The 52,176-nt window shown below is 59.1% G+C and carries 44 protein-coding genes and 1 tRNA gene (2 of these 45 running past the window's edge); 24 read left to right on the plus strand and 21 right to left on the minus strand.

Annotated features, from left to right (window positions below; all coding sequences use genetic code 11):
* From ACTG1P_RS16765 to gshA, 4 genes are all read left to right on the plus strand, one after another.
* On the plus strand, positions 1-861 hold the 3' portion of the coding sequence (locus ACTG1P_RS16765) for an NADP-dependent oxidoreductase (RefSeq protein ID WP_440001758.1). The gene continues 117 nt to the left of window position 1, outside the view; only the last 861 of its 978 coding nucleotides appear in the window; its start codon lies beyond the left edge, outside the window; its stop codon occupies positions 859-861.
* A complete protein-coding gene (locus ACTG1P_RS16770) occupies positions 858-1,295 on the plus strand; it encodes a YqaA family protein (RefSeq protein WP_005340498.1) in 438 nt (145 codons plus the stop codon). The genes ACTG1P_RS16765 and ACTG1P_RS16770 overlap by 4 nt, the downstream gene beginning before the upstream one ends.
* 27 nt (positions 1,296-1,322) lie before the next feature.
* Positions 1,323-4,136, plus strand: coding sequence for a M16 family metallopeptidase (locus tag ACTG1P_RS16775; RefSeq protein WP_440001759.1), 2,814 nt, complete (start codon positions 1,323-1,325; stop codon positions 4,134-4,136).
* A gap of 61 nt (positions 4,137-4,197) precedes the next feature.
* Positions 4,198-5,796, plus strand: a complete 1,599-nt coding sequence (gene gshA, locus ACTG1P_RS16780; protein ID WP_440001760.1) for a glutamate--cysteine ligase — start codon at positions 4,198-4,200, stop codon at positions 5,794-5,796.
* A gap of 45 nt (positions 5,797-5,841) precedes the next feature.
* On the opposite strand, the gene ACTG1P_RS16785 is transcribed toward gshA, so the two are convergent.
* Positions 5,842-6,603, minus strand: coding sequence for a lipopolysaccharide kinase InaA family protein (locus ACTG1P_RS16785; protein ID WP_440001761.1), 762 nt, complete (start codon positions 6,601-6,603; stop codon positions 5,842-5,844).
* 117 nt (positions 6,604-6,720) lie between these two features.
* The gene (locus ACTG1P_RS16790; RefSeq protein ID WP_440001762.1) at positions 6,721-8,511 is read right to left on the minus strand and encodes an AMP-dependent synthetase/ligase; all 1,791 of its coding nucleotides are present in this window, start codon (positions 8,509-8,511) and stop codon (positions 6,721-6,723) included.
* Between the two features lie 227 nt (positions 8,512-8,738).
* Between ACTG1P_RS16790 and ACTG1P_RS16795 the strand changes: the two genes are divergently transcribed.
* Positions 8,739-9,242: a hypothetical protein gene (locus ACTG1P_RS16795; protein WP_407705286.1), complete on the plus strand. Its 504-nt coding sequence runs from the start codon at positions 8,739-8,741 to the stop codon at positions 9,240-9,242.
* 37 nt (positions 9,243-9,279) lie between these two features.
* On the opposite strand, the gene rimI is transcribed toward ACTG1P_RS16795, so the two are convergent.
* Positions 9,280-9,729, minus strand: a complete 450-nt coding sequence (rimI, locus tag ACTG1P_RS16800) for a ribosomal protein S18-alanine N-acetyltransferase (RefSeq protein WP_439965141.1) — start codon at positions 9,727-9,729, stop codon at positions 9,280-9,282.
* Between the two features lie 109 nt (positions 9,730-9,838).
* Complete coding sequence (locus ACTG1P_RS16805) at positions 9,839-10,273, minus strand: DNA polymerase III subunit psi (RefSeq protein ID WP_440001763.1); 435 nt, start codon at positions 10,271-10,273, stop codon at positions 9,839-9,841.
* 314 nt (positions 10,274-10,587) lie between these two features.
* Between ACTG1P_RS16805 and ACTG1P_RS16810 the strand changes: the two genes are divergently transcribed.
* The 3 genes from ACTG1P_RS16810 to ACTG1P_RS16820 all read left to right on the plus strand — a co-directional run bounded on the left by ACTG1P_RS16810 (position 10,588) and on the right by ACTG1P_RS16820 (position 15,591).
* The gene (locus ACTG1P_RS16810) at positions 10,588-12,201 is read left to right on the plus strand and encodes an ATPase RavA domain-containing protein (RefSeq protein ID WP_440001764.1); all 1,614 of its coding nucleotides are present in this window, start codon (positions 10,588-10,590) and stop codon (positions 12,199-12,201) included.
* A gap of 9 nt (positions 12,202-12,210) precedes the next feature.
* A complete protein-coding gene (gene viaA, locus ACTG1P_RS16815) occupies positions 12,211-13,665 on the plus strand; it encodes an ATPase RavA stimulator ViaA (RefSeq protein ID WP_440001765.1) in 1,455 nt (484 codons plus the stop codon).
* A gap of 81 nt (positions 13,666-13,746) precedes the next feature.
* Complete coding sequence (locus ACTG1P_RS16820) at positions 13,747-15,591, plus strand: diguanylate cyclase (RefSeq protein WP_440001766.1); 1,845 nt, start codon at positions 13,747-13,749, stop codon at positions 15,589-15,591.
* A 141-nt stretch (positions 15,592-15,732) separates the two neighbouring features.
* On the opposite strand, the gene ACTG1P_RS16825 is transcribed toward ACTG1P_RS16820, so the two are convergent.
* Positions 15,733-16,455, minus strand: coding sequence for an SDR family oxidoreductase (locus tag ACTG1P_RS16825; protein WP_139402495.1), 723 nt, complete (start codon positions 16,453-16,455; stop codon positions 15,733-15,735).
* Positions 16,456-16,884: 429 nt separating this feature from the next.
* On the opposite strand from ACTG1P_RS16825, the gene prfC reads away from it, so the two are divergent.
* The gene (gene prfC / locus ACTG1P_RS16830) at positions 16,885-18,474 is read left to right on the plus strand and encodes a peptide chain release factor 3 (protein ID WP_085942998.1); all 1,590 of its coding nucleotides are present in this window, start codon (positions 16,885-16,887) and stop codon (positions 18,472-18,474) included.
* A 251-nt stretch (positions 18,475-18,725) separates the two neighbouring features.
* On the opposite strand, the gene ACTG1P_RS16835 is transcribed toward prfC, so the two are convergent.
* On the minus strand, positions 18,726-19,637 hold the full coding sequence (locus ACTG1P_RS16835; RefSeq protein ID WP_440001767.1) for a bifunctional helix-turn-helix transcriptional regulator/GNAT family N-acetyltransferase: 912 nt from the start codon (positions 19,635-19,637) through the stop codon (positions 18,726-18,728).
* 140 nt (positions 19,638-19,777) lie between these two features.
* Positions 19,778-20,974, minus strand: coding sequence for a multidrug efflux MFS transporter MdtH (gene mdtH, locus ACTG1P_RS16840; protein ID WP_005340523.1), 1,197 nt, complete (start codon positions 20,972-20,974; stop codon positions 19,778-19,780).
* A gap of 92 nt (positions 20,975-21,066) precedes the next feature.
* On the opposite strand from mdtH, the gene ACTG1P_RS16845 reads away from it, so the two are divergent.
* The gene (locus ACTG1P_RS16845) at positions 21,067-21,960 is read left to right on the plus strand and encodes a LysR family transcriptional regulator (protein ID WP_005340524.1); all 894 of its coding nucleotides are present in this window, start codon (positions 21,067-21,069) and stop codon (positions 21,958-21,960) included.
* 32 nt (positions 21,961-21,992) lie between these two features.
* Here the strand turns inward: ACTG1P_RS16845 and ACTG1P_RS16850 are convergent, their stop codons facing one another.
* Complete coding sequence (locus ACTG1P_RS16850) at positions 21,993-23,768, minus strand: M4 family metallopeptidase (RefSeq protein ID WP_440001768.1); 1,776 nt, start codon at positions 23,766-23,768, stop codon at positions 21,993-21,995.
* Positions 23,769-24,114: 346 nt separating this feature from the next.
* Between ACTG1P_RS16850 and ACTG1P_RS16855 the strand changes: the two genes are divergently transcribed.
* Complete coding sequence (locus ACTG1P_RS16855; RefSeq protein ID WP_005340529.1) at positions 24,115-24,669, plus strand: GNAT family N-acetyltransferase; 555 nt, start codon at positions 24,115-24,117, stop codon at positions 24,667-24,669.
* Positions 24,669-25,220 carry a ribosomal protein S5-alanine N-acetyltransferase gene (gene rimJ, locus ACTG1P_RS16860; RefSeq protein ID WP_335843861.1) on the plus strand — a complete coding sequence of 184 codons (552 nt, stop codon included), beginning with the start codon at positions 24,669-24,671 and terminating at the stop codon, positions 25,218-25,220. Before ACTG1P_RS16855 ends, rimJ begins: the two co-directional genes overlap by 1 nt.
* A 62-nt stretch (positions 25,221-25,282) precedes the next feature.
* Here the strand turns inward: rimJ and ACTG1P_RS16865 are convergent, their stop codons facing one another.
* The 3 genes from ACTG1P_RS16865 to ACTG1P_RS16875 all read right to left on the minus strand — a co-directional run bounded on the left by ACTG1P_RS16865 (position 25,283) and on the right by ACTG1P_RS16875 (position 28,189).
* Positions 25,283-25,531: a hypothetical protein gene (locus ACTG1P_RS16865; RefSeq protein ID WP_005340533.1), complete on the minus strand. Its 249-nt coding sequence runs from the start codon at positions 25,529-25,531 to the stop codon at positions 25,283-25,285.
* A 309-nt stretch (positions 25,532-25,840) separates the two neighbouring features.
* A complete protein-coding gene (locus ACTG1P_RS16870) occupies positions 25,841-26,890 on the minus strand; it encodes an oxidoreductase (protein ID WP_440001769.1) in 1,050 nt (349 codons plus the stop codon).
* A gap of 135 nt (positions 26,891-27,025) precedes the next feature.
* Complete coding sequence (locus tag ACTG1P_RS16875; protein ID WP_440001770.1) at positions 27,026-28,189, minus strand: multidrug effflux MFS transporter; 1,164 nt, start codon at positions 28,187-28,189, stop codon at positions 27,026-27,028.
* A gap of 238 nt (positions 28,190-28,427) precedes the next feature.
* Between ACTG1P_RS16875 and rdgB the strand changes: the two genes are divergently transcribed.
* Positions 28,428-29,024: an RdgB/HAM1 family non-canonical purine NTP pyrophosphatase gene (gene rdgB / locus ACTG1P_RS16880; RefSeq protein ID WP_005340539.1), complete on the plus strand. Its 597-nt coding sequence runs from the start codon at positions 28,428-28,430 to the stop codon at positions 29,022-29,024.
* Positions 29,025-29,114: 90 nt separating this feature from the next.
* On the plus strand, positions 29,115-30,260 hold the full coding sequence (hemW, locus tag ACTG1P_RS16885) for a radical SAM family heme chaperone HemW (RefSeq protein WP_440001771.1): 1,146 nt from the start codon (positions 29,115-29,117) through the stop codon (positions 30,258-30,260).
* A 215-nt stretch (positions 30,261-30,475) separates the two neighbouring features.
* Here hemW and ACTG1P_RS16890 read toward each other — a convergent pair whose 3' ends face one another.
* Together ACTG1P_RS16890 and zntR are read right to left on the minus strand one after the other, a co-directional pair.
* Positions 30,476-30,715: an alternative ribosome-rescue factor A gene (locus ACTG1P_RS16890; protein WP_440001772.1), complete on the minus strand. Its 240-nt coding sequence runs from the start codon at positions 30,713-30,715 to the stop codon at positions 30,476-30,478.
* A gap of 214 nt (positions 30,716-30,929) precedes the next feature.
* Positions 30,930-31,385 carry a Zn(2+)-responsive transcriptional regulator gene (gene zntR, locus ACTG1P_RS16895; protein WP_043825867.1) on the minus strand — a complete coding sequence of 152 codons (456 nt, stop codon included), beginning with the start codon at positions 31,383-31,385 and terminating at the stop codon, positions 30,930-30,932.
* 415 nt (positions 31,386-31,800) lie between these two features.
* Between zntR and purH the strand changes: the two genes are divergently transcribed.
* The 4 genes from purH to ACTG1P_RS16915 all read left to right on the plus strand — a co-directional run bounded on the left by purH (position 31,801) and on the right by ACTG1P_RS16915 (position 35,981).
* On the plus strand, positions 31,801-33,393 hold the full coding sequence (purH, locus tag ACTG1P_RS16900) for a bifunctional phosphoribosylaminoimidazolecarboxamide formyltransferase/IMP cyclohydrolase (RefSeq protein WP_440001773.1): 1,593 nt from the start codon (positions 31,801-31,803) through the stop codon (positions 33,391-33,393).
* Between the two features lie 114 nt (positions 33,394-33,507).
* Entirely contained in the window at positions 33,508-34,794 is a 1,287-nt protein-coding gene (gene purD / locus ACTG1P_RS16905) for a phosphoribosylamine--glycine ligase (RefSeq protein WP_440001774.1), read from the plus strand.
* 277 nt (positions 34,795-35,071) lie between these two features.
* Entirely contained in the window at positions 35,072-35,446 is a 375-nt protein-coding gene (locus ACTG1P_RS16910; RefSeq protein ID WP_005349056.1) for a cytochrome b562, read from the plus strand.
* A complete protein-coding gene (locus tag ACTG1P_RS16915; protein WP_440001775.1) occupies positions 35,427-35,981 on the plus strand; it encodes a cytochrome b/b6 domain-containing protein in 555 nt (184 codons plus the stop codon). The genes ACTG1P_RS16910 and ACTG1P_RS16915 overlap by 20 nt, the downstream gene beginning before the upstream one ends.
* Before the next feature lie 164 nt (positions 35,982-36,145).
* Here ACTG1P_RS16915 and ACTG1P_RS16920 read toward each other — a convergent pair.
* From ACTG1P_RS16920 to rpsU, 5 genes are all read right to left on the minus strand, one after another.
* A tRNA-Ile gene (locus tag ACTG1P_RS16920) sits at positions 36,146-36,222 on the minus strand.
* Between the two features lie 187 nt (positions 36,223-36,409).
* Positions 36,410-38,305 carry an RNA polymerase sigma factor RpoD gene (rpoD, locus tag ACTG1P_RS16925; protein WP_290439001.1) on the minus strand — a complete coding sequence of 632 codons (1,896 nt, stop codon included), beginning with the start codon at positions 38,303-38,305 and terminating at the stop codon, positions 36,410-36,412.
* Positions 38,306-38,488: 183 nt separating this feature from the next.
* The gene (dnaG, locus tag ACTG1P_RS16930; RefSeq protein ID WP_005340565.1) at positions 38,489-40,276 is read right to left on the minus strand and encodes a DNA primase; all 1,788 of its coding nucleotides are present in this window, start codon (positions 40,274-40,276) and stop codon (positions 38,489-38,491) included.
* A gap of 88 nt (positions 40,277-40,364) precedes the next feature.
* Complete coding sequence (locus ACTG1P_RS16935) at positions 40,365-40,808, minus strand: GatB/YqeY domain-containing protein (protein ID WP_042084472.1); 444 nt, start codon at positions 40,806-40,808, stop codon at positions 40,365-40,367.
* A 15-nt stretch (positions 40,809-40,823) separates the two neighbouring features.
* Positions 40,824-41,039, minus strand: coding sequence for a 30S ribosomal protein S21 (gene rpsU, locus ACTG1P_RS16940; protein ID WP_005309452.1), 216 nt, complete (start codon positions 41,037-41,039; stop codon positions 40,824-40,826).
* Between the two features lie 179 nt (positions 41,040-41,218).
* On the opposite strand from rpsU, the gene tsaD reads away from it, so the two are divergent.
* Positions 41,219-42,232 carry a tRNA (adenosine(37)-N6)-threonylcarbamoyltransferase complex transferase subunit TsaD gene (tsaD, locus tag ACTG1P_RS16945; protein WP_005349085.1) on the plus strand — a complete coding sequence of 338 codons (1,014 nt, stop codon included), beginning with the start codon at positions 41,219-41,221 and terminating at the stop codon, positions 42,230-42,232.
* A 242-nt stretch (positions 42,233-42,474) separates the two neighbouring features.
* On the opposite strand, the gene ACTG1P_RS16950 is transcribed toward tsaD, so the two are convergent.
* Both ACTG1P_RS16950 and aspA read right to left on the minus strand, forming a co-directional pair.
* Positions 42,475-43,794, minus strand: coding sequence for an anaerobic C4-dicarboxylate transporter (locus ACTG1P_RS16950; protein WP_440001776.1), 1,320 nt, complete (start codon positions 43,792-43,794; stop codon positions 42,475-42,477).
* A gap of 129 nt (positions 43,795-43,923) precedes the next feature.
* Positions 43,924-45,366 carry an aspartate ammonia-lyase gene (aspA, locus tag ACTG1P_RS16955; RefSeq protein WP_440001777.1) on the minus strand — a complete coding sequence of 481 codons (1,443 nt, stop codon included), beginning with the start codon at positions 45,364-45,366 and terminating at the stop codon, positions 43,924-43,926.
* A gap of 442 nt (positions 45,367-45,808) precedes the next feature.
* Here aspA and ACTG1P_RS16960 point away from each other — a divergent pair, with 442 nt between their 5' ends.
* Positions 45,809-46,285, plus strand: a complete 477-nt coding sequence (locus ACTG1P_RS16960; protein WP_259584081.1) for an FxsA family protein — start codon at positions 45,809-45,811, stop codon at positions 46,283-46,285.
* 47 nt (positions 46,286-46,332) lie between these two features.
* On the opposite strand, the gene ACTG1P_RS16965 is transcribed toward ACTG1P_RS16960, so the two are convergent.
* Positions 46,333-47,667 carry an MATE family efflux transporter gene (locus ACTG1P_RS16965; protein ID WP_440002316.1) on the minus strand — a complete coding sequence of 445 codons (1,335 nt, stop codon included), beginning with the start codon at positions 47,665-47,667 and terminating at the stop codon, positions 46,333-46,335.
* Between the two features lie 260 nt (positions 47,668-47,927).
* On the opposite strand from ACTG1P_RS16965, the gene ACTG1P_RS16970 reads away from it, so the two are divergent.
* The 4 genes from ACTG1P_RS16970 to ACTG1P_RS16985 form a co-directional block, all read left to right on the plus strand.
* The gene (locus ACTG1P_RS16970; protein ID WP_005340573.1) at positions 47,928-48,221 is read left to right on the plus strand and encodes a co-chaperone GroES; all 294 of its coding nucleotides are present in this window, start codon (positions 47,928-47,930) and stop codon (positions 48,219-48,221) included.
* Between the two features lie 43 nt (positions 48,222-48,264).
* Positions 48,265-49,899, plus strand: a complete 1,635-nt coding sequence (gene groL / locus ACTG1P_RS16975) for a chaperonin GroEL (RefSeq protein WP_005340575.1) — start codon at positions 48,265-48,267, stop codon at positions 49,897-49,899.
* Positions 49,900-50,000: 101 nt separating this feature from the next.
* Positions 50,001-50,501 (plus strand): molybdopterin-binding oxidoreductase, encoded by a 501-nt coding sequence (locus ACTG1P_RS16980; RefSeq protein ID WP_201983621.1) that lies wholly within the window; start codon positions 50,001-50,003, stop codon positions 50,499-50,501.
* 23 nt (positions 50,502-50,524) lie between these two features.
* Positions 50,525-52,176: the 5' portion of a putative bifunctional diguanylate cyclase/phosphodiesterase gene (locus ACTG1P_RS16985; RefSeq protein WP_440001778.1), read on the plus strand. 280 nt of this gene lie beyond the right edge of the window; only the first 1,652 of its 1,932 coding nucleotides appear in the window; the start codon lies at positions 50,525-50,527; its stop codon lies beyond the right edge, outside the window.

The following is a 52,176-nucleotide window of genomic DNA, read 5'->3' on the forward strand; positions in this document are numbered from 1 at the left end:
AATCCCATCGATGCCAAGACCCGTGCCGGCCTTGGCTGGGCGGCGGCCGAGAACAAGGACCAACTGCCTTGGACGCCGGGTTATGACGTCTCCGGCGTGGTAGAGAAGGTGGGCCTCGGCGTGACCTCGCTGGTCGAGGGGGATCTGGTATGCGGCATGGTCGGTTTTCCCCTCACCGCCGGTGGCTACGGGGAATCTGTGGTGGCAAGCGAGAGCGAGCTGGTCAAGCTCGACGGGGTGAGCCTTAGACAGGGGGCGGCGCTGCCCCTTGCCGGTCTCACCGCCTGGCAGGGGCTGCTTGAGCACGGCGCACTCCAGAGCGGTCAGCGGGTCTTGATCCTCGCTGGCGCCGGAGGTGTCGGCCATCTGGCGGTGCAGCTTGCCAGCGCTTATGGCGCCGAGGTGGTGGCCACCGCCAGCCCTGATAACCATGGCTTCCTGCACGCTCTGGGGGCGCGCTGGATGGTGGATTACCACGAAGCGAACTGGCCAGCACGGGTGGTGGCAGAGGCAGGCCCGGTCGATCTGGTACTGGATCTGGTGGGCGGCGAAAGCGGCAAGGCGTCGCTCGCCTGCGTCAAGCCGGGTGGCCGTCTGGTGACGGTGCCCACTATTACCGCCCAGCTGATCAAGGATGCGGGTGCGGCGGCGGGTATCGAGGTGGTCGGCATGCTGGTTCACCCTGACCAGAAGCAGCTGGGTCAGATGTTGATGCTGCTGCGTCAGGGAGATGTGCATATCACCATCTTCGGTGAATATGCGTTGGCGGAAGGGGCGCTGGCCCATCAGGCCATCGAAGGGGGCCATGTGCGCGGCAAGCTGCTGCTGCGGATGCCTGCGGCCGACGGCCTGCCCGGATGAATGGCATTACCGAGATGGGGCTGGGGTGGCTCTTTTTAAGCGCATTCACTTCTGCCACCCTGCTGCCCGGCAGCTCCGAAGTGCTGCTGGGGGCCATGGCGGCCAAGGGGGAGTGGAGCATGGCGAGCTTGCTGCTGTGGGCGACGCTGGGTAATACCCTTGGCTCCATGACCACCTGGTGGCTCGGCTGGCTCGCCACCTTCAAGAAAAAACCGGAAGATTTTCAAGGCCGTGGGGAACAAAAAGCCTTAGGCTGGCTCAAACAACATGGTCACTGGTGTCTGCTGCTTGCCTGGACGCCGGTGGTTGGTGATGGTCTCTGTCTGTTGGCCGGTTGGCTGCGCCTCTCCTTCTGGCGCTCTCTCATTTTGATCGGGCTCGGCAAATTGTTCCGTTATGCCCTGGTTTTTCTGCTGGCCAGTCACATTTTCTAGCCTGTTTTTGTCACTCACGAGGTTACCGTGAACAAAGTCATACCTTTAACGATTCTGCTGGGCTTCACCCTGCCGGTGATGGCGGCACCGACCCTGATCGCCGAACAGGGCAAGGAGGAGGGCAAGCTCGCCATCCCCTACCAGATGTACAAGCTGGACAACGGCCTGACCGTGATCCTGGCCCCCGATCGCTCCGATCCGCTGGTGCACCTCGATGTGACCTATCACGTCGGTTCATCCCGCGAGACGGTCGGCAAGTCCGGTTTCGCCCACTTCTTTGAGCACATGATGTTCCAGGGCTCGAAACACGTCGGTGATCAGGAGCATATGCGGATCATCAACGAGGCCGGTGGTGACATGAATGGCACCACCAACAAGGACCGCACCAACTACTACGAGACTGTGCCTGCCAACCAGCTGGAAAAAGTGTTGTGGCTGGAGGCGGATCGGATGGGCTTCCTGCTCGATGCGGTGAGCCAGAAGAAGTTCGAGATCCAGCGCGCCACCGTCAAGAACGAGCGGGCCCAGCGGGTTGATAACCAGCCGTACGGGCTGGTGAGTGAGAAGGTGGGCGAGGCGCTCTATCCGCGTACTCACCCCTACTCCTGGCAGCCTATCGGTTACGTGGAAGATCTCGACCGGGTCGATGTGAACGACCTCAAGCAGTTCTTCCTGCGCTGGTATGGCCCCAACAACGCCACCCTGACTCTGGGCGGCGACTTTGACAGCAAGCAGGCCCTCGAATGGATCGAGAAGTACTTCGGCTCCATCCCGCGCGGCCCGCACGTGGCCGAGCCGACGCCAAAGCCGGTGACTCTGCCCGAGACCCGCTACGTGACGCTGCAGGACAAGGTGCACTTGCCGCTGCTCTATATCAGCTACCCCACCGTCTCTCTTGGCGATCCGCAGGAGCCGGCGCTCGACATGTTTGCCGACGTGCTGGGCGGCTCCGCCAGCTCCATGCTCTACCAGTCGCTGGTGAAAACCGGCAAGGCGATCGATGTGGGGGCGTCCCACTACTGCGAAGAGCTGGCTTGTACTCTGACCGTCTACGCCTACCCAAATCCGTCGCAGGATGGCAGCCTCAAGACCCTCAAGGGGGAGGTGGACAAGGTGATCGGCGAGTTCGCCCAGCGCGGCCTCAAGCCGGAAGATCTAGAGAAGGCGATCGCCAAGTACCGCGCCTCCGCCATCTGGGGTCTGGATAGCGTCTCCGGCAAGGTGAGCCAGCTCGCCATGGGTCAGGTGTTTGCCCAGGATCCCAACTATGTGTTCAAGACGCTGGATGCCATCGGCAAGGTGACACCGGAGCAGGTGAAGGCCGCCTACGACAAGTTCATCGCCGACAAGCCTGCAGTGGTGCTGAGCGTGGTGCCCAAGGGCAAGACAGAGTGGCAGGTTGCCACCCCGAACTTTACCCCCGCCAAGCGCGAGCTGCCGGATTACAGCAAGCATGACGAGGCGCTGGCCGAACGACCGGTAAAAGACAATTTCGATCGCAGCGTGCAGCCCAAGGCGGGCGAGGCGGTGAGCGTCAAGGTACCCTCCATCTGGCACGGCAAGCTCGACAAGAACATCGAGATCATCGGCACCAAGAGTGACGAGATCCCCGCCGTCTCCATCATGATCGCCCTGCCGGGCGGCATTCGTGCCGAAGATAAAGGGCAACTTGGGCTGGCCAATCTGACCGCCGCCATGATGGGACAGGGCACGGTGCGCCTGACCGAGGCTCAGCTGAGCGACGAGCTGCAAAAGTTGGGCTCAAGCATTGATGTCTCCAGCGCCCAGTACAACAACCTGATCACCGTCAGCTCGCTGGCGGACAAGCTGCCCCAGACCCTGGCGCTGGTGCGCGAGGTGCTGGAGCGTCCGGGCATGCGGGAGGCGGACTTCGAACGGGTCAAGGCACAGCTGCTGCAAGGGATGCAACAGGCCCAGCAACAGCCCGAGTGGCTGGCCGGGCAGGCGTTCCGCGAGCTGGTCTACGGCAAGCAGAACCGCCTCGGTCAACCTACCGATGGGGTCGCGGCCGATGTGGCCAAGCTGACCCTGGCTGACGTGAAGCACTTCTATCAGGCCTACTACAACCCCACCAACGCCAAAGTGGTGGTAGTCGGTGATGTGGGCCAGAAGCAGATCGAGGAGCAACTTGGCTTCCTGACCGAGTGGAAGGGGGCAACGCCGACCCTGGGGGATCTCAAGCTCAAGGGTGAGCAGGCCAAGCCGGGCATCTATCTGGTCGACAAACCGGGGGCGCCTCAGTCGGTGATCCGCATCGGTCGTCGCGCCATGCCGTTTGATACCACGGGGGATTACTTCACCGCCGGGCTGATGAACTTCAATCTGGGTGGCAACTTCAACAGCCGCATCAACCTCAACTTGCGGGAAGACAAGGGCTACACCTACGGCGCCAGCTCGGGTTTCTCCGCCAACCGCGAGGTGGGCAACTTCGCCACCGGCGCCAATGTGCGGGCCGATGCGACCGTGGATGCCATTCGCCAGTTCCTCAAGGAGATGGATAACTACCGCAAGAGCGGCCCGACCCCGGTCGAGCTGGCCTATATGCGCAGTGCGGTCTCCCAGCAGGATGCCCTCTCTTACGAGACTCTCGGCCAGAAGGCTGGCTTCCTGCTGCAGATGGTGATGTATGACCTGAAACCGGACTATGTGCAGGCCCAGAACAACCTGATCAAAACGGTGTCACCCGAGGCGCTGAAGGCCAGTGCCGCCCGTTGGCTCAATCCGGCCGACATGGTGATCGTGGTGGTGGGAGACAAGCAAAAGCTTGAAAAACCCCTGAAGGAGCTTCATCTTCCCATCTATCCGCTGCAGTTGCCGTAACTGACGCTTTATAAAAATCAAGAGCCGCCCCGGATGGGGCGGCCTCACATGAGCCGTGAATATGACTACAACAAGCTTGTCGCTCACCGAGTTGCTGAATGCGTTGGGATCACCGGAGCGCCTCACCGCGCTCAAGGGGATCCGGCGCGGGATCGAACGTGAATGCCTGCGCATCACGCCGGATGGCCGACTCGCCCAGAGTGACCATCCCCGGGCGCTGGGTTCGGCCCTGACCCATCCCAATATCACCACCGACTACTCGGAGAGCCTGCTGGAGTTCATCACCCCGGCCACCGATTCCATCGACAGTCTGATGGAGCAGCTCGGCGACATCCATCACCATGTGATTCAGCATCTGGGTGACGAGCGGATTTGGCCGCTCTCCATGCCCTGCTTCGTCGGCGGAGAAGAGAGCATCCGGTTGGCCCAGTACGGCAGCTCCAACATCGGCAAGATGAAGACTCTCTACCGTCAGGGGTTGAAGAACCGCTACGGCAGCCTGATGCAGGTGATCGCCGGGGTGCACTTCAACTTTTCCATGCCCGACAGCTTCTGGAGCGAGTGGCAAGATCTGGTGTGCGAAGGGTGCTGCAGCCAGCGCTTTATCTCCGACAAGTACATGGGGCTTATTCGCAACGTCTACCGCTTCGGCTGGCTGGTGCCCTATCTGTTTGGCGCCTCCCCGGCCATCTGCGAATCTTTCCTCAAAGGGCGCAAGAGCAACCTGCCGTTCGAGAAGACCGGCAAGGGCACCCTCTATCTGCCTTACGCCACCGCGCTGCGTCTCTCCGATCTCGGTTACACCAACAGCGCCCAGGCTGGGCTCAAAATCAGTCACGACAATCTGCCGGCCTATGTCAGCAGCCTGCGCCGCGCCATCAATACCCATGATCCCGACTTTGCCAAGATCGGGGTCAAGGTGGATGGGGAGTATCGTCAGCTCAACGACAACGTGTTGCAGCTGGAGAACGAGCTGTACGCCCCGATCCGCCCCAAGCGTACCCCGCGCAGTGGCGAGAAGCCCTCGGATGCGCTGGATCAGCGCGGCATCGAATACATCGAGCTGCGCACCGTGGACGTCAACCCCTTCACCCCGCTCGGTATCGATGCAGACCAGATCCGCTTCTTCGATCTGTTCCTGGTCTGGTGCCTGCTGCGCCCGTCCGCGGTGCTGAGTGACGAGGAGATTGCCCGCAACCGCCGCAACCAGAACAAGGTAGTGCTGGAAGGGCGTCGTCCCGGCCTTGAACTGGAAGATGAGCAGGGCAATGCCATTGGCCTCAAAGAGTACGGCCTCAAGCTGTTCGACGAGCTGGCTCAGGTGGCCGAATTGCTGGATCGCTGCTGCGGCCGTAACCACTATCGCAAAACGCTGGCAATGCACCGTGAGAAGCTGCTCAATCCGGATTTGACCTACTCCGCCCGCATGCTCAAGGAGCTGCTGGAGAGTGGCAAGGATAACGGCTGCTACGGCGACAAGCTGGCGACCCGCTATCGTGAGGAGCTGCTGGCAGGGGAGCTGCAGTACTGGGATGAGGCCTACTTTGCCGGTGAGGCGAAGGATTCGCTGGCCAAGCAGCGGGAGCGCGAGCGCAGCGACAGCGTGTCGTTCGACGACTTCCTGGCCGACTACTTCGGTACCAGTACCACCACAGCCTGATATCAAATAAACCAGAAGCCGCTCGATGAGCGGCTTTTTTATTGGTTAAGGCTTTATGGATTGCGGCTGAGGCAAACCAGCCAGATGACGTAGTTGGGTCAGCAGATAATCCCGGTAGAACTGCCCGAACAGTTTGTTTGGCTCTATTGAGTCTAAAAATGTCTGGCGCAGCCGCTCCAGATTGCTGGGCAGGCGGCGCACATGGGTATCGATCCAGACGATATTGCCGGCAGGGGATAGCATCAGGTTGCCCAGATGAAGATCCCGATGATAGTAGCCGTGCTTGGCCAAATGATAGATATCCTGAGCGAGCCGATGCAGCAGAGCCAGGCGATCGCTCTCGCCTGCCTGTTTGAAGTAGTGTTCGCCGGAGCAATGCTCCGCCAGATAGTGCACTGCCAGGAAAGAGGCATGGGGATTGAGCGGATTGAGGGCGATCCCGGCGGCCTTGCAGGGAACCACCTGTAGCCCGGCCTTGCGCAGGCGGCGATTGCTTTGCCACTCGCGCAGGGCATCGATATGACCCACCAGACGCTTGCCGAGCAGATCCCGACACCACCAACCAAGGCTCCAGCGCGGGTACTTGTCTGGCACTATCTTGCACAGGCTGTTGCTGGCGGGATGTAACCAGAATTGGCTGCTGGCAATGCACTCTAGCCTGCGGGTCAGCTCGCTCTGTTGCAGGATCCAGTGATCCAGTCCGAGCTCGTCGTGGAGCAGCAGGTAATAGTGTTTCTTGCCGTGCAAGTCGAGAGTGGTCAGCGTCATGGCATCGGGCGTCAAATGGGGGAGAGGAATCTCATCCATGAAGCGTGATGAGTATCTGAACCACTTTATGCCTCCCTTGCTGACCGAGGCTGAATGAGCAACAAAAAAAGCCGTCCCGGGAGGGGACGGCTTGTTGGGGAGGATATAGAGGCGATATCAGACGTGGTTGTACATCGCCTCGATTTCGCTCTGGTACTTGGCCTCGATGATCTTGCGGCGCAGCTTCATGGTGGGGGTGAGTTCACCCAGCTCCATGGAGAAGGCGCTCGGCAGCAGGGTGAACTTCTTCACCTGTTCGAATTTGGCCAGCTCTTTTTGCAAGTCGGCGATGCGGGCTTCGAAGAACTCCATTACCCGGGAGTGGCGCAGCAGCTCGGTCTTGCACTGGTACTGCAGGTTGATGGATCGAGCGTACTCCTCCAGCGACTCGAAGCAGGGGACGATCAGCGCAGAGACGAAGTGGCGGGCATCGGCGACGATGGCGATCTGCTCGATAAAGCGATCCTTGCCGATGGTCCCTTCTACCAGTTGCGGGGCCACGTACTTGCCGTTGGAGGTCTTCATCAGCTCCTTGAGACGCTCGGTGAAGTAGATATTGCCCTGGCTGTCGAGCTCACCGGCATCGCCGGTACGCAGGAAGCCATCCTCGGTCATCACCTCGGCGGTCGCGTCCGGCTTGTTGTAGTAGCCGCGCATTACTGTGGGGGAGCGCACCAGCAGCTCGTTGTTCTCACCCAGCTTCACTTCGATGCCGTTCAGTGCCGTGCCAATGGAGCCGAGCTTGAACTGGCTATCCTCGTAGCAGCAGACGGTGGCGGTGGTCTCGGTCATGCCGTAGCCGTACTTGAGATTGAGCCCCATCGCCTGGAAGAAGAGGTTCACATCGTCGGCCAAGCGGGCGCCCGCCACCGGCAGGAAGCGGGTACGACCGCCAAAACGGGCGCGCAGCTTGCGAAACACCAGTCGCTCGGCGAGCCAGAGCTGGCTGTAGAGCAGTGGGGAGGCGGACTTGCCCGCCTGACGGGTGGCAACCATCTGCTTGCCGACCCGGGTGGCCCAGCCAAACAGGGCGCGGCGCAGAGCCGGCGCCTGAGCAACTTTGGCCTGGATCATGGCGTAGGCCTTCTCGTAGAGGCGCGGCACGGCGCACATCACGGTCGGCTGCACCTCGCCAATCACATCCATCACCTTCTGCGGATCGCGGATATAGACGTTCTCGGCGCTGCAGTAGAGCACGTAGTAGCTCCAGGCCCGCTCGAACACGTGGCTGAGCGGCAGCATGCAGAGCGACACATCCTGCTCGTTGAGGTCGAGGCGGCTGTTGTGCATCTCGAAACAGGCGGCGATGTTGCTGAAGTCGAGCATGACCCCCTTGGGCTCGCCTGTGGTGCCGGAGGTGTAGATCAGGGTCAGCAGATCATCCATCCGGTACTGGGTTTCCCGCTCGCGCAGCTCTTGCTCGCTGGGCTGATGATTGCCGGAGACCAGAAATGTCTGGAAGTGGCTCGCCTGCTCGCAGCCGCGCAGATTGACGTTGCCATCGAGGGCGATGAGCTGGCGGATCTCGCCGCTTTCAATCAGTTGCAGCGCCTGATCGAACTGAGGTTGTTCGCCAACGAACAGCACCTTGATGCCGGCATCTTTGACGATGTAGCGCAGCTGATCGAGCGTGCTGGTGGGGTAGATAGGGACGCTGACACCGCGGGCAGCAAGGATGCCGAGATCGGCCTGGGTCCACTCCGGCATGTTGCGGGCATAGATGCCGACCATTTCGGTTGGCTGGTGGCCGGCACGGATCAGCGCCTGTGCGCAGTAGTCCATGGCCTGGCCCAGAGTACGCCAGCCGATGGCGCGCCACTGGCCATCTTGCTGAACCCGCAGGGCAGCCTTGTTGCCAAGCTGGGCAATACGTTCACGCATCAGTCGAACCAGATGAAGCTTCGGCATCAGTTAAACATCCTTTAATTACAGTTGTACGCCCGCGAGGGCACTAAAAATCGGGCTAGAGTTTAAACTCCAACATTACAGCTTACAAGTGTTCGCCGTTTGTCTTGGATCACAAAGAGCGCAAATAGCTCTCCCTTTGCGCAGACTGGCCGATACTGCTAGGAGGCAGAGAGAGGGTTAACGATATGAATCTGTGGGTGAAAGGGGCGTTAGCCGCGGTCGGGCTGATGGTGGTGGGGGGCGCTGCGTTTTGGTTCTTTGCCGGAACGTCATCACAGGGGCCCGCCAATCCCTGGTATCAGGGGGCCGAGGGGTATCAGCAGGCCCAGCAACAGGCGCTGGCGTTGGGCTATCCGCTGCTCTATGTGCTGGAGACCCCCAAGTGCCGCCGCTGCGGCGATCTGGAGAAGAAATTCTGGCAGAGCAAGGAGATGGCTGGCCCGCTTGCCCGGCTGGTGAAGGTGCGGCTTAACCCGGGCAAGGGGGATGGCAGCGAGCAGATCTTGCGCCGCTTTCCCAAGGTGGCCACACCGCCCGGCATCTATATCCAGCAGCCGGGGCAGCCCCTCAGACCCATCAAGATAGTGGTGGATATCGACCAGCTCTGGATGCCGGGGAAAACCTGGCAGCGTGGCTTCTATATGCCGCTCTCCGGGGCCGGATTCGAGGCGGTGGTGCACACCACTCTGGCCTTGCAGGATCCCGCGCTGGACAACGCCCCCCTCGATTGAGGGGGACAAAAGGCTTGGGCGCGACGAACAGGCTGGATCAGCCGAAATCGAACAGTCGCGACATCAGCACCGCATCTTCCCGGTCATTGCCGGTGCCGTAGTAGTCGGCGCGGCGGCAATACTCGGCAAAACCGGCGCTCTCGTAGAGGTTGATGGCGGTCTGGTTACCGGCCCGCACCTCGAGAAACCAGGCCTCTGCTCCGGCTTGTTTGCTGCGCGCCAGATAGGCCTGCAACAGCGCCCGTCCCAACCCCTTACCCTGAAACGCCGGATGTACGCAGATGTTCATCAGCGAGCTGTCACCGGCCACCAGATCCGAGATATAGAAGCCCGCCGGGCGACCATCGACCAGCATCAAGCCGTTGAGATAGCGAGGGCCGAAGCAGGAGAGCAGGTTGGCCTCACTCCACGGCTCCTTGTGAGCGGCTTGCTCAATGGGGTAGACAAGGTCGAAATCGCTCTCGAGCAGGGGACGAAACTCAGACATGGGGGCTCCGGATGGCAAGGTGTTGGGCACTGGGGTTGGCAGAGGCGGTATTTGTAAAATCAGGTAAAAAGAGCAGCCTCACAGTGGGTCTTGGCGGCATGATGCAGGATCACGCCGCGTTGGCCGCAAGGTGCTGGCGCAGCTGTTGCCACAGGGCGCGCTTTTGCGCGGCGCTGGGGGCGAGCGGGCAGATCAGCGCATCAGGCCGCTCGGGGTTGGCCTCTGTCAGCCAGAGCAGGGGGGAGGCGCCCGCCGTTTGCAGATCGGCAGGCGGCAGCTCGCTGAGCAGTGAGACCTCATCGGGGGTCATGCCGAGCAACTGGCAGATATCCGCCAGCAGCGTGGTGGCAGGCAGCTGAGGCGCCAGCAACCAGAGTTTGCCGCTGGGCAGCGGAGCGCGAGTGGCCGGTGCCGTCTGGCCAGTCTGTGTGGCGTTTTGCGCAAGCTCGGGCGCGAGATCTGCCCCCAGCAATGCCGGACGACGCAGTTGCCAGCTTTGAATGCCCATGCGGGCCAACATGCTCTGACGAACGGGATCTTGCATCTGGGGCGACTCACTCTTGATCTGCATTGGGGAAAATTGTGTTGCGCAGGGTACACTCGAACCGCTTTTGCTGCACCCTTTGCAACGCATCATCTGGCGCATGCGGGCATGGTACTCATCATGACACTGGCTATGCATGGGCGCAGCACGCTGCCGATATGGTATCGCACTGCCCTTGCGTTTATTCCTGCCAGAGGCGGGTATTGTGCGGCAAGAGATACCAGAATAAACATCATAACAAGACAAAACCCAAGGTCGAGCAAATGGATATCGCGCCTTGGGGCTAACATCATCCCAGCTTCGGAACACTCTCTATGTCCTCTTTAGCTCAAGCCCAGAACCCTGCGCGTTTTATTCCCATCCAGGAGCGGTTGCCCCGGCTGCTGGCCGCCCTCGGTGAAGGGCTCTACGAACGGCAGGATGCCCTGCGCCTCGGTCTGCTGGCTGCCCTCAGTGGCGAGAGTGTCTTCTTGCTGGGGCCACCCGGTATCGCCAAGAGCCTGATTGCCCGCCGCCTCAAGCTGGCGTTTTTTGAGGCCCGCCACTTCGAATACCTGATGACCCGTTTCAGTACGCCGGAGGAGGTGTTTGGCCCCCTCTCCATTCAGGCGCTGAAAGAGGACGGCAAATACCTGCGCCTCACCTCCGGTTATCTGCCGGAGGCCGAGGTGGTGTTCCTCGACGAGATCTGGAAGGCGGGCCCCGCCATCCTCAACACCCTGCTCACCGCCATCAACGAGCGGCAGTTCCGCAATGGCGACAGCCAGCACCCCATCCCGATGCGCTTGCTGGTGACCGCCTCCAACGAGCTGCCGGCGCCGGATAGCGGGCTGGAAGCGCTCTACGACCGGATGCTGGTGCGGATCTGGATGGACCGGGTGCAGGAGAAGTCGAACTTTCAGGCGATGCTGGCCAGTGATGGCCATGCCCACCAGAACTTGCCGGAATCCTTGCAGATCCGGGGGGATGAGTACGAGCAGTGGCAGAGCCAGATTGAGCAGGTACGGCTGCCTGATGCCTGTTTCGAGCTGATCTATCAACTGCGCCAGCAGCTCGACAGCCAGCTGGCCCACCGCTGTTATGTGTCGGATCGCCGCTGGAAGAAGGCGGTACGGCTTATCAAGGCGAGCGCCTTCTTCAATGGCCGCGACGAGGTGGCCCCCCTTGACCTGCTGCTGTTCAAGGATTGCCTCTGGCATGACGAGGAGTCCCGCACCACCCTGATGGAGATGATGACCGAGTTCTCCCGTCTCTATGGTTATCAGCAACTGGCGATGACCCGTCAGCTACTCGCCCTTCGGGATCAGTTCAAACAGCTGAAACAGAGCGTGGCCCAGCGCCTGTGCACAAAGGCCCGCCAACGCAAGCAGTGGTTTGGCCGGCGGGCTCGGGGCATCGAGATCCCGCTTGCCAATGCCAGACCCTTTGGCAAGCAGGTGCACTTCCATCTGCTCACCCCGGCGCCGCTGGATGGCAGTGATCCCGAGCGTCTCACCCGCACCCTGGTGTTCGATCGCACCCTGCTCTCCCATTGGCATCCCACCGGTGAGGCGCTGGTGGGCTATGAATTCGGCAACCCGAAAGAGGGCCATTACGAGCTGGTGCTGGACGATGAGCTGCGGCTGCAGGTGCTCGATATCCAGCGCCAGCAGATCCCGTTGGTGCTGATGGAGCGCAACGCCATCCCCGAGGTGGTGCTGGCGCCTTGGTTGCAGTCGCTCGACGAGCAGCTGGTTCAGGTCGGCAAGGTGATGCAGATGCTCAAGCAGCAGCGCAGCCTGTTCGAGCGTCACCAGCAACACCTCTTTATCGACTCACGCTGGTTGCAGCAGGTGGAGGACAGCTTCTTCGTGCTGAACCGGGATCTCGAACTGCTGCGCAGCGAGCTGACCCAATGGCGCGAGCGGTTGCCAAGGCTGGACGAGTAAGGAGCGCTCATGCTTGAGATCGGCATGCTGGATCTGGGCCTTCTCATGGGAGAGGGTGAGCTGGCGGGAGAGGTGGTGGCGCTGCTGGCGGCCTCGCCCAAGATTTCCGAATTTATCAAACGATCCCCGCTACAGGGCAAGCTGTTGAAAAAGCGCCTGCAGAGTTGGGGTGAGCAGCTTGGTGAGGAGATCCGTCACAAGCCGGTGCCGGTGGCGCTGGAGCAGGAGTACCTGCTCTATCAGGCGCACCGGCAACTGCCGATGACCGAGCTGATTGGTCGTTTGCCCGGCCTGCTGGAGTCGCTGGAGCAGTACAGCCCCTTCGCCGGTGAGGCCAGATCCTTGGTGCGTCAGCTGACGGCCCACCCCACCGAAGGGCTGCGCCAGCTCTTTATCGACAAGTGGCGCGCCAGTCTGGTGGGGTGCCTGCTGCAACTGCAACAGCAGATCGCCGAAGCGGAGCGGGAGAAGCAGCGTCAGGAGATTGAAGATCAGCTGCTGGCGAGCCGCACCCTGGCTGATGCCCTAGATCCCAACAAAATTTCGGCTGGTGGCCTGTGGGATCTGGCGCAGGGGCACTGGCACAAGCGCAGTCTGGTACTGGTCAAGCAGTATGCCCGCATGTTGCAGCGCGAGCCCTTGCTGGCGGAGATTGCAGGCCTGCTCGGCCGCAGCGAGCGGGATCGGCGGGCGCAGGAGCAACCTGTGCCGCCGGTTCAGGTGCTGGAGCTGGAACCAACCCCCAGCGACGATGTGCCGGACGACTTGGTAGGAATTCATCAGGCCAGCGATCTGATGCGGTTACTGCCAAGTGAAGCTGTGATGCTGGGGCTGCCGGAGCTGGAGCTGGAGTTCTATCGCCGCTATCTGGAGCGGCGTCTGCTCAGCTACCAGTCACGTGGCACCTTGCCGCGCCAGCGCATCATGCTGCGCACCCCGGAGCAGGGGGGGCAGCAGTTGCAGCAGCGAGGCCCCTTTATCGTCTGCGTCGATACCTCCGGCTCCATGGGGGGCTACCCCGAGGAGTGTGCCAAGGCGCTGTTTCTGGCGTTGCTCAAGGTGGCGATGGATGAGAAGCGCGGCTGCTACCTGATGCTCTTCTCCACCGAGGTGGCGACCCTCGAGATCACCGCAGATACCGGGCTGGACAAGGCGGAACGCTTCCTCTCCATGAGTTTTCACGGCGGTACCGACCTGGTGCCCTGTCTGGAAAAAGCGCTGGCCAAGCTCGATGATCCCGCCTTTGCCAAGGCGGATGTGCTGGTCATCTCCGACTTTATCGCCCAGAGCCTGCCCCATCCCCTGCTCGATCAGATGAACCGCTATCGCCAGCGCCAGACCCGTTTTCACGCCGTCGCCATGTCCCGCCACGCCAAGCAGGCGCTGTTGCGGGTCTTTGACAACAGCTGGCTGCTCGATTGCGGCCTGCGTGGTCGGCTGCTGCGGCGTTTTCAGCACAATTAACTATTTTTTAGTTATGAATAGTGCTTGATGGTTGCTTTGGTAGTTTATTCTGGCGCCAATGCGGAAGGATGGAGGGAAAATGTGAAGTTTTATCCGTGTTGTGTACTGCTGTTGGCATTGAACACCATGGCTGAGCCGGTTTCACCCCTTCAGTTGGAGAGTGAGCTCAATACGCTGGAGCAGACTTACCTCTCTGATCGCGAATTGGGCTTGCGAGTTCAGCGATTGAAGCGGGATTTGTCCGCTTACACATCGGCACAGCAGACGCGGATAACTCGCTTGGCCTGCAGACTGCAATCGGCAAACGAGACGGCGGAGTATCGTCAGGCTATGTTTTATGCCGACGAACAGCTTCAGCGTGCTACTGCACAAGGCGATCAATTTGCCCGCAGTGATTTTTTCATGTGCCGTGGCTGGTTTCACCAACTGCTCGGAGAAAACGATAAGGCTCGCCAGGATTATGATCTGGCACTGACGTTGGCTCGTGATATCGGTTCCCTCAAGCAACAGGCAAGTGCTCTCTCCTATCGAGGTTCCCTCTTTTCCTTTCAGGGCCACCCCGCCAAGGGACTCAGAGACCTGATGAACGCTTTGCATATCTATGATGCTCTTGATCTTCCGGGCTGGTATGGAAAAGTTCAGCTGGAAATCGCCGCGACCTACCGCCGTATGGGGCTAATGGGGCCTGCCAATCGCTTGTTGGATGAGCTGGAGATGAAATTACCTGCCAACAGCGATCCTGATATTTTTTACGAGTTTTATCGGCAGAAAGCGATGGTGGCCAATAGCATGGGGCAGTATCAAGAGGCCATCGACGAGCTGGATAACGCGGCGGCGCAACACAATGAATTAACTCCTGTCGAAAAAGGATTATTGCAGCTGGATAGGGCCGAAGCTTTGCTGGGACTGGACAACTATCAGGAGGCCATGGTTCAGCTTGAGCAAGCTGGCATTGTGTTTCAATCAGAGATTGATCCTTTATTTAACAGTTATTGGCACTTGCTGATGGCGCAGGGAGAGAGCATGACAGGAAAGTATGGTCATGCGCTTGAGCATCTTGCTATGGCTGAACCGACCCTGGTGCGTGAAGATAACCAGCGCTTTCTTATCAAGTTGACATGGCTGCGCAGTCAGGCGTTTGAGGGGCTTGGAAAAACCGCTGATGCGTTGGCGCAATTGCATCGTTATGTAGAACTGAAGCGCGCCTTTGAGCAGGAAATGCAGGAGCAGAGCACCGAATGGGTTCGTAGTCAGTTTGAGCTGGCTCGTCAGGAGGGTGAAAACAAACAACTGCGGGTTGAGCAGCTATTGCAGCAACAGGAGCTGGCTCTGGCCAAAGAGCGTCGTTTCTGGCTGCTGGTGGTGATGGTGCTTTGCGGGGTACTGGCGCTGCTGACGATGGGGTGGCTGCTGGATCGCAACCGTCGGATGCGTCGTCTGGCCTTTACCGATGAGCTGACCGGCATCAACAACCGCCGTCGGGTGCTGCGGCAGGGCAGCGATATGCTGGCGCTGGCTCGCAGGCAGGGCACGCCATTTTGTCTGCTGGTGTTCGATATCGATCACTTCAAGCGGATCAACGATACCCTGGGCCATCATCAAGGAGACAGGGTGCTGCAATGGGTCTCTCGGGCGGCAGATCGTCAGCTGCGGCATCAGGATCAGTTGGGGCGTACCGGTGGAGAGGAGTTCTTGATCCTGCTGCCGGATGCCAGCCTTGAAGAGGCGTGCAGGGTGGCTGAGCGGATCCGTCACACGGTCGCCAACCGGGCGCTGCCCGGCATGTCGTACCCGGTAACCATCAGTATCGGATGTGCCTCTCTGCGAGATGATGATCAGGATCTGGTGGCCTTGATCCAGCGTGCCGACAATGCGCTGTATCGTGCGAAAGAGGCGGGTCGCAACCGGGTGGAAACAGACGAGTGACGGGCTGGGTATTGTCACTCAGCAGGATGTCATCGCCATTTGGGAGCACTCTGATACGGCGATGGGACTCGTCCCCAGCACTCGTTCTTGCCTGCGATGGCAGATTGGCAAGCACGAGCGCAGAAGACCGTCAAAAGGGCGTTATGCCCAGGCGCTTCCGCCATTGAGGTGAAGCACTTCACCATTCATGTTGTTATTGCTCATCAGGAACAGCGCGGCCTGCGCATAATCTTCTCCCTCTCCCAAGCGTTTCAACGGCAGGCTTTGCGCCACGGCAGCCACTTTTTGTGGGTCATTGCCCAGCGCTTTAAGCAACATGGGAGTGCGCATCGGGCCCGGGTTGATGACGTTGATCCGACGGGGGGTCAGCTCAGTCACCAGACTGTGAGCCAGCGTTTCAACCGCGCCAGCTGCAACGGCAGGGAGTGCTTTACCCAGTTGTGGGCGGCGCGTCACCATCCCGGACGTGAGCACGATGGAGCCGCGTTCGGACAGTTTGGGTGCTGCGGCGCGGATCGCATGAACACTTCCCCAGAAGCGGCTGTCCATGTTGATTTTCAAATCCTCGATGGCAGCGGTGAGAAAGCTGCCTGGTCGCATGACGGCGGCGGTGATGACGAGATGATCCAGCGAATCCAGCTGGCTGAAAAAGTGATTGACGGAGTCGACGTCGAGAATATCCAGTTGATGGCCACTGGCATTTGGGCCCAATTCAGCCAGTGCAGTGGCAAGCTGCTCACGGCTGGAACCGCCGATAATGACCTTGGCGCCTTGCTCGATCGCTTGTTGGGCGGTGGCCAGGCCAAGACCCGAGGTACCACCGATAATGACGATCTGTTGATTGTGCAGGGTGGAATGTTTCATGTAATGACCTCTCCATTATGTAGATACGATTTACATATTTGTAGCTGGATAGGGAAAGTCCAAGTATGAAAATTTATCAAGAGTGGTTGTTGCTGGCATGGGGAGGGGGCCAAGTCCACGTGATCCGGATGCTGCCATCCGATTCGGAGTGTTTGATTTTCTGTTCAGTTGGAACCTGTGGAACGGAGGAGCGGCCAAATTATCATCTCTTGTCAGGCTGGGTATTTTTCACTCGCGCGGGTATAATGTCGCGCAATTTTGCTTTGACTCAGGCGAGAAGACCCATGTAACGCAACCCTCCTCCCTCTCCCCACCAGGTTGGCAACACGCCAGCTGGCGTGGCTTTCGTTGCGTATACATGTGCCGTGAACGGCATTCCGGATTTATTCCCACGGTGGCTGATGCCACCGCTCAATAGAAGAACGTTGAATTATGTCAGCTGAATTTCTGAGTGAAGTCTCCAAGAGACGCACTTTTGCGATCATTTCGCACCCGGATGCGGGTAAAACCACCATCACCGAGAAAGTCCTGCTGTTCGGACAGGCCATTCAGCGCGCCGGTACCGTCAAGGGCCGTGGCTCGGGCCAGCACGCCAAATCCGACTGGATGGAGATGGAGAAGCAGCGTGGTATCTCCATCACTACCTCGGTGATGCAGTTCCCCTATGCCGATTGTCTGGTCAACCTGCTCGATACCCCGGGTCACGAGGACTTCTCTGAAGATACCTACCGTACCCTGACCGCGGTCGACTGCTGCCTGATGGTCATCGATGCCGCCAAGGGTGTTGAAGACCGGACCCGCAAGCTGATGGAAGTGACCCGTCTGCGTGATACCCCCATCCTCACCTTCATGAACAAGCTGGACCGCGAAGTGCGCGATCCGATGGAAGTGATGGATGAGGTGGAGCGCGAGCTGAAGATCATGTGCGCCCCCATCACCTGGCCCATCGGCTGTGGCAAATCTTTCAAGGGTGTCTATCACCTCTACAAGGATGAGACCTATCTCTATCAGAGCGGTCAGGGCCACACCATCCAGGAGAAGCGGGTGGTCAAGGGGCTGAACAACCCGGATCTGGATGCCGCCGTCGGCGAAGATCTGGCCCAGCAACTGCGCGATGAGCTGGAGCTGGTGCAGGGCGCCTCTCCCGAGTTCGATCACGATGCCTTTATCGCTGGCGAGATGACCCCGGTCTTCTTCGGTACTGCACTGGGTAACTTCGGTGTCGACCACATGCTGGATGGCCTGACCGACTGGGCGCCGTCTCCCATGCCGCGCAAGGCCGAGAGCCGCGAAGTGGTGGCGACCGAGGAGAAGTTCTCCGGCTTCGTGTTCAAGATCCAGGCAAACATGGATCCGAAACACCGTGACCGTATCGCTTTTATGCGTATCGTGTCAGGCACTTACAGCAAGGGCATGAAGATGCGCCACGTGCGCATCGGCAAGGATGTGAACATCTCCGACGCCGTAACCTTTATGGCCGGTGACCGTGAGCAGGCGGAAGACGCCTTCGCCGGTGACATCATCGGCCTGCACAACCACGGTACCATCCAGATCGGCGACACCTTCACCCAGGGTGAAGATCTCAAGTTCACCGGTATCCCGAACTTTGCACCGGAACTGTTCCGCCGCATCCGCCTGCGCGACCCGCTCAAGCAGAAGCAGCTGCTCAAGGGGCTGGTCCAGCTCTCCGAAGAGGGCGCGGTGCAGGTGTTCCGTCCGCTGATCAGCAACGATCTCATCGTCGGTGCGGTCGGTGTGCTGCAGTTTGACGTGGTGGTTTCGCGCCTCAAGAGCGAGTACAACGTCGAGGCCATCTACGAGGCGGTCAACGTCTCCACCGCCCGCTGGGTGGAAGGCACCGACGTTAAGAAGTTCGAAGAGTTCAAGCGCAAGAACGAGGTCAACCTGGCCCTCGATGGCGGTGACAACCTCACCTACATCGCACCGACCATGGTCAACCTGCGCCTGGCTCAGGAGCGCCACCCGGACGTGGAGTTCCGTCAGACTCGCGAGCACTGATAACGGTTTGTTTGCCTGTTGGCAGATAATCAAAGAGACCCCGCTTCGGCGGGGTCTCTTGTTTTGTGCCGTTTTGCCCGTTTAAGGAGGGATGCAGGGGGGAATGGTTCAGCATATACCAGTCGCAAGCAGCCCTCACCCTAGCCCTCTCCCAGAGGGAGAGGGAACCATCAGAGGTCTGCCTGAAAGATCGCGGAAGTGTTTTTGCCCCCTTATCCCCCTGCGGGAGAAGGGCTGGGGATGAGGGAGTTCTACTCCAGGTCTAACACCATGCAAATCTCGCAATCCCCGTGGCCGGTGCAGCCAAGGGGGCCGGGCAGGTGTTCAAAGCCCAGTGATTCGTACAGGCTGGTCGCCTCGCGCAGTACTTCGGTGGTCTCCAGATAGCAGCGTCGATAGCCAAGGGCGCGCGCCTCGTCCAGCGCCTGCAATACCAGCCGCTTGCCAAGGCCCAGTCCGCGCAGGGCGGGCATAAAGTACATCTTCTGCAGCTCGCAGACTCCCTCTTCTCCCGCCAATGGCGCGATACCACCACCGCCGAGGATGGAACCGTCCGGCCCTTCGATGACCCAATAGCGGCTCTTCTCCCCCTGATAGCTCTGGGAGAGGGTGTCGAGATTGGGATCCGAGACCCCATACCCCTTGTCGGCGGTGAGGCCATATTCGGCCGAGACGGCGCGAATTACCAAGGCGATCTGGGCATTGTCCGCCGCCGTGATGGGGCGGATCTGGTAACCCCGCTGGCGACGGGCGCGGGAGAGGGCGCTGCGATAGAGCCGCAGCCCTTGCCACAGCTGCTCTCGCTCGGGCAGGCTCAACTGCGCCAGCATCTCTTCCATCGCCCCGTCCATCTCCCGGTGCAACTCCAGCAGCATCCCCTGACCGTTGACGGTGAGGCGGGCCTCCTTGCTGCGGCCGTCGGAGGGGTGCGGGTGCCAGCTGATGAGCTCCCGCTCGGCGAGGCGCGCCAGCGGGCGGCTGGCGTTGGATTTGTCGATGTGCAGCTTTTCTGCCAGCTGCTGGTTGGTGGCCGGGGCGTTCTCCAGCTCGATCAGCAGGTGAGCCTCGATGGGGGTGAGGGCCAGGTTGCCGCACTGCTGGGAGAGCATGCCGAGTTCGCGAACCAGATCGCGCGACAGAGCGCGCAGGGGACGGGGATCCATATCGTGGTTTCCTGTTTAGTTGTGCATAACAACTAAAATAGCGTAAAAGTTGTAATTCGCAACCTTTTGCTGTGATGGCTTGCAGAATATGGGGTGAGCGGCAGCCCCGTTGTCGGGGCTGCCGTAGGCTGGGGGGGTCGTCAGGCGGCGGCTCTGATGGCCAGCTCCGGGCGGCGGGAGAAGCAGCGGGCGAGCAGCAACATGGTGGCGACACCTATGGTGCCCAGCACCAGCCAGGGGAGGGCCGGTTGTCCCTGTTGCAGCGAGAAGTCATAGAGGGAGCCGCCGCCCACATAGCCGGTCATGCCCCCCAGCGCCAGTCCGAGGCGGCTGAAGCCCATGTAGCTGCCGCGGGCTGTGGGGTTGGCCAGCCGGGTCATCAGGGTCTCCCGGGCCGGTTCGCAGATGATGATCCCCAGATAGAAGCAGGCCAGCAGTACGAAGATGCCGGAGAGGGTGCTGACGAAGGCGACCAGCCCGATCCCCACCGTCATCAGCAGGATACCCGCCATCAGCCGGCTCTCCAGCCGGTAGCGACGCTCGCTGAAACGGGCGATAGGGTAGAGCAGCGCTAGTGACAGCGCCGTTTCCAGGCTGTACATCCAGCCCACCGCCGTGGTGGTGCCGGAGAGCTGCTTGACCAGAATGGGGAAAATCAGCATCACCTGTACCCACAGCATGTAGTAGCCGCTCAGGATCAGTACCAGTCGGCAGAAGGCGCGATCCGCCAGCACCTGTCCCAACCCTTCCCGCATCGGAGTCGGTTTGACCGAGAGGCGGTAGGCGGGCAGCAGGGTCCAGTTGCAGAGCGCTGCCAGGGTGAAGAGCCCGGCGCCTAGCAGGCAGACGTAGGTGAAGTCAAAGCGCAGCAGCCAGCTGCCGAGCAGGGCACCGGTGACGGCTCCCGCGCTCTCCAGCATCATCAGCAGGGAGATAAAGCGGCCCCGCTCATGGGGACGGGTAAATTTGATCACCAGTGCGGCCCGTGGCGGGTCGAACAGGCAACCGCCCAGTCCGGAGAGGAAGCAGGAGAAGATCAGCATGGCGCCGCTGTCGGCCCAGGCCAGGGTGGCGAAGCCCACCGCCCGCAGCAGCATGCCGGTGACGATGAGCGGGCGGGCGCCAAAGCGGTCGGCCAGCGAGCCGCCGAAGATCCCCAGCCCCTGCTGGGTCAGTTGGCGCAGGCCGAGCGCCAGCCCCACCAGACCGGCCGCCCAGCCGAGTTGATCGACGAAGCGCAGGCTGATCATCGGCATCACCACAAAGAAACCCAGGATCACCAGTGTGGTATCCAGCGCCAGAAACCAGCGTCCCCAAAACCTCGCCCTATCGACCATAACGCCCTCTCATTCATAGATAACTTCATTCTGGAGGGGGTTTAGATATAGTGGTAGACGACAACTACCTATATTTCATATCAGGATTATTTATGTCTATGGATCTGGACGATCTGCAACTGCTGCTGGATGTGGCCGAGCTGGGTAGCTTCAGTCAAGCGGCGGCCATTCGTGGCTGGTCACAGCCGCTGGTGAGCCAGCGGATTGCCCAGCTGGAGGAGAGCCTCGGGGCACCGCTGTTTCAGCGTCATCGGCGCGGCGTAACGCCGACCCGTGCCTGCGAGGAGTTTCTCCCTGCCGCCCGCTCGGCGCTGGCCACTCTGAGCGAAGGGCGGCTGGCACTGCAGGGGGCGCCAGCGCTGCCTTGTATCCGTCTCTCCAGCCTGCCATCCCTCACTTCGGTGGTGTTTGGCTCGCTATTGATGGAGCTGGTGGACGAGCCGTTCGAGATCCGCTGCACCACGGATCACTCCGGCGAGATCATGCAGTCGCTACTGACCGGCGAGGCCGATATCGGCTTTGTGCTCAAGCGTCCGCCGGTTGCGGGCCTGCAGATGGAGCTGCTCTGTTGCTCCCCCATTATCGCTATCGCCTCGCCATTGCATCCGCTGGCCGGTTGTCACGGCCTCACGCTGGAGGATATTGCCGACCAGCGGCTGGCGCCTCAGGTATGGGGGCCGGGGTGTGACGTTTTTATCCAGCAGTTGCGGCGGCTGCGACGGGCGGCCAGCCCCCTGCATGCGGTGCAGCCCGCCAGTGCGGCGCGTGATCTGGCGCTGGAACACGGGTTTATCACCCTGATGCCGGAGCTGGCCATCAAGCGGGATCTGGAGGTGGGGCGGCTGGTCAGGCTAGATGTGCGCAATCTGCCGCAAGAGCATTGGGATGTGATGATGGCATGGCGAGGTGGCAAACGGCCCAACCCGGCTAGGGAAACCGTGTTGGCCACCGCCCGCACGCTGGCGAAACGGTGGCGCAATGAGTAGAACGATGCGGGACAAGGCCCGCATCGGGTGGATCAGTAGCTGGCCTTGAGGGTCACACCACTGAACGCTGTAAACCCTGACAGCTGCACATGCCAGGTGCCTGCCTTGGGATTGGTGAACGAGCAGCTTTCGTTATTGCCCCCCTTGTAGGGGCGGCAGTCGTAACTGCTGTTGGTGGGGGCGCTGCCAAAGCGGACGTAGAGGTCGGCATCACCGGTACCGCCACTGCTGCTGATCTGCAGCGACCTGGTGCCCGCCGGTACGTTCAGGGTGTAGTTGAGCTTGCCACCCTTGCTGGCGGCGAGGTTGCTCACCGGAACGCCGTTTTGCAGTACGTTGTCGCTTGGTGGCGGCGTGGTGCCGCAGCTGGCATCGACCCCGACGGTCTGGAAGGCGCGTGCCACATCCGCCTGACTGTAACCCAGATCGGCGGTCGCCCGGCTGACGCCGCAGGCCCCTTGCTGGTAGTTGGTGTTGGCGCCCCAGTAGAGGCGGTTGGCCAGCAAGAACACTTCAAATGCCTTGCGGGTGTTCCAGCCACTGCTGGTGGCCAGCAGATAGAAAGCGCGGTTATAGACCCCGGAGCTGTGGTGTACATCCATCCCCTCCTGATAATCCGCGGCATGGCCGATGGATCTGCCATCCCGGGTCGGATCCTCGAAGTAGCGCAGGGAGCCGTTGCCCTTGAAGATCTGGGCGCCGACCAGCCAGTCGTTGCTCCCCTTCATGTAGAACTCGGCCGCTTCACCCGCCATATCGGAGAAGGCCTCGTTGATGCCGCCGGATTGTCCTGAATAGACCAGCCCGGAGTTCTGTTCGGTAAAGCCGTGGCTCACCTCGTGGGCCGCCACATCGAGGCTCACCAGCGGGTGGAAGGTGGTAGCGCCGTCACCGAAGGTCATCTGGCTGCCATCCCAGAAGGCGTTCTCGTAATTCTTGCTGTAGTGAACCCGCATCTTCAGTTTGAAGGTGAGGGGGGCCGTGTTGTACCAGTTGCGGTACATGTCGAACACCACGTTGCCGAAGTAGTGGGCGTCGTTGAGGGGCGAGTAGGCGCCGTTGATCTCCTTGACCCGGTTCTCCGGGCAGGTGAACTGGTGGATGGTGCCGCCAGAGGTGGCGTGGTTGAGGTTGATGGTATCGACGTTGGGGCTGGTCATCCGGCAGTTGTCATCCACGATGAGCGGGCCAAAGTCGGTGCCGTAGACGTATTTGCCGGTTTTGATGTTGCCCCCCGGGCCGCTGGCGTCCTTGTGGTTGATCCCCTCCCAGCGTTTGAGCTCCTCACCGCTCTGGGCATCAAGAATGACGAAGGGGCGGCTTGGTTTGTCACCTTCGGCGATGAAGGAGACCTGATAAACCAGCCGGGCCAGCCCGTTCTCATCCTGCATCACGTTGAGTTTGACCTGCTCGTTGCTTCCCTTGCTGCCCGCCTTGGCCTTGCTGGCGGCATCCTGTGGCGAGAGGGTGGCGGCCGGGCTTGCCACATCCTGATCGATCTGGCGCAGCATGCGCCCGCTGGCCTGTTGCAGCTGGCCGTTCAGGCTCTTGTCAGCCACGACGACCTGACCCATTACCGGGATGCCGTTCCAGACCTGCTCGTAGCGGATCCGCTGCTGGCCGTTGGGCAGCTTGACCACCCGTACCTGACGAAACTCGCCATCTTCCAGCTGCAAGGTACCACTCGCGGCACTGAGGCCGGTCATGGCCCGGATGCCGTTTGCCGTTACGTTGATCTCTACCTCTTGCGCCGCCAGTGCGGCGCTTCCCCAGCAGGCCAGCGCAACGGCCAGATAAATTTTATTCATCTCTTCTTTCCTTAAATCGATGAGGTTGATAAACCGACCGAAGGTCGGGCGTTTTCAAGCTAGTTCGGGGGTAAAAAAGTGCCTCCTGTCAGATGTGACAGCGCAGCACAGAGGGGTAGCAGGATCTGCCAAAGTGCCGTTTTGGGACATTAGTCGGCGCCATGTGGAGAGCATTATCCGGTTTCAGACACCCACCCTCCTCTTTTGAGGGAGGAGAGATCGTGCGCAGTCACCCTCTGCGAAGCCTGCCGGAGGAGGGCCGTAAAAGTGGCTGGCGCGGCCAGTGGCGATTGGCTACATTGGGTGCTGGTTCGCGATTTGATCACTGATTTGAAAGGAGAATCCCATGTTTTCATGGCAGTTGGACGACGAGCTTGCGCTGCTCTTCTTGCAGCCCGATATGGCGAGCGAACTGTTTGCCCTCTGCAATGACAACCGGGAGTACCTCTCCCAGTGGCTGCCCTGGCCGCCACTGATCCAGCGCCCCGTTGACAGCGCTCTCTTCATTCGCAGTGCCATCGAGAAGTTCGCCCGCGGCGAGGGGCTCACCACTGCCATCGAGTATCAGGGGGAGGTGGTGGGGGTTATAGGTTACAACAGCATCGATCACGATCTTGGCAAGGTGGTCATCGGTTACTGGCTGGCGGAGCGCTGGCAGGGTAACGGCATCATCACCCGGGCCTGTCAGGCCCTGATCCACCACGCCTTCGAGGAGATGGGGATGGAGAAGGTGGAGATCAGCGCCGCCACCGATAACGAGCCCAGCAGGGCTGTTTGTGAACGGCTCGGGATGCAGCTTGAGGGGGTGACCCGGCGCGCAGAGCGGCTGGGCAACCGGATTGTGGATCATGCCCACTACAGCCTGCTGCGCGATGAGTGGCTAAGACAGAGGGAGTCCTGATGGCGCTGCCACATATCAAGACGGCCCGCACCCACCTGACCATACTGTCGCCGGATCGGGCCCCCATGATGCTCGACTTCTACCGGCGCAACCGTGCCCATCTCACCCCCTGGGAGCCGCTTCGGGACGAGCATTTTTACACCCTCTCTTACTGGCATGCCCGGCTGCAGGACAGCTACAGCCAGTTCTTCAACGGCACCGGCGTCAATCTGGTGGCCCTCGATCCGGCTGGCGAGCGGGTGATCGCCACCTGCAACTTCAGCAATATCTTGATGGGGGTCTTCAAGGCGTGTCATCTGGGCTATGCCATCGACCAGCAGCATCAGGGGCAGGGGGTGATGGGAGAGGTGCTGTCAGCCGCAATCGACTACCTGTTTCGGGAGCACGATCTGCATCGCATCATGGCTTGCTATATGCCTGCCAATCAACGCAGTGGCGCCTTGCTGGAGCGGCTCGGCTTCGAGCGGGAGGGATTCGCGCGGGCGTATCTGATGATCAATGGCCGCTGGGAGGATCACATCCTCACCTCGCTGATTAATCCGGCCCCCTGAGCGACAGATAAAAAAACGGGCCCGAAGTTGCCTTCGGACCCGTCTTCGAATGAGGTGCAGGCTTAGTTGGCCTTGGCATCGCTCACTGCAGCTTCAACCTTGGTAGCGGCTTCGGTAGCAGCTTTTTCTACGGTTGCAGTCGCTTCGGAGGTGGCCTTCTCTACGGTAGAGGTGGCTTCGCTAGCGGCTTTTTCTACAGTGGCAGCAACTTCGGCGGCCGGAGCAGCAGCAGGAGCGGCAGCTTTTTCTTCTTTCTGACCGCAAGCAGTCAACATCAGACCCAGGATACCGGCTACCAGTACTTTGTTCATGTGCATTCCCTCAAATAAATATGGAGAGATGGTCTGTGCAACCATCACAGCGCCCACCGTTGCCCGGTATTGAAACAAGAAGCCGGGAGGCAGCAGGCGGGCGCAATATAGCCCCATTAGTTACCGATGAAAACGGATATCACAATGACATTTTTTCGTGCCGTTGATAAAAAGCTCCACTGCAACGACTGATATCAATACAAGATGCCGTTAAATAGTGCTGATTGCACAATAAAACACCGCTTTGCTGCCATCTTGTGGCGGTTTAACAAGGTCAAGGTTGCTCAAGCGCGGCCGATGGCCCACACCTTAGTCAGACAGCTTCTGACAGGGCAGCCGTTTTCCCTCAAGGTGGCTCTGACGGGCCAGATCCAGCAACGCCATCACCGCCAGCGCTTCACTTGCTGGCACCGGGTTGCTTCCCTCGCCCTTGATGGCGGCGCAGACACCGCGATAGTAGGCGCCATAATCCCCCGGCTCACCCACCACGCTCTGCTGCTGTAACTGACCATCGACAATGCGGCTGAGCTGACCGGGTTCACTATCCATGCCCCAATCCGCCGCCGGTGGCCGCTTGCCCAGCTTGAGCTGATCTTCCTGCACATCCATTCCGAATTTCACGAACGAACCCTGGCTGCCGTGGGCGATGAAACGCGGCATGGTTGCTGAAACCAGACAGCTGCCATGCAGAATAACCCGCAGAGCATCGTAACCCAGTACCACATGGAAGTAGTCGTCCGCCAGTGCGCCAGGGCGCTGCTCGGCCAGATCGGCCTGCAGCCAGTCCGGTTGGCCGAACAGCTGCAGCGCCTGATCCAGTACATGGGGGCCGAGATCGAACCAGAGGCCGGAACCCGGGCCACCCGCTTCACGCCAGCGCTGGCGCACGTCGGGGCGATAGCGATCGAAGTGGGATTCGAACTGGGCGATCTGCCCCAGCGTCCCTTCGACAATCAAACGGCGCACGGTAAGGAAATCCCCGTCCCAGCGGCGGTTGTGGAAGATGCTGAGCAGTCGCTGCTGCTTTTCGGCCAGTTCGACCAGTGCTTTCGCTTCTGCCAGATCCAGTGCAAAGGGCTTGTCGATCACCACATGTTTGCCTGCCAACAGCGCCTGGCGGGCGAGGGGGGCGTGGGTGTCGTTGGGGGTGGCGATCACCACCAGATCGACGGTCTCATCGCTTAGCACCTCCTCCAGTGAACCGACCCGGCAGCCGGGCAGATCGGCCTGCACCTTGGCGGCATCGCGGCTTACCACCCAACTCAGGGACAAGCCCGGGGTGGTGGAGAGGAAGGGGGCGTGGAAGGTCTTGCCTGCAAAGCCATAGCCCACCAGGGCTGCGTTGAGAGTGTGGCTCATCGGGAGTTCTCCGCTGACATCGAGTGAGTGGGGTTGCCATCGCAGGCTCTCTGCCGGATGGCCATGTGCTGTAAAGGCGATACAAACGAGAAGGGGGCCGATGGCCCCCTGAGTGTGCCCATCAGAGCACAGGATTTATTGCAAACACAAGCGGCGACCGCGTCGGGTCATCAGCATCACCAAGGGCGGCAGCAGCAGCCACATATGCAGCGCCAGCTGGCTCAGCGGGTCGTGCATCAGGGCGCCGGTCAGGCCAACCAACGCGCCGGATCCGCTCATCTGGAACAGGCCGAGCAGGGCGGCGGCGGTACCGGCGCAGTGGCCGAATGGTGCCAGCGCCATCCCGGCGGCAGAGCCCAAAATCATGGCAAAGCCGATGCTGGAGAGGAACACCGGCCCCATCATCGCCAGCGGATGTTCGATGTGCATGGCCAGAGTCAGGGTGATGGCCGAGAGCATCAACACCAGCAGGCCGATGCGCAGGGTGCGTCTTGGCCCCACCTTGGCGATAAAGCGCGGTGCCATGAAGCAGGCCAGAATGTTGAGCGCGGCGTTGGCGGTAAACCAGTAGCTAAAGCTGCTCATATCGAGCCCCAATTTCACCATCAGCTGCACCGGTGCGGCTGTGACATAAGCGAGGATCACCGCCATCGCCAGCATGCACAGCGCCGCGTTGAACAGGAAGCTGGGGGAGCGCAGCACCGGGCTGTAGCGGGACCAGCTGATGAGGGCCCCTTCACTGCGGGTCTCCTCCGGGCGGGTCTCCGGCATCCGCCACATCAGCCAGCTGCCGACGATGAGCGCATAACCGGCCATAAACCAGAAGTTGGCAGACCAGCCCGCCTTGGCGGTGAGCCAGCCACCGAGCAGGGGGGCCAGCGCAGGAATAAAGCAGATGGCGCCATTGAGATAGGAGATCATCTGACCGCTCTTTTTCGGGCCGTAGCTGTCACGCACCACCGAGAAGGCGGCGACCGAGGTGGCGCAGGCACCGAAGCCCTGCAGCACCCGGGCCAGCATCAGCTCGCCGAGGCTGGCGGCAAAACCGGCCCCCAGCGCGCTCAGACCATAGAGCAGCACGCCACCCAGGGCGATGGGCTTGCGGCCGTAGCGATCGGCCAGCGGGCCAACAAGCAGTTGCCCCAGCCCCATGCTGAACAGGAACCAGGTGATGGTGCCCTGCATCAGTGTCACTTCGGCGCCCAGCTGCTCGGCCATCTGCGGGATGGCGGGCAGGTAGATGTCGATAGCCAGCGGACTGAACAGCACCAGTAGTACGAGTAAAAGTATCAATGGCATCTGTCACCTCTTTAGTCAGCAAGGTTAATGAATTGGGGCGCGAGTCTACTGACTCACAGTAATGAATAGAAATGGTATTTAATCACTTTGGTTATTCCATTATGGAAACATGTATTAAAAAGCTGGTTATTCGATGGCGGCAAATCCCCCGTAACCCCATCACAGCGGGTGTAATTGACGCTTTTACTAAACGCTTGCGCCGCATAGAATGCGCAGATTATTTTTGCGGAGGTGCTCGATGAACAAGCTTGTCCTGGCAACAGGTAACCAGAAAAAGGTGAAGGAATTGGCCGCCATGCTGGCCGATATGAAGATCCAGGTGATCCCACAGAGCGAGTTTGCGGTCTCCGATGCCGATGAGACCGGCACCACCTTCGTCGAGAATGCCATCATCAAGGCCCGCCACGCCGCCCGCATTACCGGTCTGCCCGCCGTGGCCGATGACTCCGGTCTGGAAGTCGACCTGCTGCAAGGACGCCCCGGCGTCTACTCCGCCCGCTTTGCCGGTGTGGGTGCCGGTGACAAGGCCAACATTGAGAAGCTGCTCGGCGAGCTGCAAGGTGCCCCCGAGTACCTGAAGAGCGCCCGCTTCTGGTGTGTGCTGGTCTATATGCGCCACGCCGACGATCCCACCCCCATCATCTGTCAGGCGAGCTGGGAAGGGATGATCATCGACGAGCCGCGCGGTCAACATGGCTTTGGCTATGACCCGGTATTCTTCGTGCCGGATCACGACTGCACCGCCGCCCAGATGCCAGCCGAGCTGAAAAACCAGCTGAGCCATCGCGGTCAGGCGCTGGCCAAGCTCAAAGCGGCGCTGGCTGCGGCGCACTGAGTCACTTCGCCACCTTGTCGGTTACTCACGGTCAATTACACATAGTCATCTACAATGGGGGCCTTGAGCCCCCGTTTTATTGGAAGCCCCATGCTGCAACTGCCGCCGCTCTCTCTCTATATTCATGTGCCCTGGTGCGTCCAGAAGTGCCCTTACTGTGACTTCAACTCCCATGCCCAGAAGGGGGAGTTGCCTCACCTCGAATATGTCGCCGCCCTGCTGGAGGATCTGGATCAGGATCTGAAGTGGGCGCAGGGGCGGCCGCTCTCCTCGATCTTTATCGGCGGCGGCACCCCCAGCCTGTTGACGGTGGAGGCGATGCAAACCTTGCTGGACGGGGTACGGGCCCGCATTCCGCTCACCGCAGATTGCGAGATCACCATGGAGGCCAACCCGGGCACGGTGGAGGCGGACAAGTTCGCCGGTTTCCAGCGCGCCGGCGTCAACCGTATCTCCATCGGGGTGCAGAGCTTTCAGCAGGAGAAGCTGACCCGCCTCGGCCGCATTCACGGCCCGGAAGAGGCGCGCAAGGCCGCTGCACTGGCCCATGCCATCAAGTTGCCCACCTTCAATCTGGATCTGATGCACGGTCTGCCGGATCAGAGTCTGGATGACGCCCTTTATGACCTGCAGCAGGCGATCGACTGCGCCCCGCCGCACCTCTCCTGGTATCAGCTCACCATAGAGCCGAACACGGCGTTTGCCTCTAAGCCGCCCAAACTGCCGGAAGATGACACCCTGTGGGACATCTACGAGCAGGGCCACGCCATGCTCACCGCCAGCGGTTATCGCCAGTACGAGATCTCGGCTTATGCCAAAGAGGGCTACCAGTGCCATCACAACCTCAACTACTGGCGTTTCGGCGACTATCTGGGGATTGGCTGTGGCGCCCACGGCAAGGTGACCGATCTCGCGAACCAACAGATCCTGCGCACCGCCAAGGTGAAGCATCCAAAAGGGTATCTGGACAAGAGTCGCCCCTATCTGGACGAGCAGTGGCAGGTGACTGCAGACGATCTGCCGCTCGAATACTTCATGAACCGCTTCCGCCTGTTTGAACCTGCTCCCAAGGCGGAGTTCGAGGCCTATACCGGCCTGCCGCTGGAGCGGGTGGAGACGGTGCTGACCATTGCCCAAAGCAAGGAGCTGATCGAGGAGCTGGGAGATAGCTGGCAGCTCACTTCTCTCGGCCATCGCTATCTGAACGTATTGCTGGAACTGTTTATGGATGAGTGAAAACTGGCTCACGATCTGGCTGCGAAGCCGTGATCAAGGTTCATGCGCTGCTCGGAAGCCTCACGTATATTTATACGCTCCGGTTCCTGCGCTGCTCTTCACCTCGCTGACAGCTTCTCGCAACAGGTCGTGAGGCAGTTTTGGCGAACCGTGTTTCGAGATAACAATCAGGGCGCCAATGGCGCCCTGATTGTTTATGGTCGGTAGAAACCCGCTCAGCAGCAGACGCTGATCATCTGCTGTTGGCCGGGCTCCCACCGCTTGCCAAATTTGGCCTTGCGCTGGTAACTCCCCTTGCCCTTCTTGTTGCGCTCGACCCGGCTGCGAAACAGGGGATCGGAGAGCAGGGCGTGCAGATGGTTATCCTTTATCTCGCCGCGCTGATGGGCATAGCGGCCCCCTTGCGCATCTTCCTCACGGGGGAGGACGGGTTGGTCGACCCGGATCTTGGCCATGATGGCTCCTCTTCTTTTCTCTTGGTGTGTTGATTCTTGTGTCTGGATGGTGGTTTTCGCTGCGAGCGCCTGTTCAGCTGAGCGCCCGGTAACCGGATGCACTGGCACCGGTTAAAAACGCGGCGATTTTGTCACCAAATCGCCGCCCGAGCAATGCGTCGGCGGCGCCGAGTCAGTCACACTGAGCTAGGCACGCTCAGTCAGGCATACCATGTCAGCCGTGAACCGGGTCATGCTGGTCGTGGTTGTGATGCTCGTGATGGGCCGGGGCACCAGATTCCAGCGTCTCGAGGATGGCGCAGTGCTCCGCCGAGCGGGGGCCGCCGCAGCAGATATTGGAGAGCTCTCTCAGGTTGTCGCGAAAGCGGGTCAGTTCGATGATCTTCTGCTCCACCTGGGCCAGCTTGGTGTCGGCCACTGCTTTCACCTCCTGACAGGTGACTTTGGCCTTGTTGGTATCGAGGTCGAGCAGCTCGCCGATATCGGCCAGCGAGAATCCCACCGACTTGGCGCGAATGATGAACTCCAGCCGCCGCTTGTCCTGTTCACTGTAGAGGCGGTAGCCGGATTCGTTGCGGATCCCCGGTGAGATAAGCCCGTTCTTCTCGTAAAAACGCAGGGTATCTGCCTTGACCCCGCACGCCTTGGCCAGTTCACCGATCCGATACATGCTCTCTCTCCCCTTGAATGTATGCCGCCACAAAAACCGGAATCCACTATCACCCCTTTGCCCATGGATTGCCAGCCAAGGGCATAAAAGGGGCAGATAAACATCTCCTGGCGACCCTTTTTCCCATAAAACACTGAAAGTGCAAACGTTTCGAGAAAATCAAGTGGAAAACGTTTAACGCCGCGCCAAATAAGGCTTTGCTGTTTCAAAAAATCCACCACAGGTCACATTTTTTGTGTAGAATACGCGCCCATAACAGAGCGCCGCACCAAGCGGGCATTTCCTAAAACGCTTTTGCCGGATGTCGGGGCGAGAGTGGTTTGCGAAATCCCCCACTTCCATTTATTTGGGGACTCTCTGTGTTGAGCCTCGCCTCCCATGGAACGGTCCCCGTTATGTTGAGGACGATAGTGTGATGGAACAAGCTCGACCCATTCGCCGTGCACTGCTGAGTGTGTCTGACAAAACTGGCATTCTGGAATTTGCCAAGGCACTCAACGAGCGTGGTGTTGCCCTGCTCTCCACGGGCGGTACCGCCAAGCTGCTTGGCGAGGCGGGTCTGCCGGTGACCGAGGTCTCCGACTACACGGGTTTCCCTGAAATGATGGATGGCCGGGTCAAGACCCTGCATCCCAAGGTTCATGGCGGCATCCTCGGTCGTCGGGATCAGGATGACGCCATCATGGCCCAGCACGCTATCTCCCCCATCGACATGGTTGTCGTCAACCTCTACCCCTTTGCTGCCACCGTAGCCAAAGCGGGTTGTACCCTGGCGGATGCGGTCGAGAACATCGACATCGGCGGCCCGACCATGGTGCGTTCTGCCGCCAAAAACCACAAAGATGTCGCCATCGTCGTCAAAGCTGCCGATTATGATCGGGTTATTCGCGAAATGGATGCCAACGGCAACAGTCTGAAACTGGCGACCCGTTTCGATCTGGCCATCGCAGCCTTCGAGCACACCGCTGCCTACGACGGCATGATCGCCAACTACTTCGGCACCATGGTTCCTTCTTACGGTGACAACAAGGAGGGTGACGAGGAGTCCTGCTTCCCGCGCACCTTCAACAGCCAGTTCATCAAGAAGCAGGACATGCGTTACGGCGAAAACAGCCATCAGGCAGCCGCCTTCTACGCCGAAGAGCATGCCGCGCCGGGTTCTGTCTCCAGCGCTACCCAGCTGCAGGGCAAGGCGCTCTCCTACAACAACATCGCCGATACCGATGCGGCGCTGGAGTGTGTGAAGGAGTTCGACGAGCCGGCCTGCGTCATCGTCAAGCATGCCAACCCCTGCGGCGTGGCCATCGGTAACGACCTGCTGAGTGCCTACGATCGCGCTTACCAGACCGACCCCACCTCCGCCTTTGGCGGCATCATCGCCTTCAACCGCGAGCTGGATGGCGCCACTGCGGCAGCCATCGTGGCCCGCCAGTTTGTCGAAGTGATCATCGCCCCCACCGTCAGCCAGGAGGCCCGCGATGCGGTCGCTGCCAAGCAGAACGTGCGTCTGCTCGAATGCGGTCAGTGGACGGCACCGGCGCAAGGCTTTGACCTCAAGCGCGTCAACGGCGGCCTGCTGGTACAGGAGCGGGATCTCGGCATGGTGACGCTGGGTGATCTGACCGTGGTCAGCAAGCGCCAGCCGACCGAGGCAGAGCTGCAAGATCTGCTGTTCTGCTGGAAAGTGGCCAAGTTCGTCAAATCCAACGCCATCGTCTACGCCAAAGATGGCCAGACCATCGGCGTTGGTGCCGGCCAGATGAGCCGCGTCTACTCCGCCAAAATCGCCGGTATCAAGGCGGCGGATGAAGGGCTGACCGTGGCGGGCTCCGTGATGGCCTCCGATGCCTTCTTCCCGTTCCGCGATGGTATCGATGCTGCCGCGCAGGCCGGTATCTCCTGCGTGATCCAGCCGGGTGGCTCGATGCGCGATCAGGAGGTGATCGACGCCGCCGACGAGCACGGCATGTGCATGGTCTTCACCAACATGCGCCATTTCCGTCATTGATGGGTCAGGGGCTGCCGATGGCGGCCCTTTTGTTGTCTCTTTTCAACTGACTATTTCCACTGGTTGACGGCCCGGGTGGCCGTCCAGTGACCACAAATAGAAGCGAGCGATACGATGAAAGTACTGATCATTGGTAACGGTGGCCGTGAACACGCCCTGGCCTGGAAGGCCAAACACTCCCCGCTGGTACGCCACGTTTTTGTGGCGCCGGGCAATGCGGGCACCCAGCTTGAGCCGGGTGTCGAGAACGTCGCCATCGAGGCAACCGATATCGAAGGGCTGCTGGCCTTTGCCAAAGAGAAGCAGGTCGGCCTCACCATCGTCGGGCCGGAAGCGCCGCTGGTGAAAGGGGTGGTGGATGCCTTCCGCGCCGCCGGTCAGCCGATCTTTGGCCCGACCGCTGCCGCTGCCCAGCTGGAAGGCTCCAAGGCTTTCACCAAGGATTTCCTGGCCCGTCACGCCATCCCGACTGCCGAGTACCAGAACTTTACCGAAGTGGAGCCTGCGCTCGCCTACTTGCGCGAGAAGGGCGCCCCCATCGTCATCAAGGCCGATGGTCTGGCGGCGGGCAAGGGGGTGATTGTCGCCATGACCTTGCAGGAGGCGGAAGACGCGGTGCGCGACATGCTCTCCGGCAATGCCTTTGGCGAAGCTGGCTCCCGGGTGGTGATTGAGGAGTTTCTGGAGGGGGAAGAGGCCAGCTTCATCGTCATGGTCGATGGCGAGCACGTGCTGCCGATGGCCACCAGTCAGGATCACAAGCGGGTTGGCGACGGTGATACTGGCCTCAACACCGGCGGTATGGGGGCTTACTCCCCGGCACCAGTGGTAACCGCCGAGGTACATCAGAAAGTGATGGAGCAGGTGATCATGCCGACCGTGCGCGGCATGGCGGCCGAAGGCAACGTCTACACCGGTTTCCTCTATGCCGGTCTGATGATCGACGGTGCAGGAAATCCCAAGGTGATCGAGTTCAACTGTCGTTTCGGCGATCCCGAGACCCAGCCCATCATGCTGCGGATGCAGTCCGATCTGGTGGAGCTCTGCCTGGCCGCTTGCGCAGGCAAGCTGGATCAGAAAGAGGCCATTTATGATCCCCGCGCCGCTATCGGCGTGGTGCTGGCGGCGGGAGGCTATCCCGGCGATTACAGGACCAACCACCCCATCAGCGGCTTGCCGGTGGATGAAGTGGCGGGCGAGAAGGTGTTTCATGCCGGTACCCGCCTGGAGGGCGATACCAGCCTGACCGCTGGCGGCCGCGTGTTGTGCGCCACCGCCCTCGGCCACACAGTGGCAGAAGCCCAGCAGCGTGCCTATCAGCTCGCTGGCCGCATCAAGTGGGATGGCGTCTTCTACCGCAAGGATATCGGCTGGCGCGCCATTGCTCGCGAACAGGAGTAACTGACGCACGCAAATGGCCAGCTGATTCAGACCCCGCTACGGCGGGGTTTTTTGTCCCTGTTTACCGTTTTCAACCATCTTCATGGTGCGCGTCACCGGCGTTCAATCAGTTACCAAGCGCAAACAAGCGCGGCATATCTGTCACTATTTGCCACAAAAAACAGCATTTTTCACAAACGTTTCACCATGAGTCATGGCATCATGCTGGTGATGAATTCTTGTTTGGATTCATAAGTACCCCTAACAATTCGAGCATGTCGTTATATAAGGAAATCCCATGTTGAAAACCGTCCGCCCCCTGCTGCTGCCCCTGATGTTTGGCCTGATGACCCTGCCTGCCGTGGCGGGTGATCTGGAACAGCCGATGAAGAAGATTGGCTTCAACTACAAGCAGGCCGTCAAGGCTGATGATGCAGCCACCATGGAGAAGCACATCAACGAGATGAAGGCCCAGCTGGATGTGGCCAAGCAGAAGAACATGCCGGCCGCCAAGAAAGAGAAATTCCTTGAAGGGATGAACGAGGTACAGACCGAGCTGGACGCTAGCCTGGCCGCACTCAAGGCGGGTGATGAGGCCAAGGCGCGCGAACATCTGGCCAAGGTCAACGACCTGAAGAAGGAGTACCACAAATATGCCAAGCAAAAAGGGTGAGTCCTTCCGCTGGGATCCGCTGGTTCGCCTGACCCATTGGGGCTTGGCGGCAGTCTGCATCGGCAACCTCTGGGTTAACGAAGCGGGGGAGGAGTGGCACGAGTGGCTGGGTTACGGCGCCATTGGGCTGGTCTCCTTGCGTCTGCTCTGGGGGCTCACTTTTGCCCGTGGCTACGCTCGCCTTGGTGCCCTCATCCCCAGTGGTGAGGATTTTCTCCAGCAGGCGCGCGAGATGCGTGAGCGGCAGCCTCCGGCACCGGGTCATCACGGCAGCGGCAAGCTGGCTGTGTGGGCGCTCTGGCTAGTTGTGCTGGCCACTGCTGGCAGCGGCTGGTTTCAAAATACCGAGACGGGATTTGAACTGGGGGCTGACGAGTGGCATGAGTGGTGCGTGGTGGTGCTGCAGGGGTTGATTGGTCTGCACTTGCTGGCCATTGTCTTCACCTCCTGGCGTCAGCGCAGCAATCTGGTTACCCGGATGCTGCCCGCCGGGCGTCGCTCATCCATCCAGAGCGGCAGCAACGAGCAAACCTGAGGCTCAGCATTAGGCTCCTTGTCTCTGAGTGAGGCGCCTGATCCGGACCCTGCCCAGACCCGCCTATGGCGGGTCTTTTCTATGACCTCATCGAGCTCATCACTGGATATTGCTCGTTCGGCAGATGCAAAAAGGCCGCTCATGATGAGCGGCCTTTTTCAATTTGGTGGCCCCTGGGGGACTTGAACCCACGACCAATCGATTATGAGTCGACTGCTCTGACCAACTGAGCTAAGGGGCCAAATTGTGCGTTTAGCGGCGTGGATTATAGGGGAAGAGGAAAGGGCAGTCTATAGGCATATCAACCACTTGGCGACTAATTGTCCAGGTCGATAGAGGGTGCAAAGCCGGTCGCAAGGGTAAATGCCAGACAAAACAAAGCCCCGCATGGCGGGGCTTTGGCAGAGCAGTTTGACACAGGGTCAGGACTATTCGTCCAGGAAGCTGCGCAGCACTTCCGAGCGGCTCGGGTGGCGCAGTTTGCGCAGTGCCTTGGCTTCGATCTGACGAATACGCTCACGGGTAACGTCGAACTGCTTGCCCACTTCCTCGAGGGTGTGGTCAGTGTTCATGTCGATACCGAAACGCATCCGCAGCACCTTGGCTTCGCGGGCGGTCAGGCCAGCCAGCACTTCGCGGGTGGCGTTGCGCAGGCTTTCGCTGGTCGCGGCATCCGCTGGCAGAGCCAGGGTGGTATCTTCGATAAAGTCGCCCAAGTGGGAATCTTCATCATCACCGATGGGCGTCTCCATGGAGATAGGCTCTTTGGCGATCTTCAGTACCTTGCGGATCTTGTCTTCCGGCATGCCCATGCGCATGGCCAGCTCTTCCGGGTTCGGTTCACGACCCATCTCCTGCAGCATCTGACGGGAGATACGGTTGAGCTTGTTGATAGTCTCGATCATGTGCACCGGGATACGGATGGTACGGGCCTGATCCGCGATGGAGCGGGTAATGGCCTGACGGATCCACCAGGTAGCGTAGGTCGAGAACTTGTAGCCACGACGGTATTCAAACTTGTCTACCGCCTTCATCAGACCGATGTTGCCCTCCTGGATCAGATCCAGGAACTGCAGACCGCGGTTGGTGTACTTCTTGGCGATAGAGATAACCAGACGCAAGTTGGCCTCAACCATCTCTTTCTTCGCACGGCGGGCTTTAGCCTCACCGATGCTCATGCGACGGTTGATATCCTTGATCTGGGCAATTGACAGACCGGTCTCTTCTTCAATCTGTTGCAGCTTGCCAATGGCACGCTGAATATCCTCGTCCATTTCAACCAGACGGGGAGACCAGGCTTTGCCAGCCTGCTTTTGGTATTCGAACCAGGCAGTTTCGCACTCGTTGTTGGTGAAGGCCGCGACGAAGGTTTTCTTCGGCATCTTGGCCTGCTCAACGCAGAGCTTCATGATGATGCGTTCCTGCACGCGGACACGCTCCATCATTTCACGCATGTTGTTGACCAGGCGATCGAACTGCTTGGGCATCAGGCGGAATTGACGGAATACATCGGCCAGCTGGGCGATGGCGGCCTGGGTATCGTCGTGGGCGCGACCATTCTTTTGAATGGAGAGGCGAGTCACTTCATACTGGGCACGCAGTTCGCCGAACTTCTCGCGAGCAACTTCCGGATCCGGACCACCGTCACCGTCGTCGTCAGAGCTGTCGCCATCTTCGTCTTCGTCTTCTTCGTCCTCTTCATCTTCGTCGGCCAGATCGTCTTCGCCGAGTTCGGAACCGATATGCGTGGCGGTAGGCGCCATATCTTCAGTTTCGTTCGGATCAATAAAGCCAGAGATGATGTCAGAGAGACGCAGCTGCTCGGCTTCGTACTTGTCGTACTGTTCGAGCAGGTAAGTAATTGCTTCAGGGTACTCGGCTACGGAGCTTTGTACCTGGTTGATACCGTCTTCGATCCGCTTGGCGATGTCGATTTCGCCTTCACGGGTCAGCAGTTCGACGGTACCCATTTCCCGCATGTACATGCGGACGGGATCGGTCGTGCGACCAATCTCAGATTCAACAGATGCCAGAGCCTGGGCCGCTGCTTCGGCAGCGTCCTCATCGGCGGTACCACCTTCAGCCATGATAAGGTCATCGGCATCCGGAGCGTTTTCAACCACTTGAATGCCCATATCGTTGATCATCTGAATGATGTCTTCGATCTGGTCTGAATCGACAATGTCTTGCGGGAGGTGATCGTTCACCTCGGCATAGGTCAGGTAGCCCTGTTCTTTACCTTTGGCAACGAGGAGTTTAAGCTGAGACTGCGGGGTTTGCTCCATAGAACTCATCCGGTTGGTGTTGCTAGGTTGCGCGTACAGTGCGCTGCTGCGCAAATAGCCAATTCTAATAGAAAACCGCCAGACATGCTATGTCTGGTTGCGGCGTCGGTCATGAGAAACCCCTGCCCGCAGTATTGTCGGGGCCAGGCGGTTATAAAATTTTTGCTTTTCATCCCGTCGATTCGGGCAACGCTATCCATATTGGGACTAATCACTCAAATATCAAGCCCCACTCTCATTTCTTTTCTCAATTTGCACCTCTCTTATCAGCATCATCAGCTCTTGGGTTTCTTCGGAGCTTAGTCCTTCCTGAGCCACTTTGGCCTGCAATTCTTCGATCCGCTGTTTCAGAAACTGGTTGATGAAGCCGACGAAGGTGTCCTGCAATTCTCCCAGAATATCCGGCTCCTGATCGAGTTTGATCTCCTCGAACAGGTCGTGCATGGCCAGCTGGGCGAGGATTTCCCCCTCTTTGGTGCCACGCCAGTGTTCCAGCAGGATACCAGTGGTAATACCGGGCTGTGCCAGGATCTGCTGGTGCAGTTGCAGCAGGAACTTGATGCCCTGTACGCGCAGTCCGGCCAATTCCGGCATGGGGGGAAGCTCAGCCGTTACTGCCGGATATTGCACCATCAGTGCCAGCGCACGCCGCAGTGGCGTCAGCTTGGCTGCCTTGGGTTTGTTGACCTCGGCCTTGGGCTGACTGTTGCGGGCAAAGAGCTCGGCGATGCGCTGTTTGTTCTCGCCCCAGCGCATCATGCTGGAGAGACGAGTGATCAGCCCTTCGCGGGTAAACCCTTCCGGTACGCGGCGAATAAGCTCGGCGGCCTTGTTGGCAACTTCGAACTTGCCTGCCTCACCGGATAGCGCCGCATCCCGGCCGAGACGCTCGAACATGAAGTCGGCGAACGGTTGGGCTTCATCGAGCAGGGCTTCAAAGCCCTCCTTGCCGATCTGGCGTACCAGCGAGTCGGGATCCTCGCCATCGGGCAGGAACACGAACTTCAGCTCGCGACCATCCTGCAGATGGGGGAGGGCATTATCCAGCGCGCGCCAGGCGGCTTCACGACCGGCGTTGTCACCGTCGTAGCAGCAGACCACCTCGGCGGTGGTGCGAAACAGGGTGTGGATATGGTCGCTGGTCGTTGCAGTACCCAGCGCCGCCACCGCATAGTCGATGTCGTACTGACCGAGTGCCACTACATCCATGTAGCCTTCCACCACCAGGATCCGGCGTGGATCCTTGTGTGCCTGCTTCACTTCGTAGAGACCGAACAGCTCCCGCCCTTTATGGAAGATGGGGGTCTCCGGCGAGTTCAGATACTTGGGGGTGCCATCACCCAGCACTCGGCCACCGAAACCGATCACCCGGCCACGCTTGTCGCGGATCGGGAACATGATGCGGTCGCGGAAACGGTCATAGCTGCCCGGGCCATTGTCACGGGTGATCAGCATGCCGCCCGAGATAAGCAGCTGCTCGTGATCCCGGCTGGTACCAAAGCGGCGGCGCACCTGATCCCAATCGCTGGGTGCATAGCCAATGTTGAATCGTTTGACCACTTCACCGGTCAGGCCGCGGCCTTTGAGGTACTCCACCGCATGAGGAGCACTCTTGAGGTTGCTCTCGTAGAAGCGGGCAATCTGGTTCATCAGCTCGAACAGATCCTTGCTGACGGCGGGCTGGCTATTGGCCGAGCCGCCGATGCTCTGCTCGCGAGGCACCTGCATGCCCTGCATGCTGGCGAGCTCTTCGATGGCATCGGGAAATTCGAGACCGTCGTACTCCATGACAAAGCCGATGGCGTTGCCGTGGGCGCCACAACCGAAACAGTGGTAGAACTGCTTCTCCTGGCTGACGGTAAAAGAGGGGCTTTTTTCGTTATGAAAAGGGCAGCAAGCCTGGTAGTTCTTACCGGCTTTTTTCAGCCGCACTCGCGAGTCGATCAGCTCGACTATGTCTGTGCGTACGAGCAGATCGTCGATAAAGGATTGGGGGATCCTGCCTGCCATAACCGTCCTGTTTCATTGCGGAGAAAATAAAAAAGCCGCGCATTCCAAGGGAAGCACGGCTTCTTCGACCAAACAAGAGAGTTGCCTGTTACGCCAAGCGGGTTTTCACCTGAGCACTGACGGCGCCGACATCGGCACGCCCCTGAATTTTCGGCTTCAAGACAGCCATGACCTTGCCCATATCAGCCATGATGGCAGCACCACTTTCAGTGATGGCTTGCTCGATCAGGGCGGCAATTTCATCTGCGGTCAGCTGTTGCGGCAGGAATTCCTGCAACACAACGATCTCGGCGGACTCTTTGTCGGCGAGATCCTGGCGACCGGCAGCTTCAAATTGGCTGATGGAATCGCGGCGCTGTTTGACCATTTTGGTCACGACAGCGAGGATATCCTCATCATTCAGCTCGATACGGGTATCGACTTCACGTTGCTTGATTTCTGCCATCAACAAGCGGATCGCTCCCAGACGTGCCTTATCTTTGGCAAGCATGGCGAGTTTTTGCTGATCCTTGAGTTGATCCTTCAGAGACACGGCAATATCTCCCGATTAGTACAGGCGGATACGACGTGCGTTTTCGCGAGACAGCTTCTTGGCGTGACGCTTGACAGCAGACGCTTTGGCACGCTTACGAATGGTAGTCGGCTTCTCGTAGAACTCACGGCTACGAACTTCGGACAGGATACCGGCTTTTTCGCAAGAACGCTTGAAACGACGCAGAGCAACGTCAAACGGCTCATTTTCACGGACTTTGATTACTGGCATGTGCCTTTCACCTCAGTGATAAATTGTTAGCTGACCTTCAATCGATCAGCATGTCTTAAAATGGTGCGAAATTATACTCTGGACAGGGAATGAAAGTAAACCCGCAGAGATCGCTCTGGTTTAAAAAACCCGCGAAGGTTACCATAGCCGTCTCATTTTAGCAGTGAAATTTTTTAGCAATGCGTGTATTGGGCATAGAGACATCCTGTGACGAAACCGGGATCGCGATCTTCGACGATCAAAAAGGGATCCTTTCCCATCAGTTATACAGCCAGGTCAAGCTGCATGCGGACTACGGTGGCGTTGTCCCCGAACTCGCCAGCCGGGATCATGTTCGCAAGACGATCCCGTTGATCCAGGCCGCATTGCAAGAGGCGGGACTGGGCAAAGATGACATCGACGGCATCGCGTATACCGCGGGTCCGGGTCTGGTTGGCGCCATTCTGGTGGGGGCGACCATTGGCCGCTCGCTGGCGATGGCGTGGAACAAGCCGGCCATTGCCGTCCATCATATGGAAGGGCACCTGCTGGCCCCCATGCTGGAAGAGAAAGCTCCCGAGTTCCCCTTCGTGGCGCTGCTGGTCTCCGGTGGTCACTCCATGCTGGTACGGGTTGATGGCATCGGCAGTTATCAGCTGCTGGGGGAATCCATCGATGATGCCGCTGGCGAAGCGTTCGACAAGACCGCCAAGCTGATGGGGCTGGACTATCCGGGTGGTCCGCTGCTCTCCCGTCTGGCCGAGAAGGGCACCACCGGACGTTTCCACTTCCCCCGCCCCATGACTGATCGCCCAGGGCTCGACATGAGCTTCTCCGGCCTGAAGACCTTCACCGCCAACACCATCGCCGCCAATGGTGATGATGAGCAGACACGTGCCGATATCGCTCGGGCGTTTGAAGATGCGGTGGTCGATACCCTGGCCATCAAGTGCCGTCGTGCTTTGAAAGAGACCGGTCTTAAGCGTCTGGTGGTCGCCGGTGGTGTCAGTGCCAACCGTCATCTGCGTGCCCAGCTGGCGGAGCTGATGGAGAGCCTCAAGGGCGAGGTGTTCTATCCGCGCACTGAATATTGCACCGATAACGGCGCCATGATTGCCTATGCCGGTATGCAGCGCCTGAAAGCGGGCGTGTTTGAGCCGCTGGCGGTCAAAGCCGTGCCGCGCTGGCCGCTGGATACTCTGGATCCGGTCTGATCCGACGGATCCCGCCTTCTGGCGTGGTGCTGAGTACCATGGTGGCCTACTGCTCCTGCAATCCGGCAGCGGTGGTTATAGCGCCGCTGGTAGGCTGTTGTGGTGTCTGCTGTCGCCGTGGTTGAGCCATCCGGATAAGAGGTCAGCTCTCGTGCTGGCAGACTGCAAAGTACAGAGTTAAGAGATAAAAAAATCCCCGCCAACTGGCGGGGATTTTTATTTGGCGATCGGCATGCGATGAATTACAGCAGGATACCGCCGAAGAAGAAGCCCAGCGCCACGGCAATCGCGATGGTGGCGGTGCCGGGGATAAAGAAGGGGTGGTTGAACACGGCTTTGCCGATGCGGGTTGAGCCGGTGTCGTCCATCTCTACCGCGGCCAGCAGGGTCGGGTAGGTCGGCAGTACGAACAGGGCGCTCACGGCCGCGAAAGAGGCGATGGCGGTCAGCGGGCTGACACCCAGTGCCAGAGCGGCAGGCATCAGGGCCTTGGTGGTTGCACCCTGTGAGTAGAGCAGCATGGCGGCGAAGAAGAGCACCACGGCCAGCAGCCAGGAGTACTGGTTCAGCAGGTCGCCAGCGATCAGCTGGATGGTGTCCATGTTGCCTTTCACGAAGACGTTACCCAGCCAGGCCACACCCAGTACGCAGATACAGGCGGACATACCGGACTTGAAGGTCGGCATGTTGGTCACTTGAGTAGCGTCCAGTTTGCACACCAGAGTCATGATGGTGGCAGCGGCCAGCATGATGCCCATGATGGCGCCATCGCGGGGGATCGGCGGGTTGGTGATGAGGCCAACTTTACCGGAGATCGCGGTGGCATAGGCCATGACGGCCACGATGGCAGCGATGAAGATCCAGACGGACAGCTTGGCGTAGGGTTTGATTTCCAGCTGGCTGGTGCCGCGCAGCTTGATCTGGCCCTTGGCTTTACGCTCCAGATAGACTTCGTCCTGCTCCAGCGGCTTGCCCATCATGTTGGCAATGAAGGCACCCAGAATACAGGCCAGGAAGGTGGAGGGGATGCAGATGGCTAGCAGGGTCAGGTAGTCAACACCGAACGGCTCGAGCATGCCGGAGAAGGCAACCACAGCGGCAGAGATCGGGGAGGCTGTGATGGCGATCTGGGAGGCGACAACCGCGATGGAGAGCGGGCGGGATGGGCGGATCCCCTGCTCTTTGGCCACTTCTGCGATAACCGGCAGGGTGGAGAAGGCGGTGTGACCGGTACCGGCCAGCATGGTCATCAGATAGGTGACGACCGGGGCGGCGAAGGTGATGTATTTGGGGTTCTTGCGCAGCGCTTTTTCAGCCAGAGAGACCAGATAGTCCATCCCGCCAGCCAGTTGCATACAGGCGATGGCGCAAATGACGGACGCAATGATCATGATCACATCCCAGGGGATGTAGGTGACCAGCTGGTCGCTCGGGATCTGCACCCCGAGGCCCCAGGTCAGGACCAGAACCCCCAGACCACCGGCAAAGCCGATGCCGATGCTGCCTATCCGGGCGCCCAGATAGATAGCGGCGAGCACGACAAGTAACTCGATTCCAATCATAGCGATAACTCCATTTTTTAGTTTTTTGGTTTTTATTTGGCAAAAAGCCAATTCCCGATCGGGCTGGGGATAAAGACCAATCGGGAACTGACTTTAAATGGGCCGGGAAGATCCCGGCCCATGCGTCGCTTATACAGTGGTTTCGCGAGTGAAACGCTTGGCCTTGTATTGCGGGTTCATCAGGTTCTCGATGGAGAGGATCTCGTCCAGCTGCTCGGCGCTCAGCAGGCCGCGCTCCAGTACGACTTCACGTACGTTCTTGCCGGTCTGGGCGCAGATCTTGCCAACGATGTCCCCTTCGTGGTGACCGATGAAGGGGTTCAGGTAGGTCACGATACCGATGGAGTTCAGCACGTGGTTCATGCAGATTTCCGGGTTGGCGGTGATACCTTCCACGCACTTCTCGCGCAGGGAGATACAGGCTTTTTCCATCAGGCTCAGGGATTCGAACATTGCCTGACCAATCACCGGCTCCATGACGTTCAGCTGCAGCTGACCGGCTTCGGCGGCGAAGGTGATGGTGATGTCGTTACCGAATACCTTGAAGCAGGACTGGTTGACCACTTCCGGGATAACCGGGTTGACCTTGGCCGGCATGATGGAGGAACCAGCCTGCATTTCCGGCAGGTTGATCTCTTTCAGGGCAGTGCGCGGGCCGGAGGAGAGCAGACGCAGGTCGTTACAGATCTTGGACAGCTTCATGGCCAGACGCTTGATGGCGCCGTGCAGCATGACGTAGGCGCCGCAGTCGGAGGTTGCTTCGATCAGATCTTCAGCCGGTACATAGGCACGGCCGGTGATCTCGGCCAGACGCTTGATGGCCAGTGCAGAGTACTCGGGCGGGGTGTTCAGACCGGTACCGATGGCGGTAGCGCCCAGGTTCACTTCCAGCAGCAGCTCCTGGCAACGCTTGATGGATTTGATCTCTTCACGCAGGGTCACGGCGAACGCGTGGAACTCCTGACCCAGGGTCATCGGCACGGCGTCCTGCAGCTGGGTACGGCCCATCTTCAGGACTTTTTTGAACTCTTCAGCCTTGGCATCGAATGCCGCGATCAGGTGCTCCAGCGCGTGCAGGGTCACGTCAGTGCTGTTGACCACGGCCACGCGGAAACCGGTGGGATAAGCATCGTTGGTGGACTGGCACTTGTTGACGTGGTCGTTCGGGTTGATGACGTCGTAACGGCCTTTCTCCAGACCCATGATTTCCAGGGCGATGTTGGCCAGTACTTCGTTGGTGTTCATGTTGACGGAGGTGCCGGCACCACCCTGGTAAACGTCGACCGGGAACTGGTCGAAGCATTTGCCGGTGTTCAGCATCAGGTCGCAGGCTTCTACGATCTTGTCAGCAATTTCAGGACGGATGGTACCGAGCTCGCCGTTTGCCAGTGCAGCAGCTTTCTTGGTCAGCACCATACCGCGGACGAATTCCGGAACGTCAGAAATCTTCTGAGAGCTGATCTTGAAGTTCTCGACAGCGCGCAGGGTGTGCACACCGTAGTAGAGATCATTGGAAACTTCTTTGGTGCCCAGCAGGTCTTCTTCAATGCGGACGTTCTTGATGTCGCTCATTGTAATGCCTCAGAAATCAGATAAATGGAAAAATCCTCACCGAGTGGTCGCGAGTTCCTTGCGCACGGCTCATCCTGAAGCACCACACATCGAGTGGGGCGGTTGGGAGAATGACCTCCCGAAAAACTAATCAATATACTACTCCAATTGAGGTATCGGTTATTAGAGGTGGATCACTAAATTTGCGACATTTTCAAATTCCTTTGAGGAAAGTACACATATGTTATGAAGTTTTTATCATGATGATTTTTATAAATTTTTGTGACTTTTTGCTGGTTTTTTAGATTGCTGATGACGTAGGAGTCAGTTGGCCAACTTGAAAAGAGGGGGGCAGCCCCCATTTATTCAGGGCAGAAAGTGGTGATGACGGGGCGGAAAAATCGCCTCTGACCATCGTTGAATGGGTGCCACTTTTTCTCAATTTACCGGTGCTGGAGTGGATATGGGCAAGTTGTTTTTGTTGTTGGTGGGTCTGGTGGTACTGGAGCTCACCGTGATGATCGAGGTCGGCTCGGTGATCGGGGCGCTGCCGACTGTCGGCTTGCTCATACTGACTGCGGTATTGGGCTCCTCGCTGGTGCGCAGTGAAGGGATCAAGACCCTGTTCAGCGCCCAGCAAAAGATGCAGATGGGCGAGATGCCGGGCCGCGAGGTGATGGGAGGCATGATGCTGGCGTTGGCCGGTTTGCTGCTGATTATCCCGGGTTTCGTGACCGACATTTTCGGTGTGCTGTTGCTGCAACCCTGGCTGCGCAACAAACTGGCTGACAAGCTGATCGGCAGCAGCCAGTTCCGGATGCAGATGGGCGGTTTCCAGCGTACTCAATCACCGTTTGGCAACGCACCGTCCGATGATCATCTGGGGAATACCAAGCAGGGCGGTACCACCATCGAAGGCGAATTTGAGCGCAAAGAGTGAGTGTAAAGAGTAATCGACGAGACGAAAACCCGAGGCGAGTGACTGAATCAGGGTTTGCCCTGATGGCACAGCGCCTCGAAGCGGTGTCGGGCATACCACCATGCGAGGGTGCCCGCCGCCAGATTGGCCAGCAAGATCCCCAGATATATCCCCTGTTCTCCCCCCAGCTTTGCCCCCAGCCAGGCTCCTGGCAATAGAAAACCAAACAGCCGCAATCCGTTGAACAAGAACGAGATACTGGATGCCCGCACGCCATTGAGTGCCGAGGCCAGCAGCATCACCATGCCCTGAAAGCCGTAACCGATCGGCACCAGATGCAGATAGAGAACAATCAGGCGAATCACCTGCGGATGATCGCTGAAGAGGTTGGCGATGAGTGGTGCCAGCAGCCAGGTCAGGCCATAGACCGCGAGCTGAAACAGCAACGCAAAACTCATGCAGCTTTGCAGCGCAGCCTTGGCGCGGGCTGGATTACCGGCACCGCAGTTTTGCGAGATGAAAGGGGCCAGTACGGAGGCGAGGGCCATCATCACAATCAGCAGCAGCGCCTCAACCCGCGATGCGGCGCCGTAAGCGGCTACCACCTCGGTACCCAGACCCGCAAAGATCGTCATCAACACCGCATTGGCCAAGGGGTTGAGCATATTGGTAAAAGAGGCGGGGACGGCGACATGGAGCAAGGCCCGCCAGTGGGTCAGCAACCGGGCCCGCGGCGAGAGGCGCCACAGCAGCAAGCCCTCCCGATGACGCAGGATATAGAGGCTGACCAGCATCGCCATCAACCAGGAGATAGAAGTCGCGATGGCTGCCCCGCGGATCCCCCACTCGGGAAAGGGGCCGATACCGAAGATCAAGAGAGGATCCAGTACCCCGTTGACCAACCCGGCTACTGCCATCACCAGACTGGGGGTTTTAGTATCTCCGGTCGCCCGGATGGCGGCATTGCCCACCATGGGCAGCACCAGCATGGGGACGGTCAGATACCAGATCAGCATGTAGTCATGGATAAGGGAGATAAGCTCGGCACTGGCCCCCAGCAGAGTAAACAGAGGCTTGATGGTTAGAGCCCCCCCCGCGGAGAGCAGGGCCACCATGATCACCGCCAGAAACAGACTGTCGGTGGCGAGATGGGCCGCCTCATCGTGTTTGCCCTGCCCCAGGGTATGACCGATCACCGCTGACAATCCGGCGCCCAATCCCATCGCCAGCGAGGTAACCACAAAAGTGACAGGAAAGGTAAAACTGATGGCGGCCAGAGCTTCGGTGCCCAGCATACCGATAAAAAAGGTATCGACCAGATTGAAGGCCAGAATGGCGATGATGCCGAAGATCATGGGGCCCGTCATCTGGCGCAGTACGACCGGAATAGGGGCTGTCAGCATGGGGTTGGTGCGGGTCAAAGGCTCGTCTCTACAGCTGGCTTTGAAGGTTCTGGCATCGAAAACGGGCGGCTTGAACCGACCTTGCACCAGAGTGCGGACATGGCTGAACCATCGAAGATGTTTATAGTACGTGAAAAAATTTTTTTTGTATTTGCCCTTGAAGGGTTAGCAACTCTGCCCCACATCAGGGACATATCCGATTTGGCCTGGAACGGCCATTCCTCGAAGCAACAATGAGACTCATTTTGGGAGAGTTATCGATGAAAATTCGTCCACTGCACGACCGCGTCATCATCAAGCGCATCGAAGCTGAAGCCAAATCTGCCGGCGGTATCGTCTTGACTGGTACTGCGGCCCAGAAGTCCACCCGTGGTGAAGTGCTTGCCGTGGGGACTGGTCGTATCCTGGATAATGGCGAAGTCAAAGCGCTGGCCGTGAAGGTTGGTGACAAAGTTATCTTCAACGAAGGCTACGGTGTGAAGACCGAGAAGCTGGATGGTCAGGACGTCCTGATCCTCTCCGAAACCGACATCCTGGCGATTGTCGAAGAGTAATCCATCCTCCTTTTCCCCGAATTGATTTAAGGATTGAAGAAAAATGGCAGCTAAAGACGTTAAGTTTGGTAACGAAGCCCGCATCAAGATGCTGGAAGGCGTAAACATCCTGGCTGATGCCGTCAAGGTGACTCTGGGCCCGAAAGGTCGCAACGTGGTGCTGGACAAGTCCTTCGGCGCCCCGACCATCACTAAAGATGGTGTTTCTGTTGCGCGCGAAATCGAGCTGGAAGACAAGTTCCAGAACATGGGCGCCCAGATGGTCAAGGAAGTTGCTTCCAAAGCGAACGACGCTGCGGGTGACGGTACTACTACTGCAACCGTTCTGGCTCAGGCTATCGTCAACGAAGGTCTGAAAGCCGTTGCCGCCGGTATGAACCCGATGGATCTGAAGCGCGGTATCGACAAGGCCGTTGTGGCTGCTGTTGCTGAACTGCAAGCACTGTCCCAGCCGTGCGCTGACAGCAATGCCATCGCTCAGGTGGGCACCATCTCCGCCAACTCCGACGAGAAAGTGGGCAAGCTGATTGCCGAAGCCATGGACAAAGTGGGTCGCGATGGCGTCATCACCGTTGAAGATGGTCAGGGTCTGGAAGATGAGCTGGCGGTTGTCGAAGGTATGCAGTTCGACCGTGGCTACCTGTCCCCCTACTTCATCAACAAGCAAGAGACCGGTTCCGTTGAACTGGACGACCCGTTCATCCTGCTGGTTGACAAGAAAGTCTCCAACATCCGCGAAATGCTGCCGGTGCTGGAAGGCGTTGCCAAAGCTGGCAAGCCACTGCTGATTGTTGCTGAAGACGTAGAAGGCGAAGCGCTGGCGACTCTGGTGGTCAACACCATGCGCGGTATCGTGAAAGTGGCTGCCGTCAAGGCGCCTGGCTTCGGTGACCGTCGCAAGGCCATGCTGCAGGATATCGCCGTACTGACTGGCGGTACTGTCATCTCTGAAGAAGTTGGCATGGAGTTGGAAAAAGCGACGCTGGAAGATCTGGGTCGTGCCAAGCGCATCGTCATCACCAAAGAGAACACCACCATCATCGATGGCGTGGGTGATGCAGGCGTGATCGAAGGCCGTGTTGCCCAGATCCGTCAGCAGATCGAAGAGACCTCTTCCGACTACGACCGTGAGAAGCTGCAAGAGCGCGTAGCCAAGCTGGCTGGCGGTGTTGCCGTGATCAAGGTTGGCGCAGCCACCGAAGTCGAGATGAAAGAGAAAAAAGCACGCGTGGAAGATGCTCTGCACGCTACCCGCGCCGCGGTTGAAGAAGGTGTGGTTGCCGGTGGTGGTGTTGCGCTGGTTCGCGTTGCAGCCAAACTGGCTGGTCTGCGCGGTGACAACGAAGATCAGAACGTCGGTATCAAGGTTGCCCTGCGCGCCATGGAAGCCCCGCTGCGTCAAATCGTTATCAACGCCGGTGAGGAAGCCTCCGTCATTGCCAATGCAGTGAAGAACGGCGAAGGCAACTTCGGTTACAACGCTTACAGCGAACAGTATGGCGACATGCTGGCCATGGGTATCCTGGATCCGACCAAGGTAACCCGTTCCGCCCTGCAGTTTGCCTCTTCCATCGCCGGTCTGATGATCACCACCGAGTGCATGGTCACCGAACTGCCGAAGAAAGATACCCCTGCCATGCCTGACATGGGCGGCATGGGTGGCATGGGCATGATGTAATTATCCCCCTTGCTCTGTTTGACAAACGGCTCGCTCAAGGCGAGCCGTTTTTTTATATCTGGCTAAACTGAGTCTGTTGAGACAGCAAATATGGGGGCGATATGAAAATGTTTGGTTGGCTGACACTACTGTGTTCATTGATCATCATGCCGGTGATGGCTGCTGAGGCGCTGACTGGGCCGGTGATCCTGAAAGTGGGTGGCAACATCAGGTCGGCAGACGAAGTTGATGGCAAGGTGTTGTTTGATCTGGCAAAACTGCAGGCTCTGCCGCAACATGAGATAGTGACAGGCAACCCGTGGGTGGATAAGCCGCACACCTATAGAGGCCCAAAACTGGCCGATGTGTTGGCTGCAGTCGGTGCGGATGGCAAGACCATTACGTTGACGGCACTGAACAGTTTCCAGATCCGCATTGAATGGGACAAGGTTGCCAAATACGAGCCCATCCTCGCATGGGAAGACAACGGCGCTGTCATGCGGGTGCGTGACAAGGGGCCGGTCTGGTTTATGCTGCCTCTTGATCAATATCCGGAATTGAAGCGATCCGAATATACCGACATGATGATCTGGCAGCTGGATTTGATAGACATTCAGCACTGATAAAAACAGCACGGGAGCATGGGGTGAAAGGAAAGACCAGGGCGTGGCCACTGCTCGTCATTCTGTATGTATCCATCCTGTCGTTTACCGGGAGCACCCTCTATTGCCTGATGCAGATTCAGAATGCGACCAGAGCGATGGAGAAATACACCTATGATGTCTCCTGGGCGCTGATGCAGTTGCAGTTGGAGCTCGGGCGTTTCCTCAATGCAGTAGAGGTCTATCACTATGGCGGGATTGATCATGACACCTTGATGCTACGTTATGACATTCTCTGGAGCAGAACGCCCATCCTGTTGAGCGGCCAGCTGCGCAAGAGCATGCAGGACAAGCAGAAAACCTTGCGTCTGGTGCAGTTGATTGAAACCAATATTCGCCAAATAGAGCCCGACATCACCAAGTTGCAAAGCGGGGCATCTGACTATCAGCAGATCATGATGCGCCTTGCCCCGCTGCAAGAGCCGCTCTCCTACTCCCTCGCTTCTGTGATGCAGAAGAACATTAACGTCTATTCCGAGAACGATCGCCATTTTGGCCAATTGCGCAATGCCTTGTTGCTGATGGTCTCCGGTCTGGTCATGTCAGTGCTGCTGCTCAGCATGCTGCTTATATATGAAGGGCGTCGCCATTTCAGAGCGGCCAGACGGGATCCGCTGACCGGGTTGTCCAATCGGGTTGCCTTGCTGGAGCGGATGGAGCTGTACGCCACACAGGAAGTGCCGTTTGGGCTGGTGCTGGTCGATATCAACGACTTCAGGGATATCAACAGCAAGTTTGGCTATGACACCGGTGATTATCTGCTTTGTGAGTTTGCCACCCGGATCCGAGTGCTCTGCGAAGAGGGAGAGTGGAGCGGACGTCTGGGGGGGGATCAATTTGCCATTATCCAGCGTGGCAGCAGCGATCTGCGTCAGGTCAGGGAGCTGGTAGCACGACAGCTGCATGCGCTGAAGCAAGATATCGTCTATGACAACTATCCCTTCCGGCTTGAAGTCGGGATCGGGATTGCCTTCTATCCGATGGACAGCGACAAGACTCAGGAGTTGTTGAGTCGTGCGGAGCAGGCCCTGTTCCATAGTCGCAAGACCCATGTCCCCTATGTGATTTACGATAACTCCCTGCTCAACGAGACGGCGCGGCGTAAACATTTGGCGTCGGATATGATCATGGCGCTGGAACACAATGCGTTGGAACTCTATTACCAACCCATCGTCAACCTAGAGAGTGGCCGCTGCGAAGCTGTCGAGGCTCTGCTGCGCTGGCGGCATCCTGAGCTCGGCTTCATTCCGCCAAACGAAGTTATCATGGTGGCTGAGGAGTTCCAGCTTGCCGAAAGGGTTGGCAGCTGGGTGCTGAACACAGCTTGCGAGCAGCTCTATCAGTGGCACCAGCTTGGTATGGTTGATCTACAGATGTGCGTGAATATCTCGCCAGGCATGTACCAGCGTAATTTGCTCAAATTGGTAGCCAAGGCATTGATGGAGCACCACCTGCCTGCCCGTAGCCTGGTCTTGGAGGTCACGGAAGATACCACCATGCGCGAAGTGAAGAACTCGCTGCAACTGATGCAGGATCTCAATCAGCAGGGGGTACTGCTGGCATTAGACGATTTTGGGACTGGTTATTCCTCTTTGAGTTATCTGCAAAAGTTACCGGTCAGCAAGGTGAAGATCGA

The sequence above is a fragment of the Aeromonas sp. 11P genome (assembly GCF_051920165.1).
GTDB classification, from domain to species: domain Bacteria; phylum Pseudomonadota; class Gammaproteobacteria; order Enterobacterales; family Aeromonadaceae; genus Aeromonas; species Aeromonas veronii.

Bases quoted from the DNA above. Each gene is read 5' to 3' on its own strand.
- ACTG1P_RS16770 (WP_005340498.1), top strand. From the start codon at position 858: ATGAATGGCATTACCGAGATGGGGCTGGGGTGGCTCTTTTTAAGCGCA.
- gshA (WP_440001760.1), top strand. From the start codon at position 4,198: ATGACTACAACAAGCTTGTCGCTCACCGAGTTGCTGAATGCGTTGGGA.
- ACTG1P_RS16785 (WP_440001761.1), bottom strand. From the start codon at position 6,603: ATGGATGAGATTCCTCTCCCCCATTTGACGCCCGATGCCATGACGCTG.
- ACTG1P_RS16790 (WP_440001762.1), bottom strand. From the start codon at position 8,511: ATGCCGAAGCTTCATCTGGTTCGACTGATGCGTGAACGTATTGCCCAG.
- ACTG1P_RS16795 (WP_407705286.1), top strand. From the start codon at position 8,739: ATGGTGGTGGGGGGCGCTGCGTTTTGGTTCTTTGCCGGAACGTCATCA.
- rimI (WP_439965141.1), bottom strand. From the start codon at position 9,729: ATGTCTGAGTTTCGTCCCCTGCTCGAGAGCGATTTCGACCTTGTCTAC.
- ACTG1P_RS16805 (WP_440001763.1), bottom strand. From the start codon at position 10,273: ATGCAAGATCCCGTTCGTCAGAGCATGTTGGCCCGCATGGGCATTCAA.
- ACTG1P_RS16810 (WP_440001764.1), top strand. From the start codon at position 10,588: ATGTCCTCTTTAGCTCAAGCCCAGAACCCTGCGCGTTTTATTCCCATC.
- viaA (WP_440001765.1), top strand. From the start codon at position 12,211: ATGCTTGAGATCGGCATGCTGGATCTGGGCCTTCTCATGGGAGAGGGT.
- ACTG1P_RS16825 (WP_139402495.1), bottom strand. From the start codon at position 16,455: ATGAAACATTCCACCCTGCACAATCAACAGATCGTCATTATCGGTGGT.
- ACTG1P_RS16835 (WP_440001767.1), bottom strand. From the start codon at position 19,637: ATGGATCCCCGTCCCCTGCGCGCTCTGTCGCGCGATCTGGTTCGCGAA.
- mdtH (WP_005340523.1), bottom strand. From the start codon at position 20,974: ATGGTCGATAGGGCGAGGTTTTGGGGACGCTGGTTTCTGGCGCTGGAT.
- ACTG1P_RS16845 (WP_005340524.1), top strand. From the start codon at position 21,067: ATGTCTATGGATCTGGACGATCTGCAACTGCTGCTGGATGTGGCCGAG.
- ACTG1P_RS16850 (WP_440001768.1), bottom strand. From the start codon at position 23,768: ATGAATAAAATTTATCTGGCCGTTGCGCTGGCCTGCTGGGGAAGCGCC.
- ACTG1P_RS16855 (WP_005340529.1), top strand. From the start codon at position 24,115: ATGTTTTCATGGCAGTTGGACGACGAGCTTGCGCTGCTCTTCTTGCAG.
- rimJ (WP_335843861.1), top strand. From the start codon at position 24,669: ATGGCGCTGCCACATATCAAGACGGCCCGCACCCACCTGACCATACTG.
- ACTG1P_RS16865 (WP_005340533.1), bottom strand. From the start codon at position 25,531: ATGAACAAAGTACTGGTAGCCGGTATCCTGGGTCTGATGTTGACTGCT.
- ACTG1P_RS16870 (WP_440001769.1), bottom strand. From the start codon at position 26,890: ATGAGCCACACTCTCAACGCAGCCCTGGTGGGCTATGGCTTTGCAGGC.
- ACTG1P_RS16875 (WP_440001770.1), bottom strand. From the start codon at position 28,189: ATGCCATTGATACTTTTACTCGTACTACTGGTGCTGTTCAGTCCGCTG.
- rdgB (WP_005340539.1), top strand. From the start codon at position 28,428: ATGAACAAGCTTGTCCTGGCAACAGGTAACCAGAAAAAGGTGAAGGAA.
- hemW (WP_440001771.1), top strand. From the start codon at position 29,115: ATGCTGCAACTGCCGCCGCTCTCTCTCTATATTCATGTGCCCTGGTGC.
- ACTG1P_RS16890 (WP_440001772.1), bottom strand. From the start codon at position 30,715: ATGGCCAAGATCCGGGTCGACCAACCCGTCCTCCCCCGTGAGGAAGAT.
- zntR (WP_043825867.1), bottom strand. From the start codon at position 31,385: ATGTATCGGATCGGTGAACTGGCCAAGGCGTGCGGGGTCAAGGCAGAT.
- purH (WP_440001773.1), top strand. From the start codon at position 31,801: ATGGAACAAGCTCGACCCATTCGCCGTGCACTGCTGAGTGTGTCTGAC.
- purD (WP_440001774.1), top strand. From the start codon at position 33,508: ATGAAAGTACTGATCATTGGTAACGGTGGCCGTGAACACGCCCTGGCC.
- ACTG1P_RS16910 (WP_005349056.1), top strand. From the start codon at position 35,072: ATGTTGAAAACCGTCCGCCCCCTGCTGCTGCCCCTGATGTTTGGCCTG.
- ACTG1P_RS16915 (WP_440001775.1), top strand. From the start codon at position 35,427: ATGCCAAGCAAAAAGGGTGAGTCCTTCCGCTGGGATCCGCTGGTTCGC.
- dnaG (WP_005340565.1), bottom strand. From the start codon at position 40,276: ATGGCAGGCAGGATCCCCCAATCCTTTATCGACGATCTGCTCGTACGC.
- rpsU (WP_005309452.1), bottom strand. From the start codon at position 41,039: ATGCCAGTAATCAAAGTCCGTGAAAATGAGCCGTTTGACGTTGCTCTG.
- tsaD (WP_005349085.1), top strand. From the start codon at position 41,219: ATGCGTGTATTGGGCATAGAGACATCCTGTGACGAAACCGGGATCGCG.
- ACTG1P_RS16950 (WP_440001776.1), bottom strand. From the start codon at position 43,794: ATGATTGGAATCGAGTTACTTGTCGTGCTCGCCGCTATCTATCTGGGC.
- aspA (WP_440001777.1), bottom strand. From the start codon at position 45,366: ATGAGCGACATCAAGAACGTCCGCATTGAAGAAGACCTGCTGGGCACC.
- ACTG1P_RS16960 (WP_259584081.1), top strand. From the start codon at position 45,809: ATGGGCAAGTTGTTTTTGTTGTTGGTGGGTCTGGTGGTACTGGAGCTC.
- ACTG1P_RS16965 (WP_440002316.1), bottom strand. From the start codon at position 47,667: ATGCTGACAGCCCCTATTCCGGTCGTACTGCGCCAGATGACGGGCCCC.
- ACTG1P_RS16970 (WP_005340573.1), top strand. From the start codon at position 47,928: ATGAAAATTCGTCCACTGCACGACCGCGTCATCATCAAGCGCATCGAA.
- groL (WP_005340575.1), top strand. From the start codon at position 48,265: ATGGCAGCTAAAGACGTTAAGTTTGGTAACGAAGCCCGCATCAAGATG.
- ACTG1P_RS16980 (WP_201983621.1), top strand. From the start codon at position 50,001: ATGAAAATGTTTGGTTGGCTGACACTACTGTGTTCATTGATCATCATG.